At 64.2% G+C, this 57,671-nt stretch carries 51 protein-coding genes and 1 tRNA gene (2 of these 52 running past the window's edge); 30 read left to right on the top strand and 22 right to left on the bottom strand.

Features of this window, described 5'->3' with window-relative positions; genetic code table 11:
- The 7 genes from ACM61V_RS15125 to ACM61V_RS15155 all read left to right on the top strand — a co-directional run.
- A protein-coding gene (locus ACM61V_RS15125) for a sulfite exporter TauE/SafE family protein (RefSeq protein WP_137787433.1) crosses the window boundary here: on the top strand, window positions 1–405 show its 3' portion. It extends 354 nt beyond the left edge of the window; 405 of the gene's 759 nt are visible here — the last part of the coding sequence; its start codon lies beyond the left edge, outside the window; the stop codon is at window positions 403–405.
- Window positions 406–424: 19 nt separating this feature from the next.
- Entirely contained in the window at window positions 425–1,132 is a 708-nt protein-coding gene (locus tag ACM61V_RS15130; protein ID WP_137787434.1) for a cytochrome b/b6 domain-containing protein, read from the top strand.
- On the top strand, window positions 1,129–1,875 hold the full coding sequence (locus ACM61V_RS15135; protein ID WP_137787435.1) for a molybdopterin-dependent oxidoreductase: 747 nt from the start codon (window positions 1,129–1,131) through the stop codon (window positions 1,873–1,875). The genes ACM61V_RS15130 and ACM61V_RS15135 overlap by 4 nt, the downstream gene beginning before the upstream one ends.
- 16 nt (window positions 1,876–1,891) lie before the next feature.
- Window positions 1,892–3,133, top strand: coding sequence for an SAM-dependent methyltransferase (locus ACM61V_RS15140; RefSeq protein WP_137787436.1), 1,242 nt, complete (start codon window positions 1,892–1,894; stop codon window positions 3,131–3,133).
- Between the two features lie 9 nt (window positions 3,134–3,142).
- Entirely contained in the window at window positions 3,143–4,366 is a 1,224-nt protein-coding gene (locus tag ACM61V_RS15145; RefSeq protein ID WP_137787437.1) for an argininosuccinate synthase, read from the top strand.
- Window positions 4,367–4,451: 85 nt separating this feature from the next.
- Entirely contained in the window at window positions 4,452–6,170 is a 1,719-nt protein-coding gene (locus ACM61V_RS15150; protein ID WP_137787438.1) for a hypothetical protein, read from the top strand.
- 138 nt (window positions 6,171–6,308) lie between these two features.
- Window positions 6,309–7,997 carry a hypothetical protein gene (locus ACM61V_RS15155; RefSeq protein WP_137787439.1) on the top strand — a complete coding sequence of 563 codons (1,689 nt, stop codon included), beginning with the start codon at window positions 6,309–6,311 and terminating at the stop codon, window positions 7,995–7,997.
- Here the strand turns inward: ACM61V_RS15155 and ACM61V_RS15160 are convergent.
- The 4 genes from ACM61V_RS15160 to ACM61V_RS15175 all read right to left on the bottom strand — a co-directional run bounded on the left by ACM61V_RS15160 (window position 7,984) and on the right by ACM61V_RS15175 (window position 10,624).
- Window positions 7,984–9,114, bottom strand: coding sequence for a GNAT family N-acetyltransferase (locus ACM61V_RS15160; protein ID WP_137787440.1), 1,131 nt, complete (start codon window positions 9,112–9,114; stop codon window positions 7,984–7,986). The genes ACM61V_RS15155 and ACM61V_RS15160 overlap by 14 nt on opposite strands.
- A 107-nt stretch (window positions 9,115–9,221) precedes the next feature.
- Window positions 9,222–9,692 carry a RidA family protein gene (locus ACM61V_RS15165; RefSeq protein WP_137787441.1) on the bottom strand — a complete coding sequence of 157 codons (471 nt, stop codon included), beginning with the start codon at window positions 9,690–9,692 and terminating at the stop codon, window positions 9,222–9,224.
- A gap of 33 nt (window positions 9,693–9,725) precedes the next feature.
- Window positions 9,726–10,355 (bottom strand): HAD family hydrolase, encoded by a 630-nt coding sequence (locus ACM61V_RS15170; RefSeq protein WP_137787442.1) that lies wholly within the window; start codon window positions 10,353–10,355, stop codon window positions 9,726–9,728.
- Window positions 10,352–10,624 (bottom strand): DUF3572 family protein, encoded by a 273-nt coding sequence (locus ACM61V_RS15175; protein WP_137787443.1) that lies wholly within the window; start codon window positions 10,622–10,624, stop codon window positions 10,352–10,354. Before ACM61V_RS15175 ends, ACM61V_RS15170 begins: the two co-directional genes overlap by 4 nt.
- A gap of 32 nt (window positions 10,625–10,656) precedes the next feature.
- Here ACM61V_RS15175 and ACM61V_RS15180 point away from each other — a divergent pair, with 32 nt between their 5' ends.
- Window positions 10,657–11,019: a response regulator gene (locus ACM61V_RS15180; RefSeq protein WP_137787444.1), complete on the top strand. Its 363-nt coding sequence runs from the start codon at window positions 10,657–10,659 to the stop codon at window positions 11,017–11,019.
- 99 nt (window positions 11,020–11,118) lie between these two features.
- On the opposite strand, the gene rpmG is transcribed toward ACM61V_RS15180, so the two are convergent.
- A complete protein-coding gene (rpmG, locus tag ACM61V_RS15185; RefSeq protein ID WP_007407030.1) occupies window positions 11,119–11,286 on the bottom strand; it encodes a 50S ribosomal protein L33 in 168 nt (55 codons plus the stop codon).
- A 164-nt stretch (window positions 11,287–11,450) separates the two neighbouring features.
- Between rpmG and ACM61V_RS15190 the strand changes: the two genes are divergently transcribed.
- From ACM61V_RS15190 to ACM61V_RS15200, 3 genes are all read left to right on the top strand, one after another.
- Window positions 11,451–11,756 carry a hypothetical protein gene (locus ACM61V_RS15190; protein ID WP_137787445.1) on the top strand — a complete coding sequence of 102 codons (306 nt, stop codon included), beginning with the start codon at window positions 11,451–11,453 and terminating at the stop codon, window positions 11,754–11,756.
- 18 nt (window positions 11,757–11,774) lie between these two features.
- Entirely contained in the window at window positions 11,775–12,329 is a 555-nt protein-coding gene (locus tag ACM61V_RS15195; protein ID WP_249341609.1) for a TMEM165/GDT1 family protein, read from the top strand.
- Between the two features lie 67 nt (window positions 12,330–12,396).
- Window positions 12,397–12,894 (top strand): Dps family protein, encoded by a 498-nt coding sequence (locus ACM61V_RS15200; protein ID WP_137787447.1) that lies wholly within the window; start codon window positions 12,397–12,399, stop codon window positions 12,892–12,894.
- A 48-nt stretch (window positions 12,895–12,942) separates the two neighbouring features.
- Here ACM61V_RS15200 and ACM61V_RS15205 read toward each other — a convergent pair whose 3' ends face one another.
- The 5 genes from ACM61V_RS15205 to ACM61V_RS15225 all read right to left on the bottom strand — a co-directional run bounded on the left by ACM61V_RS15205 (window position 12,943) and on the right by ACM61V_RS15225 (window position 22,315).
- The gene (locus tag ACM61V_RS15205; RefSeq protein ID WP_137787448.1) at window positions 12,943–13,470 is read right to left on the bottom strand and encodes a YcnI family protein; all 528 of its coding nucleotides are present in this window, start codon (window positions 13,468–13,470) and stop codon (window positions 12,943–12,945) included.
- 14 nt (window positions 13,471–13,484) lie between these two features.
- The gene (locus tag ACM61V_RS15210) at window positions 13,485–15,524 is read right to left on the bottom strand and encodes a TonB-dependent receptor family protein (RefSeq protein ID WP_137787449.1); all 2,040 of its coding nucleotides are present in this window, start codon (window positions 15,522–15,524) and stop codon (window positions 13,485–13,487) included.
- 76 nt (window positions 15,525–15,600) lie between these two features.
- On the bottom strand, window positions 15,601–15,960 hold the full coding sequence (locus ACM61V_RS15215; RefSeq protein ID WP_419714097.1) for a hypothetical protein: 360 nt from the start codon (window positions 15,958–15,960) through the stop codon (window positions 15,601–15,603).
- Between the two features lie 152 nt (window positions 15,961–16,112).
- On the bottom strand, window positions 16,113–20,738 hold the full coding sequence (locus tag ACM61V_RS15220; RefSeq protein WP_419714098.1) for an NAD-glutamate dehydrogenase: 4,626 nt from the start codon (window positions 20,736–20,738) through the stop codon (window positions 16,113–16,115).
- Between the two features lie 323 nt (window positions 20,739–21,061).
- Window positions 21,062–22,315, bottom strand: a complete 1,254-nt coding sequence (locus ACM61V_RS15225; RefSeq protein WP_419714099.1) for a hypothetical protein — start codon at window positions 22,313–22,315, stop codon at window positions 21,062–21,064.
- Between the two features lie 140 nt (window positions 22,316–22,455).
- On the opposite strand from ACM61V_RS15225, the gene ACM61V_RS15230 reads away from it, so the two are divergent.
- Window positions 22,456–22,531 (top strand) — tRNA-Thr (locus tag ACM61V_RS15230).
- Here the strand turns inward: ACM61V_RS15230 and ACM61V_RS15235 are convergent.
- Entirely contained in the window at window positions 22,502–24,118 is a 1,617-nt protein-coding gene (locus ACM61V_RS15235; protein WP_137787452.1) for a recombinase family protein, read from the bottom strand. The two genes, ACM61V_RS15230 and ACM61V_RS15235, sit on opposite strands and share 30 nt — an antisense overlap.
- Window positions 24,119–24,784: 666 nt before the next feature.
- Between ACM61V_RS15235 and ACM61V_RS15240 the strand changes: the two genes are divergently transcribed.
- From ACM61V_RS15240 to ACM61V_RS15250, 3 genes are all read left to right on the top strand, one after another.
- Window positions 24,785–26,230, top strand: coding sequence for a toll/interleukin-1 receptor domain-containing protein (locus ACM61V_RS15240; protein ID WP_171007615.1), 1,446 nt, complete (start codon window positions 24,785–24,787; stop codon window positions 26,228–26,230).
- Between the two features lie 77 nt (window positions 26,231–26,307).
- The gene (locus ACM61V_RS15245; protein ID WP_171007616.1) at window positions 26,308–28,227 is read left to right on the top strand and encodes a DUF4209 domain-containing protein; all 1,920 of its coding nucleotides are present in this window, start codon (window positions 26,308–26,310) and stop codon (window positions 28,225–28,227) included.
- Between the two features lie 117 nt (window positions 28,228–28,344).
- Window positions 28,345–29,814, top strand: coding sequence for a PIN domain-containing protein (locus ACM61V_RS15250; RefSeq protein WP_419714100.1), 1,470 nt, complete (start codon window positions 28,345–28,347; stop codon window positions 29,812–29,814).
- A 189-nt stretch (window positions 29,815–30,003) separates the two neighbouring features.
- Here the strand turns inward: ACM61V_RS15250 and ACM61V_RS15255 are convergent, their stop codons facing one another.
- The 4 genes from ACM61V_RS15255 to ACM61V_RS15270 all read right to left on the bottom strand — a co-directional run bounded on the left by ACM61V_RS15255 (window position 30,004) and on the right by ACM61V_RS15270 (window position 32,033).
- The gene (locus tag ACM61V_RS15255; RefSeq protein ID WP_137787456.1) at window positions 30,004–30,732 is read right to left on the bottom strand and encodes an ImmA/IrrE family metallo-endopeptidase; all 729 of its coding nucleotides are present in this window, start codon (window positions 30,730–30,732) and stop codon (window positions 30,004–30,006) included.
- Window positions 30,729–31,073 carry a hypothetical protein gene (locus ACM61V_RS15260; protein ID WP_137787457.1) on the bottom strand — a complete coding sequence of 115 codons (345 nt, stop codon included), beginning with the start codon at window positions 31,071–31,073 and terminating at the stop codon, window positions 30,729–30,731. The genes ACM61V_RS15255 and ACM61V_RS15260 overlap by 4 nt, the downstream gene beginning before the upstream one ends.
- Entirely contained in the window at window positions 31,070–31,588 is a 519-nt protein-coding gene (locus ACM61V_RS15265) for a hypothetical protein (protein ID WP_419714101.1), read from the bottom strand. The genes ACM61V_RS15260 and ACM61V_RS15265 overlap by 4 nt, the downstream gene beginning before the upstream one ends.
- A 214-nt stretch (window positions 31,589–31,802) precedes the next feature.
- A complete protein-coding gene (locus tag ACM61V_RS15270; RefSeq protein ID WP_137787459.1) occupies window positions 31,803–32,033 on the bottom strand; it encodes a helix-turn-helix domain-containing protein in 231 nt (76 codons plus the stop codon).
- 191 nt (window positions 32,034–32,224) lie between these two features.
- On the opposite strand from ACM61V_RS15270, the gene ACM61V_RS15275 reads away from it, so the two are divergent.
- From ACM61V_RS15275 to ACM61V_RS15285, 3 genes are read left to right on the top strand one after another with little or no spacing between them, the layout of a single operon-like run.
- The gene (locus ACM61V_RS15275; RefSeq protein ID WP_137787460.1) at window positions 32,225–32,584 is read left to right on the top strand and encodes a hypothetical protein; all 360 of its coding nucleotides are present in this window, start codon (window positions 32,225–32,227) and stop codon (window positions 32,582–32,584) included.
- Window positions 32,581–32,754, top strand: coding sequence for a hypothetical protein (locus ACM61V_RS15280; RefSeq protein ID WP_171007617.1), 174 nt, complete (start codon window positions 32,581–32,583; stop codon window positions 32,752–32,754). The genes ACM61V_RS15275 and ACM61V_RS15280 overlap by 4 nt, the downstream gene beginning before the upstream one ends.
- Before the next feature lie 2 nt (window positions 32,755–32,756).
- Entirely contained in the window at window positions 32,757–33,104 is a 348-nt protein-coding gene (locus ACM61V_RS15285) for a hypothetical protein (RefSeq protein WP_137787461.1), read from the top strand.
- Window positions 33,105–33,228: 124 nt separating this feature from the next.
- On the opposite strand, the gene ACM61V_RS15290 is transcribed toward ACM61V_RS15285, so the two are convergent.
- Window positions 33,229–34,893: a MobA/MobL family protein gene (locus ACM61V_RS15290; RefSeq protein WP_137787462.1), complete on the bottom strand. Its 1,665-nt coding sequence runs from the start codon at window positions 34,891–34,893 to the stop codon at window positions 33,229–33,231.
- 223 nt (window positions 34,894–35,116) lie between these two features.
- Here ACM61V_RS15290 and ACM61V_RS15295 point away from each other — a divergent pair, with 223 nt between their 5' ends.
- From ACM61V_RS15295 to ACM61V_RS15305, 3 genes are read left to right on the top strand one after another with little or no spacing between them, the layout of a single operon-like run.
- Complete coding sequence (locus ACM61V_RS15295; protein ID WP_137787463.1) at window positions 35,117–35,779, top strand: hypothetical protein; 663 nt, start codon at window positions 35,117–35,119, stop codon at window positions 35,777–35,779.
- Window positions 35,772–35,984, top strand: coding sequence for a hypothetical protein (locus tag ACM61V_RS15300; RefSeq protein ID WP_137787464.1), 213 nt, complete (start codon window positions 35,772–35,774; stop codon window positions 35,982–35,984). The genes ACM61V_RS15295 and ACM61V_RS15300 overlap by 8 nt, the downstream gene beginning before the upstream one ends.
- A complete protein-coding gene (locus tag ACM61V_RS15305; RefSeq protein WP_137787465.1) occupies window positions 35,981–37,336 on the top strand; it encodes a hypothetical protein in 1,356 nt (451 codons plus the stop codon). The genes ACM61V_RS15300 and ACM61V_RS15305 overlap by 4 nt, the downstream gene beginning before the upstream one ends.
- Window positions 37,337–37,603: 267 nt before the next feature.
- Here ACM61V_RS15305 and ACM61V_RS15310 read toward each other — a convergent pair whose 3' ends face one another.
- Window positions 37,604–37,993: a hypothetical protein gene (locus ACM61V_RS15310; protein ID WP_249341612.1), complete on the bottom strand. Its 390-nt coding sequence runs from the start codon at window positions 37,991–37,993 to the stop codon at window positions 37,604–37,606.
- A gap of 41 nt (window positions 37,994–38,034) precedes the next feature.
- On the opposite strand from ACM61V_RS15310, the gene ACM61V_RS15315 reads away from it, so the two are divergent.
- Window positions 38,035–38,508, top strand: coding sequence for a hypothetical protein (locus tag ACM61V_RS15315; RefSeq protein ID WP_212742206.1), 474 nt, complete (start codon window positions 38,035–38,037; stop codon window positions 38,506–38,508).
- Window positions 38,509–38,814: 306 nt separating this feature from the next.
- On the opposite strand, the gene ACM61V_RS15320 is transcribed toward ACM61V_RS15315, so the two are convergent.
- From ACM61V_RS15320 to ACM61V_RS15335, 4 genes are all read right to left on the bottom strand, one after another.
- The gene (locus tag ACM61V_RS15320; RefSeq protein WP_137787466.1) at window positions 38,815–39,012 is read right to left on the bottom strand and encodes a hypothetical protein; all 198 of its coding nucleotides are present in this window, start codon (window positions 39,010–39,012) and stop codon (window positions 38,815–38,817) included.
- A gap of 32 nt (window positions 39,013–39,044) precedes the next feature.
- Window positions 39,045–43,100, bottom strand: a complete 4,056-nt coding sequence (locus tag ACM61V_RS15325; protein WP_137787467.1) for a hypothetical protein — start codon at window positions 43,098–43,100, stop codon at window positions 39,045–39,047.
- 225 nt (window positions 43,101–43,325) lie between these two features.
- Window positions 43,326–45,224 carry a caspase family protein gene (locus tag ACM61V_RS15330; RefSeq protein ID WP_137787468.1) on the bottom strand — a complete coding sequence of 633 codons (1,899 nt, stop codon included), beginning with the start codon at window positions 45,222–45,224 and terminating at the stop codon, window positions 43,326–43,328.
- Window positions 45,169–45,882, bottom strand: coding sequence for a hypothetical protein (locus tag ACM61V_RS15335; RefSeq protein WP_137787469.1), 714 nt, complete (start codon window positions 45,880–45,882; stop codon window positions 45,169–45,171). Before ACM61V_RS15335 ends, ACM61V_RS15330 begins: the two co-directional genes overlap by 56 nt.
- Before the next feature lie 706 nt (window positions 45,883–46,588).
- Between ACM61V_RS15335 and ACM61V_RS15340 the strand changes: the two genes are divergently transcribed.
- The 6 genes from ACM61V_RS15340 (at window position 46,589) to ACM61V_RS15365 (ending at window position 53,726) form a co-directional block, all read left to right on the top strand.
- Window positions 46,589–48,070, top strand: a complete 1,482-nt coding sequence (locus tag ACM61V_RS15340) for an ATPase domain-containing protein (protein ID WP_137787470.1) — start codon at window positions 46,589–46,591, stop codon at window positions 48,068–48,070.
- 6 nt (window positions 48,071–48,076) lie between these two features.
- Window positions 48,077–50,935, top strand: coding sequence for a PAS domain-containing protein (locus ACM61V_RS15345; RefSeq protein ID WP_137787471.1), 2,859 nt, complete (start codon window positions 48,077–48,079; stop codon window positions 50,933–50,935).
- A 247-nt stretch (window positions 50,936–51,182) separates the two neighbouring features.
- Window positions 51,183–51,677 (top strand): DUF427 domain-containing protein, encoded by a 495-nt coding sequence (locus ACM61V_RS15350; protein WP_137787557.1) that lies wholly within the window; start codon window positions 51,183–51,185, stop codon window positions 51,675–51,677.
- Between the two features lie 15 nt (window positions 51,678–51,692).
- Window positions 51,693–53,033: an ABC1 kinase family protein gene (locus ACM61V_RS15355; RefSeq protein WP_137787472.1), complete on the top strand. Its 1,341-nt coding sequence runs from the start codon at window positions 51,693–51,695 to the stop codon at window positions 53,031–53,033.
- A 254-nt stretch (window positions 53,034–53,287) separates the two neighbouring features.
- Window positions 53,288–53,434: a hypothetical protein gene (locus tag ACM61V_RS15360; RefSeq protein WP_171007618.1), complete on the top strand. Its 147-nt coding sequence runs from the start codon at window positions 53,288–53,290 to the stop codon at window positions 53,432–53,434.
- Window positions 53,418–53,726 (top strand): hypothetical protein, encoded by a 309-nt coding sequence (locus ACM61V_RS15365; protein WP_137787473.1) that lies wholly within the window; start codon window positions 53,418–53,420, stop codon window positions 53,724–53,726. Before ACM61V_RS15360 ends, ACM61V_RS15365 begins: the two co-directional genes overlap by 17 nt.
- 15 nt (window positions 53,727–53,741) lie before the next feature.
- Here ACM61V_RS15365 and ACM61V_RS15370 read toward each other — a convergent pair whose 3' ends face one another.
- Entirely contained in the window at window positions 53,742–56,318 is a 2,577-nt protein-coding gene (locus ACM61V_RS15370; protein WP_137787474.1) for a TonB-dependent receptor, read from the bottom strand.
- Between the two features lie 155 nt (window positions 56,319–56,473).
- Here ACM61V_RS15370 and ACM61V_RS15375 point away from each other — a divergent pair, with 155 nt between their 5' ends.
- Together ACM61V_RS15375 and ACM61V_RS15380 are read left to right on the top strand one after the other, a co-directional pair.
- Complete coding sequence (locus ACM61V_RS15375; protein WP_419714102.1) at window positions 56,474–57,418, top strand: aldo/keto reductase; 945 nt, start codon at window positions 56,474–56,476, stop codon at window positions 57,416–57,418.
- A 53-nt stretch (window positions 57,419–57,471) separates the two neighbouring features.
- A protein-coding gene (locus tag ACM61V_RS15380) for an ABC transporter substrate-binding protein (RefSeq protein ID WP_249341613.1) crosses the window boundary here: on the top strand, window positions 57,472–57,671 show its start. 844 nt of this gene lie beyond the right edge of the window; the window shows 200 of its 1,044 coding nt (coding positions 1–200); it begins with the start codon at window positions 57,472–57,474; its stop codon lies off the right edge, out of view.

The raw sequence follows: 57,671 nt of genomic DNA on the forward strand, positions 1-57,671 counted from the left end.
ATCGGGCCGCGCGCGGCGACCTGGCTGCGCGCGCGCGTTTCGATCGGTGCACGCACGTTGATGACGGCGCAGGCGCTACTCGGTGTTTATGGCGGCTATTTCGGTGGCGGCGTGGGGATGATGACCACCGCGACCTATGGCCTGCTCGCCGGCCACTCCCCGCGTGAGATGTTCGCACCGCGCACGCTGATGCTCGCGATCGCCAATGCGGCGGCGGCAATCGTGTTCGTCATCGCCGGCATGGTAGCGTGGAGCGCCTGCGTGCCGATGGTGACGGGATCGATCATCGGCGGCTGGTTCGGCGCGCGGGTGGGCAGGCGCCTGCCGAACGGCGCGGTGCGAGTGTGGACACTTTTGGTGACCGGGGGAACGACGCTCGTGTTCTTCTGGCGCGCCTATCACTAAGCGGTTATCATGTGCCGTGATGGCCGACCCATTTCCCCCCGGCGCGCGCCTTTACCGCCACCGTATCGCCACGCGGCTCTGGCACTGGATCAACGCTATCGCGATCTTCATCCTGATCGGCAGCGGGTTGGGCATTTCGAACGCGCATCCGCGACTCTACTGGGGGCAATATGGCGCCAACTTCGATCATGCGTGGGCTGAACTGCCGCATTTTCCGGCGTGGCTGACGATTCCGGCGAATTACAATCTCGCGCTGTCGCGGCGCTGGCACCTGTTCTGCGCGCTGGTGCTGGCGTTCGGGCTGCTCGTCTATATGATCGCGAGCCTCGTAAACCGGCATTTCCGGGCCGATCTTCGGCTTCGCGCGGGGGATCTTGCGCCACGCCACCTGTGGGCGGACGCAAGGGCACATCTCGCCTTCCGCTTCCACGATCCGGCGCATCCGGGCGCATATAACGTGTTGCAGAAGATCGCCTATGTCGCGGTGATATTCGTGCTGCTGCCGCTCGTGATCCTTACCGGTCTCACGCTGTCGCCGGGGATGGACGCGGCGTGGCCGTGGCTGCTTGATCTGTTCGGCGGTCGGCAATCGGCGCGCTCGCTGCATTTCATCGCGATGGCCGCGATCTCCGGCTTTATCGTCATCCATCTGGCACTCGTGATCCTTGCCGGCGCGTGGAACGAGGTTCGTTCGATGGTGACAGGCTGGTGGCGAGTGCCGGAATGACATTGTTCACCCGCCGCTCGATCATCATTGGCGCGCCTGCCCTGCTCGCCGGATGCGACAAGGTGGTGCAAAATCCCACGGCCCGCGCCATCCTGTTCAAGGGCGAGGACATGCATCGCGGGCTGCAACGTGCGCTAACCGATCGCGGCGCGCTGGCGCGGGAGTTTTCGGCTGACCAGCGCTCGCCGATCTTCCGGTCGAACGGCACGCGGGATCCGGGCACGTCGGAATATGCCGCGCTCGCGGCAGGCAAATTCACGGACTGGCGGCTGCGCGTAGGCGGTCTGGTGGCACACCCGCTGTCGCTCACCTTGTCCGATCTCGCACGTCTGCCGAACCGCGCGCAGATCACCCGCCACGATTGCGTCGAGGGGTGGAGCGCGATCGCCAAATGGCAGGGGCCGACGCTCGGCGCGGTGCTGAAGGCCGCCGGATTGCGTGACGCGGCGCGCTACATCGTGTTCACCTGCGCGGATCTCTATGGTGGCGCGCCCTATTACGAATCGATCGACCTGGTTGATGCCTTTCACCCGCAGACGATCCTGGCCTGGGCACTGAACGACCGGATGCTTCCAATCGCCAATGGCGCGCCTTGCCGCCTGCGCGTGGAGCGGCAGCTGGGCTACAAGCATGCCAAGTATCTCATGCGGATCGATGCGGTGGCGAGCCTAGCCGACATCGGAAAGGGGCGCGGCGGCTATTGGGAGGATAATGTCGATTACGACTGGTATGCCGGCATCTGATTGCTATGCCCGTGCCATGTCCCTGATCGACCTGTTTCTTTCGCGCTCCGTCAAGCGCGGCCGCCTCACGCTCCTCCGCCCCGGCACCCAGCCCGCCTCCTTCGGCACCCCCGAACCCGGCTATCCCGACGTGACAATTCGCTTCGCCGACAAGCGCGTCGCGCTGGCGATCGCGCGCAACCCGGCGCTAGGCGCGGGCGAATGCTACATGCATGGCCGGCTGATCGTGGAGCAGGGAGATATCCGCGATCTCGTCAATCTGCTGACGATGAACGATAAGTGGGAAGCAGGCCAGAACAACCTGGATCCAAGCTGGCTCAGCCGCGCGGTGGGCGCGGTGAAGTATCGCCTCGATCGGATCAACATGGAGCGGCGATCGAAGAAGAACGTCGCGCATCACTATGATCTGTCGGCGCGACTGTACGATCTCTTCCTCGATCGCGACAAGCAATACAGCTGTGCCTATTTCACCGATCCGGACAACAGCCTGGAGCAGGCACAGCTCGACAAGCTCGCGCATATCGCCGCCAAGCTTGCACTGCAGCCGGGGATGCGCGTGCTCGATATCGGCTGCGGCTGGGGCGGGCTTGCCCTTTACCTGAACCGTCATTTCGGTGTCGAAGTGCTGGGCGTCACGCTGTCGGAGGAGCAGCTCAAGATCGCGCGCGAGCGGGCCGCGGCAGCGGGCGTGGCCGACAAGGTGCGTTTCGAGCTGATCGACTATCGCCGCGTGACCGGCAGCTTCGACCGTATCGTGTCTGTCGGGATGTTCGAGCATGTCGGCCCGCCGCAATATCGCACCTTCTTCAAAAAATGCCGCGATCTGCTGGCTGCCGAGGGCGTGATGCTCGTCCATACGATCGGCCGCATGGGCACGCCCGGCGTTACCGACGACTGGACGGTGAAATACATCTTCCCCGGCGGCTACAATCCCGCGCTGTCAGAAATTGTCCGCGCGTACGAGGGCCTGCGCCTCTTTCCCACCGATATCGAGACGTTGCGCGTCCATTATTCGTGGACGCTCGATCACTGGTACGACCGCACCGTCGCCGCGAAGAACGCGATCGTCGCGCTATATGACGAGAATTTCTATCGCATGTGGACCTTTTATCTCGCGGGCGCATCGGCGGCGTTCAGGCACGGCGGCCTGTGCAATTATCAGGTGCAGCTCACCAAGGGCCGTTTCGCGGTGCCGGTGACGCGCGATTACATGTTCGAGGGCGAACGGGCCTTGCGCGAATCCGCCTCCGCCGCATAGGGGGCGGCCATGAGCGAGAAGATCAACCGCGTCGTCCTGGCCTATTCGGGCGGGCTCGACACCAGCGTCATCCTGAAATGGCTCCAGCAGACCTATAACTGCGAGGTGGTGACCTTTACCGCCGATCTCGGCCAGGGCGAGGAGTTGGAGCCAGCGCGCCGCAAGGCGGAGCAAGCCGGCGTGAAGCCCGAGCATATCTTCATCGACGATCTGCGCGAGGAGTTCGTCAGGGACTACGTTTTTCCGATGATGCGCGCCAATGCCCTCTACGAAGGGCTGTATCTGCTCGGCACGTCGATCGCGCGGCCGCTGATCGCCAAGCGCCAGATCGAGATCGCGCGACAGGTGGGCGCCGACGCCGTCAGCCACGGCGCGACCGGCAAGGGCAACGATCAGGTCCGGTTTGAGCTGGGCTATTACGCGCTCGCGCCGGACATCAAGGTAATCGCCCCGTGGCGCGAGTGGGATCTCACCAGCCGCACCCGGCTGATCGAGTTCGCCGAGCAGCATCAGATCGCCGTTGCCAAAGACAAGCGCGGCGAGGCGCCCTTCTCTACCGACGCGAACCTGCTGCACACCTCGTCAGAGGGAAAAGTGCTGGAGGATCCGTGGCAGGAGGTGCCGGACTACGTTTATTCGCGCACCGTCAACCCCGAGGATGCACCGGATCAGCCAGAGTATATCACGATCGATTTCGAGCGTGGCGACGGCGTGGCGCTTAACGGCGAGGCCTGTTCTCCCGCGACGCTGCTGACCAGGCTCAACGAGCTAGGCCGCAGGCACGGCATCGGCCGGCTCGATCTGGTCGAGAACCGGTTTGTGGGGATGAAGTCGCGCGGGATGTACGAAACGCCGGGCGGCACCATCTATCACCTCGCGCATCGCGGGATCGAACAGCTCACGCTCGATCGCGGCGCGGCTCACCTTAAAGACGAGTTGGCGGTGCGGTATGCCGAGTTGCTCTATAACGGGTTCTGGTTCTCGCCAGAGCGCGAGATGCTGCAGGCGGCAGTCGATCATAGCCAGGCGAAGGTTTCCGGCACGGTGCGGCTGAAGCTGTACAAGGGCAGCGTGATCGTTGTCGGCCGCAAATCGCCCAACTCGCTTTACAGCGAGAAGGTGGTGACGTTCGAGGACGATCAGGGCGCGTACGATCAGCGCGACGCGGCTGGCTTCATCAAGCTCAATGCGCTGCGACTGCGCCTGCTGGGGCGCCGCGACCGCGAGTTCTGACGGCCGGTTTCATGCGCAGGCCGGGGCGCCCCGGAGCCGGCACGGCTTTAGCCCGATATTAACCACGCCGGCCTAGCCCGGACCCATGGTCAGATTGCCATCCCGGGCGTGGCGCGACGCGCTGATCGCGCTTCTGCTGGCGGTGGCGATCGGGGCCGCGCAGGTCTGGCGGGGCTGGGCAGACCTCAGCGCGTTGCGCCTTCCCGATTCAGACGACATGATGCGGCTGCAACAGATCCGCGACTGGCTCGGTGGACAACGCTTCGGCGACGTGGCGCAATATCGGCTCGGCCTGTCCGGCGTCGCGATGCACTGGTCGCGCCTCGACGATCTGATCCCGGCGGCTATAATCCGCGAGCTTGCACCGCTGGCCGGAAGGCACTGGGCGGAAGTCTGCGCGGTAATCGCCTGGCCGACGATATTGCTCGCGGCCGCGATCTGGCTGATCGGGCAAATCGCAGAAACCGTCGGGGGCAACGAAGCCGGCTGGCGCGCGATGATCCTGGCGCTAGCCGCGCACCCTGCCAGCAGCCTGTTCGTGCCGGGCCGGATCGATCATCACAATCTGCAGATGGTGATGATTCTGGTCGTGGCGCTCGTGCTGGTGCAACCCGCCACCTTTCGCTGCGGGATCGCCGCCGGGATCGCCGCGGGATTGAGCTTTGTTGTGGGCATGGAAACCGCACCGCTGCTAGCCGCCGCCACCGGGCTGATCGTGATCGAGTGGATATGGCGAGGAAATGAATCGCAGCGGCGCCGCCTGCTTGGTTTCGGGCTGGGGCTGGGCGGCGCGACGGCCGCAGGCGCCTTATTCTTCTCGACCGGCGACTGGGGCATGCCCGCCTGCGATGGCTTCACCGCGCTCGTCGCGCGCGCAGCGGGCACGATCGCTGCGCTGACGACCGTTATCGGCATGACCCGATCGAGTTCAGCCCGATGGCGCGCGCTGATCGCAACCATGGGCGGCTCGGTGCTTCTCTATACAATGATCGTGACGGCGCCGCAGTGCCTGTCGCCCTATGGCAATGTCGATCCGCTGCTGCGGCACTTGTGGCTGTCGCGGGTCGGCGAGGCGATCCCGCTTGCCGCCGCCTCGCCCGTGCTTTCGATCAGCTATGCGGGGTTGATGATCGCCGGCATCGTCGCCGGCGCATGGCTGACGCTACGGACGCGCAGCCGCGGCTGGGGGACATTACTGGCACTGCAGCTTTTCGCGCTGGCGGTGACGTTCGTCCAGATCCGCGGCGCGTACCCCGGCGCGTTGCTCGCCCTTCCGGCGCTTGCGTCGGTGATCGCGATCGCCACGCGACATGGCCGCGTGGCGCTGGCAGCATCATGGATCGCGGCAACGGGCATATTCTACCCGCTGGCGGCGGCGGCGCTCCCCGCCCCGCCCGCTCCGGCCAAAACCGCGGGCGGCGACTGCGCATCCACCGCGCTGATGGCCGCGCTGAACACCGCCCCGGTCGGGCTCGTAATGGCCCCGATCGATACGGGCGGCCCGGCAATCGCCACGACGCATCATCGGCTGGTCGCGGGTGCCTACCACCGCAACAACCCCGGAAATCTGGCGATGTATCGTTTCTATCTTGGCACGCCTGGGCATGCGCTGAGCGAAGCGAGGCGCCTGAAGCTCGATTACGTCATCGCCTGTGACGGTCTCGGCATCCGCCCGCCCTCAACCAGCCTTGGAGCGATGCTGGCGGGCGGCAGAAATCCTGATTGGCTGAAGCCGATAAGCAGATCTCCCGACGGGGCGACGCTGTATCGCGTACGCCCTGCAAGCGGACCGCCCGCGCGCTAGAGACCGACGCTGGCGGAGGCAATTCCGCAACGCTTCCCGCGTATCCGCCGCACACCGCCCAACCGCGACAGGTAAAGCCGGGCCGGATGCTCCCGAAGCCGTTGCCGTTTGCGAACCCGGACCCTAGAAGCGCGACGCATGGAAGGTCCGGGGGCTCCTTTACGCTGGTGGCAGACGCGCTGGTTCGTGGCGCTGGCAACGATCGTCGCGATCGTCCCGCTGCTATGGCCGACGATCCCGCCCCTGGTCGATCTGCCGGGGCATATGGGGCGCTATCGCGTCCAGCTTTCGCTCGATACGGCGCCGTGGCTCAGGCAGTGGTTTGATTTCCGATGGTCATTGATCGGCAATCTCGGAATCGATCTGCTCATCATCCCCTTCGCCAAGCTCTTCGGGCTGGAGCTGGGCGTAAAACTGATCGTCATGACGATCCCGGCACTCACCGTCGCCGGGCTGCTGTGGATCGCGCGAGAGGTGCATGGCCGCATCCCGCCGACCGCGCTGTTCGCGCTGCCGCTCGCTTATTGTTACCCGCTGCAATTCGGCTTCGTGAATTTCGCGCTGTCGATGGCGCTCGCGCTATGCCTGTTCGCGCTGTGGCTGCGGCTTGGACGACAGAAGCGCTTCTGGCTGCGCACCGCGATCTTCGTGCCCGCCTCCTGCATCCTGTGGCTGTGCCACACGTTCGGCTGGGGAGTGCTCGGCGTGCTCGCCTTCTCCGCCGAGATGGTACGCGAGCACGATCGCCGCAAGGATGCCGGGTCTGGCCATTGGGTGGCAAGCTGGTTCCGGGCGGGGCTAGCCTGCCTTCCGCTCGCGTTGCCGATGCTGATGATGGTGCTGTGGCGATCCGGCGACCACGTGACGGGCCAGACCACCGACTGGTTCAACTGGCGGCGCAAAGCGGCCTGGACCCTGATGGTGCTGCGCGACCGATGGCTGGCATGGGACGTGGCGGGGATCGCCGCGCTTTACCTGGTGCTGCTTCGCGCGGTGCGTGATCCGGCGAGTGAATATTCGCGCAACCTGGGGCTTTCGGCGCTGTTCCTCGCCGCCGTCTATCTGCTGCTCCCGCGAATTGTGTTCGGCTCGGCCTATGCCGACATGCGGCTGGCGCCGTTCGTGATCGCGATCGCGGTGATCGCGATCCGCCCGCGCACCACCATGTCGATGCGCCAGGCGGGCATCCTGGCCACGCTGGGGCTTGCCTTCTTCATCGCGCGGATCGGCGGCACCACGATAAGCTACTGGCTGTTCGCGCAGGATTATCGCACCGAACTGGCCGCGCTGAACAGGCTTCCTGTGGGCGCGAAGGTCGTCAGCTTCCTCGGCTATCGCTGCGACGATCCGTGGACGATGTCGCGGCTCGAGCATCTGCCGGCGATCGCGCTGGAACGGCGACTGGCCTATACGAACGATCAGTGGTCGATGGCGGGCGCGCAACTGCTCACCGCGCGCTATTTCATCGCCGGCGGTTTCGCGCACGATCCCTCGCAGATCGTCACGCGGAAATGGTGCCTTCGGCAATGGTGGCGGCCGGTGGGCTTCGCGATGGCGCGCTTTCCGCGCAACGCGTTCGATTATGTCTGGCTGATCCGCACACCTGCGTTCGACCCGCGCTACGCGAGCGATCTCGTGCCGATCTGGCGCTCGCCCGATGGGACGAGCCAGTTGCTCAAGGTGGATCACACCCGCCCCGTGCCGGACATCGACGATGCGGAACTGATCCCCGCGCCGCTGCTGGAACTGCGTGAGCGCATGCGTCAGAAGCGCGCCGCCGAAGCGGAAGCAGCCGCCCGGCCGCAGCCTGTCGCTACCCCTTCCTGAACGGCGTGAGCTGCTCAAGGAACGTGCGGTCTTCCTCGATCGCCGCGCGTTCGCGCACAAGGAAATCGGCCACCGCCCGGCGGAAGCCCGGATCGGGGAGATAATGAGCGGAGAAAGTGGGCACGGGCACATAGCCGCGCGCCAGCTTGTGTTCGCCCTGCGCCCCCGCCTCCACCGTCGACAGACCGCGCGTGATCGCCGCGTCGATGGCCTGATAATAGCACAGTTCGAAATGCAGGAAGGGCACCTCCTCAACGCAGCCCCAGTACCGCCCGTACAACGTATCCGCGCCCACCAGGTTGAGCGCGCCGGCGATCGGCGCGCCATCCCGCTCCGCGAGGATCAGCAACACCTTGTCTCCCATCCGCTCGCCGAGCAGCGGGAAGAAGCCGCGCGCAAGATATGGCCGGCCCCATTTGCGGCTGCCGGTATCCTGATAGAATTCCCAAAACGCGTCCCATTCGCGCGTTCCGATTTCCGCCCCGGTCAGGTGGCGGATCGTCAGCCCGTCCACCGCCGCCGCGCGCTCCTTGCGGATCGCCTTGCGCTTGCGGCTGGAAAGACGCGCGAGGAAATCATCGAACGTGGCATAGCCTTCGTTGCGCCAGTGATATTGCGTGCCCTGCCGGACCAGCCAGCCGGCGGCATCGAACAGCGGCACCTGATCGGGCGCGAGGAAAGTGGCGTGGGCGGAAGAAAGCTGGTGCCGGTCCGTAACCGCCTCCAGCGCGGCGATCAGCGCGGGCGCGGCGGCGGGATCACGCAACAACAGGCGCGGTCCGGGCACCGGCGTGACGGGCACAGCGACCTGCAATTTCGGGTAGTAAGCCCCGCCCGCGCGCTGCCACGCCTCCGCCCAGGCGTGATCGAAGACATATTCGCCCTGGCTGTGACTCTTGGCGTAGCTTGGCGCGATCGCGGCCGGGCGGCCATCCGCGCCATCGACGATGACGGGCAGGGGCTGCCACCCGCTGCGGCCGCCGACGCTGCCCGACTTCTCGAGCGCTGAGAGAAAAGCATGGGAAACGAAGGGATTGGCGCTGCCCGCGCAGGCATCCCAATCATCCGGGGAAACCGCGGAAACCCCCTCGACCATCCGCGCGGTAAGCCCGGTCATCGGCGCGACCGCCATGGCCGCGCCGATGACCGGGCGATAGGGTGAAGCATCGAGGAAAGCGCCATCGCCCCTAACTTAAGACGCGCGGCGCTTCACTCAAGCGGCGATCACAGCGGCTCGCCAACCTCGACGATCGCATCGACCTCCACGGCGGCGCCGAGCGGCAACACCGGGACACCCACCGCCGAGCGCGCATGCTTGCCGGCATCACCGAACAGCGCGACCATCAGCTCGCTGGCGCCATTGGCGACTTTCGGCTGATCGACGAAATCGCCGTGCGAGTTGATGAACACGCCCAGCTTAACGATCCGCTTCACGCGGGCAAGATCGCCGAGCGCGGCCTTCACCTGTGCGACCAGCATCAGCGCACACCGCTGGGCGGCATCCTGCCCTTCCTCGACGCTGACATTCTCGCCAAGGCGGCCAGTGACGACCTTGCCGTCCTTGAACGGCAATTGCCCGGAAACGTGCAGCAGGTTGCCCGCCAGGACGGCAGGCACATAAGCCGCCACCGGAGCGGCGGCTACGGGGAGGGAAAGGCCGAGTTCGGCCAGCTTGCGATCGATGAGTTCGGTCATGCGCGCAGCTTCAACACCGCCACGCCGCGCCGGTCAATCCTCCGCGTGCCGCCCGGCGGCGAAACGCGCCGCGATCCATGCTTCGGCCTCCCGCCAGTCGTCGATCCGCGCGTGCGCTTCAGGCGCGGCGGGCACGCCGGGGGCCAGTTCGGGCTCAGACACCATGTGCAGCCGGTGGACGCGCGGAGCATGTTCGGCGACCGAGGCGTGATGATGCGGCAGATCGTCGACGAACACCGTGACCGGATCACCGTGTTCGGCGACCAATTGTGCCACGGGGCCGCCCTTCCCGCCCTGGTTGCACTCGACGCGATGCTCGATGCCGAAAGCGGCCAGTTGCTCGATGCGCGGCGCACGGCATTCGTCGCCAATATTGGTGAGGATCACGATATCCGCCTGCCCAGCCAGGACCGCCAGCGCCTCACGCGCATGTGGCACCAACGTCTGGCGATGCATCTGCGACGGAAAAAAGCCGCCGAGAAAGCCAAACATCTGCTCCCGCGACGGTGGCTCGCCGGTCACGCGGTGGCGCATATTGGCCGCAAGCTCCCACGAGCGCGGGCGGAAATCGATGTCGTGAACCTCGCCCAGCCAGTCACCAAAGTGGCGGATCATATGAAGCAGCACTTCATCGCAATCGCAGATCAGCAAGGGGCGGGTCATGCAGCCTCCAGTGCGACGCGCGCCGCTACCAATTGTCCCGGCGTGACGCCAAGCGCCTCGGCGCAGGCGATCAGATCCGGCTCATGCCCTTCGAGAAACGTCAGACACGCCGCGAGCACCGCCGCATCGCCGATACGCGCGCGCAGATCATCGGGCGCAAGCCCGGTCAGCGCGATTAGCCGCTCGGCCCGCCGCGGCTCGGCTAACACCCACACCAGGGCGTGGAGCGCGAGCGCCTGAAGGTCGGTGTTTGTGTCTGCCTCTCGCATTGCGTATCTTGTCACCAATAGGGGGATATGGCGTGGCAAAAAGGGTGCTCGTTGTCGAGGACAACGAACTCAATCTGAAGCTGTTCTGCGATCTGCTGCGCGCGCACGAATATGCCGCCGAGCCGGTGCGCGACGGGCGCGAGGCGCTGGACCGCGCGCGCGCGTTCGAACCGGACCTGATCGTCATGGATATCCAGATGCCCTATGTCACCGGGCACGAACTTATCCTCGAGCTCAAGGCGGACGAGGCGCTGTGCGGCATTCCCGTGATGGCGGTGACCGCTTATGCCGGGCGCGAGGACGAGGACCGGATCCGCGCGGCCGGGGCAGCCGCCTATGTATCCAAGCCGATCAGCCTAGCGCGCTTCATGGATACGGTCGGCGGGCTGATTTGAGGGCCACAGCAAAAGAGCCGCTGGCGGATCGCCTGCGGCCCCTCTATCCCGGATGTTCCGGGCAAGGATGCGGGCGGCGCATTCACGCCGCCGACGGGATCACTTGATCTTCGCTTCCTTGAACTCGACATGCTTGCGCACGACGGGATCGTATTTGTTGAAGGAGAGCTTTTCGGTCTTGGTCCGCGGATTCTTCTTCGTGACGTAGAAGAAGCCGGTGTCGGCCGAACTGACGAGCTTGATCTTGACGGTGGTCGGCTTGGCCATCACCAATTCCTGTACTTGCGAAATAGAAAAAGCGGCGAACTGGCGCGCGCCGCTGACAGGGTCGGGCGAATGACGCAGCACGCGCCGGATGTCAAGCGCCGACAGCGGTTAACGCCGTCTTTACCCGCCGGGCGCATCCTTCCAGCGCAGGGGAGGATCGAGCCATGCGTGGAGAAGATGTGTCTGACGTGCGGGCCGAATTGTCACGCCGGATCGTGGCGATCGAATGGCGCGGCGGGACCGGCGCGGTAGCGCGCGAGGTGGATGCGATTCGCCGGATCGCGCACCGCAACGGCATGATGCCGGCCGTGACGGTCGCGCATCTGCTCGAATCGGCGCTGGCGCGGGGCGAGCACGGCGCGCTGGTGCACGACTGGCTCGCGATGCTGCGCGAGGCGGTGCAGAGCGAGCGGCAGGATGACGCGACCTCCGACGCTTTCGCCGCTGCCTGCCAGGTGCGGTTCGCCTGACACGCGATGGATGCGCTGATGGCCGGGCTGGTGCTGGGCGCCCTGTGCCAGATTGGCGATCGCACGCCGTGGCTCGCGGCGATCCTTTCAGACCGATATCGTGCGCCGGGCACGATCATCCTTTCCGCGATCATCGCGCTGACGGCGAATTACGCGCTCGGAGCGGTGGGCGGCCTGATGATTGCCCCGCTGCTGGCGCCCGAGGCGCGCGATCTGCTGCTCGCGCTGGCCCTGATGCTCGCGGGGGTCAGCGCGTCTTGGCGCGACAAGGCGCCTGACAGGCTGGCGAACTGGAGATTGGGGGCGTTCGGCACCAGCGCGATCGGCCTTGCGATCATGGTATTCGGCGATCGCATGCAGTTCATCGCCGCCGGGCTGGCCATGCGATCCCCGCTGCCGTCGCTGGCGGCGGTTGGCGCGACGATCGGTGCGCTCGCGGTGATCGTGCCGGCGATCGTCATCGGCGAGGCGGGATGGGTGGCACTGCCCCGGCGCCTGATGAGCCTTGCCAGCGCGGCGATCCTTGCGCTTGCCGGCATCATTATCGCGCTCAGATCAATTGCTCTGATCTGATTTCCCGATGGAGCGAATCCAGTATTGATCCGTTATCGCAACGAACCAGATCAATGGAGGATTTCCCGTGGCCGATCCCAATCCGAAGCTGAAAACCCCGAGCGATCTCGCGCGCAACGAGACGCGCACGGTGGCGGACGCGCTCAATTCCGCGCTGGCCGATTGCTTCGCGCTGTATCTCAAGACCAAGAATTTCCACTGGCACGTATCCGGCCCGCACTTCCGTGACTATCACCTGCTGATGGACGATCAGGCGGCGCAGATCCTCGGCGTCACCGATGCGATCGCGGAACGTGTCCGCAAGACCGGCAACACCACGCTGCGCTCGATCGGCGATATCGCGCGTCACCAGACGATCGGCGACAACGACAAGCCGTTCGTATCGCCGGAAGACATGCTGGCCGAGCTGCGCGACGACAACCTCAAGCTGGTCGAGAGCTTCCGCACGGTGAAGGAAGCGGCCGAAGAGGCGAAGGACAATGCCACCAGCGGCATCGTCGACGAATGGACCGACCAGGCCGAAGAGCGCGCATGGTTCCTGTTCGAGGCAAGCCGCAAGGGCTGACGCACGGCGCGCCGGGGAGGCATGTGAAATCCTCCCCGGAGCGACCGATCAGTGCGTGTCGTGGCTCGCCGGCGTCGCGCGCAACATCAGCATCGGCGCGGGCATTGCCGTCATGTGCCACGCGGCGGGTGATGCCGGGATGTTTACCCAGTCGTTGCTGCCAGATGCGCAACGCTGAGTCGTACGGAAAAAGAGCGGGCCGGCCGTAGCCGGCAGCTTCATCATGATTCCGAACTGGTCGAACTGGTCGCCAGGCAACTCTCCCGTCCAGGTGATCGCCGAGACGCGCTCGGTAACAAGCGCCCCCCCTTCCCCCGTTACGGCAGACTTGAGCGGCTGACGCTCCACCGCGAGCGTCCAGCCCGGCTTCGGCTGTGGCCGCGCGGATATCACGCTTTCCGGTATCTCAACACGCACGGATCGCGTCGGGGACGCGCCACAGCCGTGGGCGATGCGGAGGAAGCCGGCATAATAGCCGCCCGCCTGCGCCTCCGGATCGGCGAACACGACATGCGCGCCAGCCGCCGTTCCGGCCAGCACGATGGAAAACGCGGCAAGCGTCGATGAAATGCGCATGGTTGCACCTCCGATTAGAAAGTGAAGCGGACACCGCCGAACACTGAACGGCCCTCGCCCGGGAAAAAGACCGCGCGATTGATGCCGGGCTGGCTGGCATCGGTGATCGCGGCGAATTCGGCGGTATATCGCTTGTCGGCAAGGTTTCGCGCATCGACGAAGATCGTCGCCGGCCCGACCGCGAACCCGCCGCTGATATTCACCACGGCATAACCCGGCGCCTTCATCGTATTGGCATAATCCACCCAGACCGATTTCATCCGCCAGTCGAGGAACGGCTCCAGATAAACGCCGTGCGCGCCATCGTAGCGAACGCCGATGCGATACTGGTGTTCGGGCGCGACCGGCAGGCGATTGTTGCGATAGACGGGATCGTTGACGAAGCGGAAATCCGACCAGGCATAGGTCTGGCGCAGGCGAAGGCCGGGCGCGATCCGCCAGTCGAGGCTCGCCTCCACGCCCTGGTGCCGCGTGCGACCCGCGTTGAACACCGCCGCGGGCAGATTCGCGGCGGGCAGGAAGCTCAGCAATTCACCATCGATATCGGCGCGGTAATAGTCCACGTCCCAGGTGAAGGCGCCTGCGCGGCCGCGCGTGCCTGCTTCCGCCGTCCAGGCTCGCTGCGTATCGAGCGGCACGAACAGCGAGCCGCTGGTATTGGTCTGCGTCAGCGCGCCGAAATGCGGCGGCTCTACCGAGCGGGTATAGTTCGCATAGACCTGCGTGGCGCCATGTTCGAACAGCAGGCCGATACGTGGCGCGAACCAGTCGTAGCTCACGTCGTCGGCCTTGCTGGCGAGCCGGTTCTTGTAGTCACGCGTGGCACGGCCCCACGAGCCGCCCGCGACGAGCGCCAGCTCGGGCACGACGAAAAAGCGCCCCTCCGCAAACACGTCCAGCCCGCTTGCGAGTTGCTGCGCGTCACCGATCCGCGGGCCGTTCTGGCCGCCGAAGTTTAAGTAGAGGTTCTGCTCGGTGCCGCCTTGACGGTAATAGGCACCGAAGAACAGGTCCGCCTTATGTCCGGCGATCTCGCCCGACACGTCGAAGCGGCCGAACAGCCCCTGCGTGTCGGTATCCTGATCGATCACGATCGAGATCGGGTGGTGAAGATCGGTCTGCGTGGCATAGGCGCCGCCCTCGAACACCACATTGTCGCTGAGGCGCAGCCGCGTCTGGAGCGTGACGCGTTCCACCGTCTGGTCGCGCGCCTGCTTGCGCGCCACCACGCCGTCGCCGGCATAGCGCGGATTGTTCAGGGCATCGCTCAGCGTGAGCGCGCCAGGCACGCCCTGGCGGATATCGGCCGCATAGCCGATCAGCCGCACTTCGTTATCCTCGCCGAAGCTGTAGCCAAGGTTTACCGTGCCGCGCGTCACGTCCGACTTTTCCTGCTGGCGAAAGCCGTCGGAATGATAGCTGTGGACCGAGGCGTAATAATCGAACGACCCCGCCTTCCCAGCCGCAGCCGCCCGCACCCGATATGTTTCGAACGAGCCGCCCTCCAGCCGAAAATCGAACGGCGTCTCCGCCGTCTTGCCGTTCGGGGTGACGAGGTTCACGGCGCCGCCAAGCTGCGCACCACCGAAGCGCAGTGCGTTGCCACCCTTGTACACCTCGATATAGCGCGCGCCGAGCGGATCGATCTTCTGGAAATCGGAAAAGCCATCCGCATCCGCGAACGGCACGCCATCCTGCGCGAGCAGCACGCCGCGCTGATGATAGCTCTGGTCCAGCCCCGAGCCACGGATCGACAGCCGCGATTCATCGCCATAGCGCTTGTTGGCAAGCACGCCCGGCACGTCCCGCAGCAGATCGTAGATGCCGGTGACGCTGCGATCCTCATAGGTTTCGGCCGCCACCACGGATACCGAGCCCGGCGTGCGCGCGAGCCGCTGGCGCGCCTCCGAAACGACCGCCGGATCGCCAGCCTGGGCGGCAGCGGTTACGATGATATCGGGCTGCTTTCCATCCGCGCCGTCAGTCGGATCGGCAAAGGCGGGCGTGGCAATGATGGTGGAGGCGAGCAGCGCCGCCTGAATGGTCCTGAACATGAGAATCCCCTTTGCGGCGCGCATCGGTGGCGCGCCGGATATGTCGCTGGTTGTCGAGCGGGCGCGGCCCGTCGGGTCAGGCGATCAGGGGCGGCCCGCGCAGGGGCGGCCGCAACCACGCGGCGGCGCGCGGCGGCAGGGTGACAGCGAGCAGCAGCGCAATCGCGAGGATGAACAGCAATGCCTGCGCAAGCTGGATCGCATCCGCCCCGCCGATCAGCGGCAGCGCGAGATCGGCGAAGGCGCACGGGCTGCGCGCCTGATCGCCTTCGTCGCCGGTGTGGTGCACCTGTTCGAGGCCCGGGACAGACACGGCCATCATCGTCGGTCCGTAACCGCTACAGATGCCGATCACGACGCGGCCATTATCAAGCGTCGGCATAAAGCCCGCCGGCACCAGCACGCGCACCGCCAGCGTTGCCGCGACGATCAGCACGGCAAGTAGAGGAAAGGTTCGCAAAAGGCGACGAAGCGCGCTCACGCGGTTGCGTTAGCGGGGTGCGATACGCTTGTCACCGGCTCTGCCGACAAATCGGGAGGGGTCGCCTTTTCCACTGAAGGAAAGGCGACCCTGCGGGCGTTCCGCCCCTATCGACCGAGCAATACGCGCGCCTGACCCGCGATCTGTGCGAGCATCGCGGCATTGAGCGCGGGGGCGTGGCGGGCACGATCGACCAGCGCCTTGAACTGCGCCACGCGCGCACCATTGGCACCCAGCCATTCATCGACCAGCTTGCCGGGATCGCCCTTTCCGGCGCGGCCGAGGAAATCGAAGCGCAATTGCTGGAAATCGCGCGCCAGCCCGGCGATCAGCAGCCGCTCCCACGGATCGCTGGGAATGATGCGCGCCGCATTGGTCTGCGCCCAATCCAGCCCGAGCGCCTGGCCCAGCCCGGTAAAGGCACGTGCGACCTTCGTTTCGTCAAGCCGCAGGCGATCGCTGAGATCCGCGAGGCCGATCGCGCCGTCCAGCTCGAACAGTCGCACGACCTTGCCGGCCAGCGCCGCCGGGGCGCCCGAAGCTTCCAGCGTGGCAGCGATGCGCCCGCTCTGCGCGCGTGCCTCTTCAAGCAGCAGTTCGCCGGTATGCGCGTCGAGATTGGCGAAGCCCTTGCCGATCCGCTTCAGCACCGCCTCCGGCGCGGTGCCCGGCGCAGTGACTCGCAGCAGATCCGCGATCTGCGAACGGGTAGCCGCCGCCACCTCGTCGAACAGCGCTAGCCGAGCGGCCTCCGGCATCGCGCCCGTCTCGATCTCGCCCCACAGCGTGGGCAGATCGAACAGCCGCTCGACCACCACGAACATCGCCGCGATGTCGGAAAGCGCTGCGCCCTCCTCCTCCGCAAGCTCGAACGGGTGAAGCACGCCGATGCGGTTGATGATCCGGTTGGCGAGCTTGGTGGCGACGATCTCGCCGCGCAGCCGGTGTTCGTCGATCGCCTTGCCGAACCGTTCCCGCATCGCCGGCGGGAAGGCGGCATGGAGATCGCGTTTCATCGCCGGATCGGTGGCGAGCGCGGCATGTTCGATCGCCTCCTGCAACGCGAGCTTGGCGGTGGCGAGCAGCACGGCCAGCTCCGGCCGGGTCAGCCCGCGCCCTTCGATGCCGCGACGCAGAAGCTCGTCATTCGACGCGAGGCCCTCTACCTTGCGATCGAGGCGGCCGGCATCCTCGAACATCTCGATCACGCGGACATAGCTCGGCAGCCCGCGCGCACCATCGCCCTCCGCGATCGACAGCGCGAGCGTCTGGAGGCGATTATCCTCCAGCACCAAGTGCGCCACGTCATCGGTCATCGACACGAGCAGCTGGTTGCGATCCTCGAACGCGAGGCGCTTCTCGATCATCTCGCGGTTGAGCGCGATCTTGATATTCACCTCATTATCCGAGCAATCGACGCCGGCCGAATTATCGATGAAGTCGGTATTGATGCGCCCGCCGCGCGCGGCGAACGCGATGCGCGCCGCCTGCGTGACGCCAAGGTTCGCCCCCTCGCCCACCGCAATCGCGCGCACGTCCTCCGCATCGACGCGCAGACGATCGTTGGCGGGATCGCCGACGGTGGCGTTATTCTCCGCCGCCGCCTTGATGTACGTGCCGATGCCGCCGAACCATATCAGGTCAACCGGGCTCTTCAGGATCGCCGAGATCAGCCCGGCCGGCTCGATCTCATCCACCGCAATATCGAGCGCGGCTTTCACTTCCGGGGTCAATCTGATCGATTTGGCGCTGCGCGGAAAGACGCCGCCGCCTTTGGAAATCAACGCCTTGTCATAATCTTCCCAGCTCGACCGCGGCAGTGCGAAAAGGCGCGCGCGCTCGTTCCAGCTCGTCGCGGGATCTGGATCGGGATCAAGGAAGATGTGGCGGTGGTCGTAGGCCGCGACGATCTTCAGCGTCTTGCTTAGCAGCATCCCGTTGCCGAACACGTCCCCGGACATGTCGCCGCAACCGACGACCCGGATCGATTGGGTTTGCACGTCCACACCGCGCTCGGCGAAATGACGCTGCACCGAGATCCACGCGCCCTTGGCGGTGATACCCATCGCCTTGTGGTCATAGCCGACCGAGCCGCCGCTGGCGAAGGCGTCGCCCAGCCAAAAATCACGCTCCAGCGCGATCGCATTGGCGACATCGCTGAACGTCGCGGTGCCCTTGTCGGCCGCGACGACGAAATAGGGGTCGTCGTCATCCAGGATCGCGACGCCCTTCGGGTGCACCACCTTCCCGCCGACGATGTTGTCGGTGATCGACAGCAGCGTGCGGATGAAGATGCGATAGCTCTCCGTCCCCTCCGCCAGCCAGGCGTCACGATCGACCGCAGGGTTCGGGAGTTGCTTGGGGTAAAAGCCGCCCTTCGCGCCGGTCGGCACGATCACCGCGTTCTTGACGCGCTGCGCCTTCATCAGGCCGAGGATCTCGGTGCGGAAGTCGTCGCGCCGGTCCGACCAGCGCAGGCCGCCACGGGCGACCGGCCCGGCGCGCAGGTGGATGCCCTCCACGCGCGGTGAATAGACCCACACCTCGCGCCACGGCAGCGGTGCCGGCAGGCCAGGTATCTTCGCGCTGTCCAGCTTGAACGCCAGCGCCTCGCGCGCCGCATCGGTGAAGGCATTGGTCCGCAGCGTCGCGCCGATCACCGCGCGATACGCGCGCAGGATGCGATCGTCATCGATCGCGACCACGGCCTCTAGCCCCGCTTCAATCGCGTGATCGACCGCCGCATCATCGCCCTTCGCACCGGGCTTGTGGGTGAGGATGAACCGATCGATAAGCGCGCGCGTCACGGCGGGCGCACGGCCGAGCGCATCGACGACGGTGGTGAGGCCGTAGCTCATTCCCGCCTGCCGCAGATAGCGGAACCAAGCGCGCAACAGCACCACCGCATCCGGTGCGATGCCGACATCGAGGATAAGGCGGTTGAACTCGTCATTCTCCGCCTCGCCTTTCAGCACAGCGGCGACGGCGCCCTCGAGCACTTCCTTCGCCACCGCGCCGTCGGCCTCGTTCGCCTCCAGTGTGAAATCATGGACGTAGCTTTCGGCTTCCTCGCGCAGGCGCGTCGCCCATTCGCCGATCACCCGAAAGCCGAAATTCTCCAGCACGGGCACCGCATCCGACAATGCCAGCGGGCCGTTGGTCTTGTAGATCTTGAGGCGCTGCTCGCCCGCGGTGGCTGGGTAGAGATTAACCTGGCGATCCTCCGCGCCATCAAGTTCGGCAAGCCGCAGCACGTCCTCGGCCGCCTCCTCCGCCGTGCCGACGGTACGATAGCTCATCGGGAAGGCCGCCGCCCAGCGCAGCGAAAGGCGCGCCGCGCGCGGCGCCGGCAGACGCTCCATCAGCGCGGCCTCGACATCGCGAACCCAGCCGCGCACCATTTTCTCAAGCTGCGCGTCGAGCGCATCCTCGTCCGGCATCCCGCTCGATCCACGCAGATCAACGGTATAGCGGATCAGCGCGGTGCTGCCGTCCTCCATCGCGACCGTCCAGTTGAGGATCGCCCCGCCGGCGGCATCGGCGATCATATCCCCGATGGCGACGCGGCGCGCGGTGGTCAGTTCGTCGCGCGGCAGCCAGACGAAACCGAACAACTGCCGCCCGAGCGGCGAGCGCACCAGCACCAGCTTCGGGCGCGGGCGATCGGCGATGCTCATCGCGATCAGCGCCAGCCGCTCGAGCGATTCCTGATCGAAGGCGATGACCAGATCGTGCGGCAGCGAGCCCATCGCGTGCGCCAGTGCCTTTCCAGTGTGGCCGGCCGGATCGAAGCCGAACTTCCCCTCCATATCCGCCAGACGCTGGCGCAGCACCGGCACGGCACGCGGCGGCGCGGCGAGCGCGGCGCTCGTCCACAGCCCGGCGTGAATCGACAGCCCGGCGTAGTTGCCGCCCTCGATCACCGGCACGATAATGAGGTCGATCGGCACGCGGCGATGCACCGGGGAGATCAGGCTGGACTTCAGCAGCAGCGGCGCCTCGCCGCCATTCTTGGCGAACCATGCCAGCGCCAGCTCAAGCGAACGCTGGGCGAGCAGCGGCACCTTGTGCGGATTGCGCGCGATGCCAAGCGCCTCGCCCGACCCACGTCCATCCGCGAACCAGCGCAGGTGGCCGATCAGCGTGAAGTGACGATCGAGGAACCAGCGCATCAGCGTGGCGCCCTCACTCGACCCCCCAGTATCCTCGATCGATCCGGCATCGGCGGCGAGCGTGGCCTGCATCGCCCGCCAGTCCGAAACGACCGCGCGCACATCGGCGAGCGCGCTTTCGATATCGGCGACGAGATCGCGACGCTCGCGCGCATCGGCGCGCTGCATCTCGATATAGACCATCGATTCGCGCGCGCCATCGGCATCCGAGACGCCCTTGATAACGCCGTCGGCCCCACGCGTTACGGCGATAACCGGGTGGATGATGCGATCGATCGCAATGTCATGCGCCGCGATCGCCGCCGCGATCGAGTCAACGAGAAACGGCATGTCGTCATTGACGATCGCCAGCCGTTGGCGCCTAGCGCCGGCGTCACCGGGAAGCTGTTCCAGCGCGATCGCGACCGTGCCCGGGGGCCGCCGCTCGGCGGTCGCGGCGAGGAAGCCGGCGGCCTCCGTCTGCTCGGCTGGGCCGAAGCCGTGAAGCTCCCCCGGAAGTGCGCGGTGGGTGAGACGGGCGGCGAGCGCTTCCGAAAGCGCCTTGAGCGATGACCTGGTCATAGGCGGGCGCTATGCGCCCACGCGCCGCCCGGCTCAAGACTTGTGACAAATGCGACAATCCACGATTGTCGCGGCGTGGATTCTGGCGGGCTGTTCCAGTCCGAGACGGCGGACCCCGCCGCATCGAGCATCCTCGCAATTTTCAAGCATATGCCACGCAGGATCGGCAGCGATAGTGCGCCAAGCGCGCGCGATCAGCAACGTTGCACGCCGCGCTGGCATATGCCCGGCAGAGCGCGCCTGGCATCGCGAGCCAGGACTTATCGCGCTAACGGAATTTTCTTTCGGCGATGCCGCCCTGGTCAGACGTGTCGAGCGCCGAATCAGTCCAGCGCCGCAAGCGCGCGTGTCGCAAGTCGCGGATCATTGGCGACCGCGCCCAGCACGTCGAGTTCGCCCGTTCCGTTCGCGCGCGCCACCAGCACGACGATCTCGCCCGCGACGGCGCCCGTATCGAGCGAGACGTGCGCGATAGCCTTGCGATCGGTCGATGGCGCCGGCCGCGTCACCTTCGCGGGACGACGCAGCGCGCGTTCGGCCGCGACGATACCCTTCACGCCAGCGGGATATTGATCGATGAAGGCGCCAAGTCCGCCCATCGGCACGCCTTCGCGAAGCGCGAAGCTCAGCACGGCGGCGAATTCGGTAATGCGCGTCTTGTCATAATCCGCGCCGAACACGAGCTTGATGATCGGCGTCATCGGCGCGCGCGCCTGCTGGGAGAGGCCGGCATCCTCCAGCAACTCGCCGAGACCATCCGCATCGCTCCCGGCGGCGAGCGCGAAGTCATGCGCTCGCCCCAGCGCACGATACAAGGCCGAGCGGCTTCGCACATCGGAGGCGCGCGCCGCAGCCGCGCTTTCCCGCGCGAGCGCCAGCCTGTCACCGAGCGAATGCGGCGCCACCGCCTCCTCGGCATCGGCCGCGTCCACGCGCCGGCTCGGCCCGTCAGCCCAAACCTCGGGCGCGTCGCCAGGGGCCTCGGCGGTCGCTGCCGGCGCGGCGCGCATCGCGGCGGCAAGTTCAACATCCAACCGCGCCTGTTCGTCGCCGCCAAGTACTTCCTTCCAGTTGATGACGCCATAGATGAAGTCGATCTGGTCATCGCTGGAGGAGAATGGCATCAGAATGCCGCGATAGAGCGTCTGGTAACCGCGCCGGCCGACGAATTCGGCTTCGAAGCCGATCGGAGCGCGATTGGCGATGATCTGCAGATAATGGTCAGTCAGCCGCGACAGCAGCGAGCGCGCCGGCACATCTGCTATGCGCGTGATCGCGTGATCCAACGCACATTCTTCGCGCAGCGCGCGGCCGAGGAACTGGATTTCGGGGTCGTCGATTCCGCGCGTGAAATCCAGCAACACGCTGTGCGCGCCGAAATCGGCGATGCCGGCGGGATCGAGATCCTCGATCGACGGATATGGCCGCCCCTTCAGCAAGGAAACCCAGTGGTTATAGGCGCGCACGTGCATCCGGCGCTCATCCGTGCCGATCGCTTCCATCGGCTCACCTACCCCGCCGTCGGCCGGATCATTGTCATGTGGCCGGCCATCATCGAAGCCGCGGGCGGTGTCCATAAATTCCCCTCGACGCATCTGTCGGTAACGCCCGCGATTGTGCCCACTCATGGTAAAGGAGCCGTAAACAACAGCGCGCTTGCAAGCCCCTGATACTCCTGCTAGGCGCCGCGCCTCGACACGCTCGCTGGCGTGTCCTGGCCGCTTTAGCTCAGCTGGTAGAGCATCGCATTCGTAATGCGGGGGTCACAGGTTCGAGTCCTGTAAGCGGCACCACTCCCGGTCAAAGATGGGCACCGTGCCCTCTTTGACGGGAAGTCCAACGGCAAGGCCGTTTTCCAGCGCCGACATTGGACCTGAGATGATGATCTCGCTCGGTCCAACGCGAACCTCTGCAACGAACATCCGCAGATAGGCCGAGCGTAAGCTGTTGTCCTCGCCGCGGAGCTTATCTCGCAGCATATCGCCGAAGCGGTCGACGGTGCGTTCGTCGATCTTCCGCTTACCCCTGGCCAACTGAGCCTCAAGAATATCGATGCGGCTGATCACACCCGCCAATGCCGTCCGGTTTATTGCCATCCGCTCAGCGAACGCCGGATCGCGCGGACTCATGGTGCCCTGCTCAATAAGAATCAGCAGATTTTTGGTGGCGCTTTCGAGCCGGGTTCGCTCGGCACGAGCGCGAGCCAGTTCAACCTCGCGTTCCTCCGTGCGCGCCTGTGACACGTCGAGCACACCTGCCAGCAGCTCGCGCAGCCTGTTGCGCTCGAGCAGTCGTTCTTCGATCGCGTCGAGAACGACGCCGTCGAGCAGTTCGCGTCGGATGTTTGGGCACGCGCATTTGCCGCCCTGGTTCACCTTGTTGTTGCAGGTGTAATAGGCATAGCGACCGCCCTTGCCGGTGCGGATTGTCATGCCGCTAGCGCAATTAGGCATACCGCAACGCGCCACCCCCGTCAGGAGCGTAGTGCCGGCCGCGACATGAGGCGCTGTTCGTCTCGGATTGCGCGTCGCCCGGGTCGCTGCGACCCGCTCGAACTGGTCTTGCGTGATGATCGCCGGGCAGGACACAGCGATCGCATCCTCGGCGTCCGGCGTGATGCCCTCATCGTCGGCTGTGCGATCATGATAGACGCCGGTATAGCGCTCGTTGCCGAGAACCCCTGCGACATTGCCATTGGTGAACTTCCTGCCGCGTAGGCTATGCCCACGAGCATTTAGCTGCTGGGCGATCCAACGAGCGCCACGACCGACATCCGCCCAGTCAAAAATCTGACGGACGATTACGGCTTCATCCTCGACGATCTCGAGCTTCTTTCGAGCTTTCTCTCCATCCTGCCGCGCTATGTAGCTGCGGTAGCCCAACGAGATCGGACCACCATTATAGAATCCCTGACGGGCATTCTCCCGTCGGCTCTTGCTGGTAAGGAGCGAGGCATCGCGAGCTTGCTCTTCGCTCAGCAACGCCGCGATCGTCCGGCCCATCCGTTGGCCACGGCCAGTTCCAAAATCCTCCGTGACGGATTCTACCTCAACCCCGGCATCCTCAAGCCGGCCGACTGTGTTGAAGAAGAGCTGCATGTTGCGCGCCATGCGGCTGAACATGTACATCACTACGACGTCGACCGGGTGATCAACAGCCGTCGCCTGCCGCACCATTCGCTGGAACTCGGGCCGCCTGTCGTTCTGGCCGGTAAACCCCGCGTCGGCGAACTCCTCGACGATGACCATGCCTTTCTTGGCGGCATAGCTGCGGATGGCGGTGCGCTGGGCGTCGATGCTCTGCGGCACGCCGCCCTCCTTGTCGACGGACAGGCGCATATAGGCATATGCCCGGACCGGGCCGCGCTTGGGCTTTACCATTTTCCTATCCACTCTTGCGTTCGAAGAGTGTCTCAAATTCTCCCGCGAGGGCTTCGAGCACGAGCACGCATTCCCGTCGGGTCACGGGCGGAGATCGAAATCTAGACGGCTGTAAGTCGTTCGATTGGCGCGCAGTATTGCGCTGCGAGTGCGCGTCGCCCAAGCCGTCAGATGATTGTGAACTCTCTTCCGCCATTCAAACGGCGTCGCGGATTTTCAGCGACGGCGCTTCAACCTCGCCGGGGTAAAACGAACATGTCCCAAGCAAAGCGCGGTCCCCGACACCGCCTTGACCATCGGCAAGGCTGGGGCTCTATGCCATTTACGCCACAAACGGGGACTTTGACGTGATTTGGAATAACGACCGCGGTCGACGATGAACTGTCGAGTAAAGAAACTGGGCTTGAGTCGTTAGCTTCAAAGAGCCACGTCCATCCAAATAGGTGCTATCGCCCTTAGACATGGTCAACGTCAGCTTACGATCAGACCCGGACATTCAACGCCCGTCCCGGATTGGCTGTTTTTGCCGCAAGCCGCCATTCGCTGGCCGGCAATACGAGCCCGATCCAGCCGTGTTCGCTCGGGTCAGCGCGGACTTGAAGCGGATCAGGCAAAATGGAACTTTGCCGCTGTTCCCCAAATTTAACGATCCACTATAAGGTCGCAATGCTAGCTGACGATCAGCCCACCATCAACGATCTCCTCTCGCGCCTCTACACGATCCGCGACGCCGCCGCCGATCGTCTGCGCGAGGAAACGGGCGCGCTTACCACACGCCATGCCGCCCGCGGGATGCTGCGCTCGGGCGCCACCCTGAAGGCGCTCATCGGTCTGATCGAGAAAGCGTTCGACGCGGCGTTGACCGAGATGCTGGCGACCCTGCGCCACATGAAGTCGGTCCCGGAAATTAACTATCAGGCTTGCCGAGACCAGGCTTTTTTGCGCGCGCGCGACCTCGTACCCGTGCTGCGCGGTGCCGCCGACATCGACAAATGGATCGGCATGATGGGACGCGGATCCGCCGGAGATCTGGCTAACGTCAAGATCGAAGGGATGTACGCGAAGATCGACTACCGCTTTCGCCAGTTCGACGTCGGCCTTGATCAGGTCGCCGTTGGGGGCGCTCGGCGTGCAGGCGAAGCGGTATCGCCACCGGCGTCGGCGCCGTCCCCTGACCATATTGAGGCCACGGTTGGAGCAGTAGGCTCAAATTCGAATGATGACGCGCCGGCATCCGAAGGTCGGGCAGCGCGCCCCTATCAGGTCGCCTTGTCCTTTGCGGGCGAGCAACGCGGCTATGTGGAAGCCGTCGCCAAGGCGCTCGCCGCCCGTCACATCGCTGTCTTCTACGACAGGTTCGAGGCCAACGCCTTATGGGGAAAGGACGGTGCCGAGCATTTCCACCAGATCTATTCGCGCGACACGCAATATGTCGTGATGTTCATTTCTGAAGCCTATGTCGCCAAGGCTTGGACTCGGCACGAGCGCCGCTCCGCGATCAGCCGCCAAATGAAGGACGACGGCGAATACATTCTGCCCGTGCGCTTCGATATGACCGAGGTTCCGGGTCTTCCCGACACGATGCAATATCTAACGGCCGAGCGCTTCACGCCCGCCGAGCTTGCCTTGGAGATCGCTGAAAAGGTCGGTGTGGCACCGACTGCCGGTAAGGCGTCCGATCTGCCGCCGCCAGCTTCGGGCGCGCTGTCAGGCGAGGTCAATTTTGATTATGCTGCTCATGACGGTCGTTATGTCATTGGGACTGGCGCGACCGCGTTCGAGACGCGCTGGTCGAAGGCGAGCGATACCAGCATCCATCTGCTGAACGACCCACCGTCAATACATGGCGTCGCGATCGCGCGCGGCGCGAGCGACTTTGCCGAAATCACCGACGCCTCGGCCTACGACTTCACCTCGCGTTCCCGTACACCGCGCGTTGGTGAGATCGCGGTGTTGCGCAATACCAACGGCTTTTTCGCGGCGGTGCAGATTCTGCAAGTCGAGGACGACAGCCGCGGGGCGACAAGCGACGCGCTGACGATCCGGTATCTGATCTTGCCGGACGGTTCGAACAACTTTGCCGCAGCGATCGGAGAAACGACCGGGGCATAGCGCAATCGCGGCAGTAGGGCGCTGTCACAATGCCCGGTGCGCTTCTCATGCCCATCTCCATTTTCAGGGGTGCATTCGTGACAGACAACGAAAATCCAAGTGGGGACGTTACCGATCCTCTTGATGAAGGGGCGGCGGAGGCGGCCGCTCCCGTTCGCCCGTTGATCACCGCGACGATGATTGCGGCGGTCGATCTCACCGAAATGCTTGCCCCCGTAGCGGACCAGGACGAACATGCCGTCGAAACCCGCCTCTACGCGGTCGCCAGGGAAGCTCGCGAGGCCGGCGCCGATACGCGCGCCGACACGCTCGAGCTGCTGGCGGGGATCATGACGATCGCGGTGCGGCCGGACGACGAGAACAATCCGTTCGGGCCCAAGATTGTGCTCGAAGGTCGGCGTAGCATGATCCCCGATGACATTGTCGGCGAACAGTCGGCGATCCTAGCCAATCTTGTCGATACGCTGCCGAACGTGCATCTGCGCGCGAAGATCGGTGATCTCGCTTTCTACAATAGCCGCAAGCACTGGAAGGCCGCCGCCACGGCGATCACCGCTTATTGCGCGATCGCCCGCGGCAGGCTCGACAATACGATCGCGCCGCGCTGGCCCGAGCGCGCGGAATCGATTCTGGATGTCGTCTCCCCGCTCGCGCGGGCGACGGCGCTATCGGGGCTGACCCGGAAGCGCGGCGACGTCTCCGCGGACCTGACCGATACCTTGCGGGCCTGCTATGACGCGGCTCTGACCGGCCGGCACTATGTGGCATTCGTCAAGATCGCGGAGCGTGGTCTTCACTACAAGATCTTGGAGTTCGCCACCGTGGCTGACGACGCGGAGACCCTGGCCGATGTTTCCCCAGCCGATACCTATCCCGAAGCTTTGAAGCGCGTCTTGCTAGTCGCGGCATCGTGCCACGATCGGCTCGGCCGGAACGACGACGCCGCACGATGCGGAATGGCGGCGGCCGAGCAGACGCTCAAGATGCGCGACCAGTCCGATCAGCCAACCGTCAAGGCGCATTGGACCAAGGCCGCAATCGGCGAGATGCGAAGCATTCCCGGCTCGCGCGAGCGCGTGCAGACGCTGCGCGAAGAGCTCCGCTTGTTGCAGATGTCGGCCAACGACGATTTCGGGACCTTTCACACGCCCATCGATCTCGCCGATGATCAGAAGGTTATCGCCGAGCACTTTGCAGGAATCGATTTCGCCGAGGCCTGCATCCAGTTCTGCATGATGGCGGAGCCGGCTTCCAAGCAGGATCTGCGTAAAATCGCCCTTGAACTGGCGGAGCAGCATCCGCTCGGCGCCTCAATCGGCGCGAGCTATTACGATTCTGAGGGCCGCGAGATGGCGCGGGTGCCACCGTTCACGATGGGCGAGGAGCCATCCGACGACTGGTATCGCGCTGAAGCTGTCCGGCACATGGACATCGCCATGTTCCAGCAGGTCCGCGGCAAGATCGAGCCTGCGCGGATCGCCATCGCCGACCGCATCTCGATTCAGGAACGGCACCTCCTCCCGATCGCGGAGGCCAGTGCTTTTGTGCCGCAAGGACGCGATGCGATGTTCGCGATGGGCTTTGCCCGCATATTCCAGGGCGATTATGCGAGCGCGGCCCATTTTCTGTTTCCACAGCTCGAAAACTCGCTTCGGCACATTCTAATGATTTCGAATCGCGACCCGTCGAAGATCGAGCAGGACCTCATCCAAGGTGATCGGACCTTGTCAGCATTGCTCGACGTGAACCGCACCGAACTCGAAGCAATCCTTGGTGAGGACGTCGTCCATGAGATCGACATTCTGTTCAACTTTCGGCCCGGGCCCGCGCTGCGCAACGAACTTGCACACGGGAAGCTGCCCTGGGGAGCATTTTTCCATCACGCGACCATCTTCGGCTGCTGGTTCATCTTCAACCTGACGTGCCGGCCGCTATTCCGCGTCTGGCGCGAGCAAATCGCCCCCCGATTAAGGGAAGAGACGATCGACCTGGCGTGATCTTCTGGCAGGGTCGGAGATCGGCCGTTCATTCGCCGAGCCGGCATCTCGGCGCTGTCCAAGACAATTGCGCCGGATTGGCATGCGTCTTTGCCGCCGGACTGCTAGAGCGACACCATGAGCGATCGTCCACCTCTTATCATCTTCCTCGACACCAATGTTCTCGTGCAGGGACGGGCACTGCACGACTTGCCTTGGTCGGAACTCGGAACCGGGCCGATCGACCTCGTGCTGTGCGGCCCCGTCATTCGCGAGCTGGACCGCTTGAAGACGCGGCCAGGCCGGGCTGGAAAAGTAGCGCGCGCCTACAGCACCAAGATTCGCGAACTGATGAGCAGCGCAGAGAAGAGCGAAGTCCTTGTCGAGTCAAATCCCCGCGTCATGCTGCGGCTCGCACCGGGCAAGACCAACCTTGCTCCGCAACGCCAGGGTCTCGACATCGGTCACGACGACCAGGCCATCATCGACCAGGCGCTCGCCCGGCTCGATCAGGATGAAGACGTCGTCTTGCTAACCGGCGACAATTTCGCGGCGCTGGCTGCCGACGAGTTCGGGCTCCCCGCTCGATTGATGCCCGATCATTGGCTCAAGGAGCCTGAGAAGGACGATAGCGCCCGCGAACTTGCTCGGCGCGATGCCGAAATCGCCCGTCTCAAGGCGACGGAGCCTAAGCTCGAACATCGCTTCATCCATGCGGACGGGAGCGAGATCGAACGGCTCGAGGTCACGATGAAGCGCTACCAACCGGTAACCCCAGAGGAGGTTGATCGGCTCGTCGCTCGTGTCGCCGCCCTCGCGCCTATGGCTGCCGTCACGCCCCTAGCCGCGGCGAAATATGCGAAGCCGCAGGCGACTGGCCGCGGATTCGATTTGTCGGAGATCAGCTACCCGAGCCTGGGCATGACCCCGGTCACTCAGGCCGACGTCGAGAAATATGAAAGCGACTATCGTGAGTGGCTCGCTGGCGTCCGCAACATATTTGCCGGCTTCCATGCGGAATGGAACCGCCGCCGGGAATGGCCACGGGCGATCTTCTGCGCGACCAATACCGGTTCACGGCCCGCTAATGACGTGCTAGTCGAAGTCGAGGCGTCGGGCGACTTCGAACTGAGTGGGTATCGCCAAGAGGGTGACGACGACAAGGGTCCCAAGCGAGGTAACTGGCTCAAGCTTTCGCTGCCGCCGACACCGCCCAAGCCGATGCCGCGGTCGGTCGGCATGCTGGCGCACGATTGGCTAGGACGCGATCCGTCCGCGCTGTCGCGACCGTATTTACCGACAATGCCGCCTCGACGTGATGACGATGCCTTCTATTGGAGGGAGGGCAGGTCCGATCCGACCAAGGTGCTGTCGCTCGAATGCAAAGCGTGGCGCCATGGCCGTGACGAGGAAGAGTTTTCCTTCCGGGTCTGGGCAAGCGACCAAGGTGAGGTCCGGGGCTTGATAACTGCCCGCGTCAATGCGTCTAACCTGAGCGCCCCAGCTGAACGCCGCCTGCCGTTGCGGATCACGTTCGAGGACCACGAGTGCCTGACGATGGCGGAATCGTTGGTCGATGACTTCGCGATCCGATTGGGCCGCCGCTAAGGTCCCGGAGTCAGGCGAGCACTGAATGTCTGATCCTGAAAAGATCTGACGTTCAAAATGAAGCTTGGGAATGGCAGCAAAGTCCCAACGACGGTCATCGTTGCTTCGGCCTCATGCAAGCTGAGGAGACGAGGTTAGGCGCTGCGGCGCTTGCTTACGCGCTCCCCATCATACGCCGCATGGCCTCGACTATGCATCCACCCGTTGGATCGGACCGTGAATTAGACGGATGACCTGCCCGTCGGCTGATCGACGGGTTTCGATCGACACACGCCGGTTGGCGAGGTCAGGACCTCGGAACCAGTGAATCGCTCGGCATGGGTCGACCTCGCTCGAACGAGCGCCGGCTGGACCTGCCGTCCAGACGAACCATCGCTGGTCGAGCCCGACCGACCGCCGAAACCACCGACGTCCAACAGGTTCCTCGACGACGATGGCGAAGGCATCAGTATGGAGGTCAGTCATTCGCAGGATCGCGGCGATGGTGCTGACCCGGAAGCGGTCGGCAACCTCATCGACCAGCGCCATCTTCATGGGCAGGCCGGCAATCATCGGGCCGACCAGAAAGCGGGGCATGAGCAGCGAAGCAGCATAGCGATCCGCTTCGCGCTCGGCACCTGCGGTGGCTGCCGGTTCAGTGGGGTCAGCATCCTGGCAGATCAGGCGCTGCCCGCGATGATGGTGCCAATGACCGAGCTCGTGCGCGACCGAGAAGCGCTGCCGCACCGAACTGGCGTCGGCATCGATGGTAATGATCGCGCGGTCACCGAGGCCGACGATCCGGGCATCACCACGGCCTAGCGAGCGAAGGCGCACGCTCGCCCCAACCATGTAGGCAATCACCTCGAGGTCGATCTCATTGGGCTCGGTGATGCCGAGGTCGTGCAGCAGCTGCTCGGCCGGATCCCCTACTGTCACCGCTCAGGCGGGGCCTTCGCTCGTTCCAGTTCGGCAAGGTCGTCGAGCAGCGCATCGAGATCGTGCGGCGAGGCGCCGCGCGCCGCCAGGGTCAGCGGGGTGTCGGCACCCTCCGCCATCATCGTGGCAAGTCGGGCACGCGCCTTGGCGCGGTCGAACGGCACGACGATATCGTCCTGGCCGCCAGCGTCGAGCATTGCCCGGACGTCGCGCAGGCGGCGTTTCTTGGCCATCAGCATGGCCTGCTCGACCTCGAAGCGGAAATCGTCGAGATCATTGTCGGCTTCCAGGAACGCGTCGAGACGACGGATCCGGGTAAGTTCGTCATCGGACTGAGTCACGGCATGCTCCGGTTTGCGGTGGCGGCGGCAAGCCGACGCCTCAGTTTCTTGCGCTCGTCAGCCAGCTGCCTGGTTGTCAGCCCCAGCCGTTCTTCAAGGGCCTTGCCCCTCAGTCCATCCATGATGGCATCGAGCAACGCCAGCAGCTGCGGGTCTCCGGCTAGCGCGGCCCGGACCGAAGCGATGGTGCGTCGGTAATGTAGCGCGTCGTGTCCCGCCTGCTCGGGCGAGACCATCGGCGATGCGGCGTCGTAGCCGTCCTCGCCGAACACACCGATCAGCACCGGCCGGTTGCCCTCGGCCTCCGCCTCGCGCTCCGCCGACATCATGCTTTTCATGACGCCATTGATAACGCTGACGATCTCCATACCCACCGGGCATTTGCGTCGTCCCTCAAGCAGACGCGCCATCGCCTCCTGACGCAGGTCGGCCGCGAACACTTGATCGCCTTGCGCGATGAACCGCGACACGGTTTCGATCCTGTGGAAGTCGTCCCGCGATAGTGCCAGCAGCATGGAGCGGATTTCTTCCGGATCATGATAGCTGGGCCGAAGCGGCAATTGGTCAGACGAAATACCGGCCTCCTTATCCATAATGCCGACGAGATCGGCTTTTCGGACGGGAAGATGGAAAATTTCTTTCCGCCTGTCCGAATCTCGCCGGTCGTCGGCATTATGGTTTGAAGCTCTATCGATCTCCCCGCCCTGCAGGTCATCTGGCCTGCGTCGGTTACAGGTCGCTGGTCGTCGCAATGATGATCCCGCGAATGAGCAGATGCGCGACCATATGAGCACGATCCCTCGCTAGAAGTCTGTTCCTCATGTTCACGATCTGCTGGTCGACAGTGCGAGGGCTGCTACCGAGCCCCTTCGCGATCTCCTTGCTGGAATACCCCTTGATGACGAGGCGGGCCACCTCTTCCTCGCGCGGCGTCAACGTGATGTGCGGGTAAGACGTCATCTTCGATTTCCTGGATCTGTTTGCAGACCCAAGGGCGCCCAAGCCCTGCGCAGGCAGGTGCTGCCTGCCTGTCTATCCGTACTTTTACCTATTCGTCCTCACGGATTCACAGGCCCGCTGGGCCTGTTAGCGTCGCCCGCATCTAACGCGGAGCGACTATGAACCGACCAACACACCCCGTCAGCGATGCCATGCTCGAGCGCCTGCGCCTGGAGATGTCGCACTATTCGAACTTCGTCGACCTCATCCTCGACGATCCGGACAACCGGTATGGCGGCGAGGACGGCCAAACGACGTTGGTCGAGATGCTTAGCCTGCTGATCGGGCTCACCGGATCTGAAGACGATGCGATCGCCTGGCTGATCAATTCGCGCGGGTTCAACGATGCGACGAAGGACGATGTCTGCGTGGGCCTGGCGCACGGGGATTTCTGGACGCTGGCGGCCCATACCGACTGGCTGCGCGTTATCGACACCTATCGGGACCTGTGCCCCGGATTGATCAAGACCGTCTTTCGTAAGGGCGACGCCCCAATGGGTGATACGCCGTGACCGCACCCGATCTGGGGCTGGGGCTGCTTCTGAGCGGTGCGATCTTGCTGGCGGCGGGTGAGATCGGCAAGAGCCGACAGGTGCGGACCATTGGCCTAGGCGTGCTGTTCAGCGGCTGCGCGATGACCGTCATCAGCCTACTGGCCGCGTCGATCCTGACGGGGGCGTGACGATGGCGAACACTGGCGACCGATCTCCCACGGCGCACGACATCAACGAGGCAGAACGCTTGGCTCGTGCGCTTCATTACGCCGAGGTCCTGCGCGAACGCCCCGAACTCGTGATCGCGGCGGCAACCCGGATCGCCCAGGTCGTCGGGGCAGGCGAGGCCACGCTCGGTCAGCGGCTCTGGCATGCCCTTCTCGGTGAGCCCCTCGACATGATCATCCGATGCATGACGGCGGATGATGCCGACGGGTGCCTGCTGCGATCCAACGACCCGTTCTCGATGCTGATCGGGCAGGCCGACGTCGAGGCGCGCCGTCAAACGCGCCGGGATGCTAGGGACCGATGTCGGTGACCGACCCGGTATCATTTGATCCGTTGCGCTTTGGTCGTGTCGATGTCGGCGCGTGGCCGCGTCGACAGCTTCGCCTCGCGTCCCCGCCTCCAATCGTCTTTCATCTGAGCCGACCGATGATCGGTTACCGCTCATGTCCGCGTTTCCCGGGCGAGACGCCGGTATCGATGAGATCGGTGTTCCTGCCCTTGAGTTTGATCTCCCGCAGGCTGCCTGTCTGCGTGATCCCGGCGGCCTGACCGGCGATACCACGCTTTGCTGGCGCGGTGTCCGGGGCTTGGCCCGGCGGCAACACAGTTGCGGCGGCCGGCACATCTGCGGCGGAGGTCGGGTCGCGGCTCTGCGGCATTCGATCAGCGGCGCGGTTCTCCGCCATTTGGATGCGTGCCCGATCGAGATCGGCCTGAACCCGCCTGATGGTGTCGTTCGCGTCCATCGCGGCGGTCACGAGCCGGTGGATCACGACGTTTCGACGGTCCGCGAGCGCTGTGCCCGCCGGCGGGATCGGGATTTGGCGTACCGCCAGACGCAGACGGTCGCGCACCGCCCGATGCGCTGTGACCAGCTGGTTGTCTGCGGCAGCGCTGGTGCGGTCTACGACGTCGCAGGTGTGTTCGAGCGCGCGACCGACTCCTGTACGCAGTTCGGCGGGCTGGATGCGTTCGGCTTCATCCTGGGCAAGGCCGATGGCCGCCTGCGCCAGGCGCCGCATCGTCTTTTGCCGTGCTGCTTTCAGCCGCTCAGCGGCATCGAGCAGCGTCTGCCGTATCCACCGGGCATGGTCACGCAAGGCCGCCAGCTGCGCCTCACGCGCCTCGAGCGCCGCCAGTCGGCGCGCCAGCGCGGTTTCGACCTGGCCGACCTTGCCACGCGCGGGTGCCGCCATCCCACGCTCGCGGTTCGACTGTGCCGTGTAACGCTTGTCGATCCTGGCCTCGGCCAGCGTCGCGTTGACCGCATCGACCACGGCGCGGCGGCGCGTGACGATGCCCTTGGGCGTGTTGATCTCGGTCCGCTTGGCGGCACCGAACGACCATTCGCAGGTGCCAATGCGCGCGCACGGCCGCATCGAATAGACGAGGTGCAAATGGTAGTTGCGCTGGTCGCCGGCCGCGTCCGGCAGATGAAGCCCGACCGTATAGCCGAGGCCCTGTTTCTCCAGTTCCGCACAGATGCGCTTCGCGGCGTCGCGGCGCTCGCTCGCATTCAGCTCGGCCGGTAGCGCGATGACCTCGACGATATAGACATTGGCGTTGGCGCGGTCGTGCGCCTCGAGCATCTCGAGCGCGCGGTAATGGGCGACCAGTTCGTTGCGGTCCGCCGCGATATTCGACCACCAGCCGAGCTCGCCGTCTTCCAGCGCCTCCTCTCGCACCGAATAGAGCGCCGCGCGTACCGCCTCGCCCGCCCGCCAGCGCCGTCCTTTCGTCGAGCCGAAGCCGCGCGCGGTAAACGCGTAGTGGATGGAATGACAGCCGTCAGGACCCCGGGCATTGGACATGCCGGTCGTCCCCATCAGCATCTGGTCGACGGCGCGGGTGAAGAGCCGGCGCGGCGTCCGGTTCTTCGTACCCGGACGATCTGCCTCGGGCACCCGGATCACGAGGCGCTGGTTCAGCAGCCTGTCGAGTTCGGCTTCGCTTCTGGCTTTGCGCCGACGGCTGGCCTGGTCCTCGATCTGCTGCTCCCGCTTGCGGCGGCTCGACAGGTTGCGCGCGCTGCGTGCGCCAGCGAGCACGGCGGACGCCTCCACCGACCTTGCCTTCAGCGCTGCATATTCGACCTTCACCCGCCTTGCCCTTCCTGTCTGGTCGAGGGGGTGGATGGGCCGTTTGTCTGCCGTCGCAGAACAAACCTTTATCGCGCACCACCCCCTCTACCTCCCACCTTCTGGCACTGTTCTGCCTGGGGGTGCCTCCACCGACCCGGGGTAAAAGTCGGATGGCGGCTTTGTCGTTTTACCCTGGGTAGGTTGAAGCGCGCCGCTCGCCGGGCCGGCAACGCCCGGGGGCATGGACACCGTCACCACCCCGCCTTTTGATCGGCTGCAAAGGATCGCCCACGACTTCGCGGCGACCGAACAGAGGATCGCCGACAGCCTCGCCATCGTCGCAGAGAGTGCCGCCGAGCTTCGGCGTCAGTACCGCGCCGTCGACAAGCGACGTGGCGGGCCGGGCTCGGCTGACGCCCGCAAATATGCGCTCGGCTCGGTCCTCGTTATGGTCGGGCTCGACGGCGTCAGCGACACCGCGCTCCTCGGGCTGTTCGCGCATCCGGCGCGGATGGCGCGCTGGATCACCGCCGCTATCTCCGCGGGGGCAGGGCCGATGATGGGCGACATCATCGGCTCGATCTTCGCCGATTCTGCCCGGCTCGCCTGGTGCGAGCAATGGGGCCGGATCCTGCAGTGGCGCCGCCGCAAGGCGCTCTACGCCGAGGAGGTCGAGCGCTTCCTCACGACCGGACCGACCGATCCGAAGGCATCGTGGCGGACGCGACCGATCAGCGTCGGCCAAAGGGGGCTCGTCGCCACGCTCTGCGAGCTGCTCGCCGTCCCCGACCCCAATCTCAAGACCCGCGGCGAGGCCTTCGAATGGCTCCGCCTGCACAACGGCAACCCGACTTTCTGGCGCGAGCCTTCGCTCCCGCCCAACCTGGAGTACGACCATGGATGACATGACCACGATCGACGACGATCTCGCCGCGTACAGGCGGCTCGCCGAGGAGTATGACAAGGCGGTCGCACGCTATAACGCCGAGGTGGAAGCAGGCCGTATCGGCATCGAAGCCTATTCGCACATGGCCGCGCTAGGCGGAAAGCTCGCCCAGGCGGCTGACGAACTGAAGGGCCGCATCGACGCGGCGCAGCGTGCCCTGTGACGGCGGCCTATCGAAACCACATCGCGGCCAACGGGCGCAAGACGGATGTGCCGAACCTGCTCCTTGGCCTCATGGCGAGCGACGGTGATCCCGTGGGCCTGGTCCGCGACATGCACGAACGGATCTACGCCGGTGGCATCGGCGAGGACCAGTTCGACCGGCTCCTCTTCAGCCCGTCGACCATCGACATCCGCACCCTGCCGCCGGCGATCCTCGACACCAAGGAAGCTGTGGTCCCACTGGAGCTCATCCCGGCGACCAGGGAGGATCTCGATTGCTTCCTGCGGCGCATGATGGTGGCCACCGGGCGAGATTTCGAACCCTGTGAATTGGTCGGTGACTGGTTCGGAGGTCGGTCGCCCGAACGCGGCTTCGATGACCATGTCGGCCGCCTTTGGCAGCTGCGTGGCGAAGAGCGAGGTCTTTACACCGCGCTCGTCGGCGGACGTTTCGGCTCAGTCATCCGCCATCTCCAGCAGAGCGAGATGACGACTGACGCGAGGAGGCGCCTGCGCGACCTGCTCGTCGGGCAGGCGATGATCTGGTGCGCCCATGACGTCCAGTTGGTCGTCGCACGGCTGACCAAAGCACCGGACTATGGGCACCTGCTTCCGGCTAATCGCTCGCTCGAGGGTTCGCTCAACGACCTGCGCGACCGCCGGATCGCGCTCGACAAGGTGCTCGACCTGTTCTTCGGCTCGGGCGAATGGCGCCAGCGCGAGATCCAGCCGGCCTGGTCGGGCGTCAACATGTCGCTGACCCAGCACGCCGACCCCATCATCCGACGCACCGCCAAACACGTTGGACGCGCTGATCGGAACGTCGACACCAGGGTGTCGCTGACGGACCTCGCCGCCATGATGCAGCGGATTGCCGCCCAGCTTCGCGCCGATCCGTTGCTGGACCGCACGGCAACGCCGCGCACCCGGAATGTCGAGGCCAAGGCCTATGCCACCGGCTGGTACGGCCTCTCGCCATTGGCCGCCATGAGCGTCGCCATCCGCCGCCTGATCCAGGCCGAGCAGCAATTGCCCGCCATGATCGATGCGGTGATCGCCGGGAAGGCGTCGGCGATGACCATCCTGCAGCCGCTGCCCGCCTATCCCGACGGAAAGCTGCCCCCCTTGTCGGTCAACCGCCAAGTTGGGCTGCTCGACTTTTACCGCGACGCCGTGTTGGCCGATGGCAGCGCTAATAATTCAGACCCGTGGAAGGCCATCAAGGCGTCCCGAGAATTCCTTGAGAAGCGAGGCGGGCGCCACTTGGGCGCTCATCACGGTTCCGCGAGCGACCCGCATCGGGCCTTCTACCTTCTCGACGTCATACCTGAGCATCGGTTTGCGATTGGCTGACAGCCTTCGCAGGCTCCGTCTGGCAAGAATGCGCACATGCGGCCGCTCGGGGCTCAATCGGACTTCCCAGCTTCGGTCATTCGTTCATGTGCCGGACCAATCGCTTCGGAGTAGTGCGATAAGCGGTCGGCACGCCAAGGGATGGCGGAGAAGGATGTCGTTTGGCGCTCATATACGCCAAACAAAATGGTGGCCGTGCGCATACGACACGGCCCCATTCCCCATCGATGAGCGGAAAGGTGACGCCCACCGACGGTGCGGTATTTGTTATCGAGTTCCAAACGCCGGGACGCCTAGCCTGCTGGCGATCTGCGGATCCAGTCGATACGCGACCGCTTCAAGGTCACGCTTGCTGATGAACCTTAAGACACCTGGCTTGGTGCCGTCTGCTCGAACGAAACGGCCATCCTCTCCCTCCAGCAGGATCGCGCGCGCGAAAGTCTCGATGTCGTTGGGCAGGCGCCTCCGTTCCTTGCCGATCTGATACGTCCCCTTGATGATTGCCGGGAAGCGATCCTTGCCCTCCTTGTCGATCAGGGCGAACTGCGTGTTGTGAGCCATTTCCGAGCCTCCGTTGTTGGCGGCCGCATCAGGTAGCCGCATCGTCTTTGCCAGACCAATGGCTTCCAAGACGGCGTATATGCCGTCTTGCTGCAATTGGCGTCGCGATCTACCGATCCCATGAGAACGGAGGGAAAATGCGATCAGGCGACAGGCCGTTCGCGCTGGATCAAACGGCGCAGCGGAGAGACCCCAATATGGCGATGCTGTTCTTCTATCCGAGGTCGCACGCCGCGGTATTCGCGTCCGCGACAGGGCAGACGATCCATGACTTCATCGTTTCCCGGACCGGGACCGCGCTCCTCATTGGCGCTGTCCTTGCTGCGCCGTCTCGCCCACCTGTCGTCGCCTTGGAGCCGTTTCTTGCCGCCCTGCTAGGTGATACTGCGTTCACCGATGAGATGAAGAAATACACTGGCCGACTAATAAGGCAGGTGATCGAGCATCTGGGCGGGTCATTCGTCCGTCGCAGTGTTAAGATCACCGTCCCGTCGCGATATGGCAGCGGATCGATCTACAGCTTCAGCAGCGGCTTTGCCGTGAATCATGATGACGCTGCCGTCGCCAAGGTTGGGAAGGAAGTCGAATGGGCAGCCAAGCTGCGCGGGTAACCGCGTGTCTCTCCGGACGATTGGAGTGCGGCAGCTGTTTTCCTTGGCGCCGGCGTCCCGCGACAATGGGCCGGTGGCTACCTTGGCAACTGAGACCCAATGTCGGGCGTTCGCCGCCGGTTAGACGCTGCCCGAAGGCGGTCGCTCGTTCAGGTGACGAGCTGCCGAGTGCGCCGCTTGTCGTCAGGCGGGCTTCGGCTGTCGATTCTAGGAAAGCACGCCTATGTTCAGCCAATAGCCCGAAGCCGCAAAAACCAAAAGCTGATACTCAGGCTCTCTACCGGCCAATCGACTTGGGGCGTTAGCTCAGCTTGCGTGCTTGGCAATGGGGCCTTGCTTAGGTGACGTGGCCTGAGACTGGTCCCGACGACGATTGCGTTTGCTGGGCGCGATCCGGAAGGTCTGCGCCTTCACGATCGCTCCGGTCTTTGCCGCGATGTCGGCAGACGTCGCGTTGAGCATCGTGGCGATGTCCTCGCAGGTCGGCGTGGAGCCGTCCGGCATTGCCCCCTTCGCCTTCTGCCCGAGATCGACGATCAGATAATGCCGTGCCTGACGCGCGGCGTGAGGAGATACTGGTCCACCAGCTGCGAACGGCACTTGTCGAGCAGCTCCTCATATTTCCAGCCGTGCAACAGCTTAATCTCGATCACGACGATTGCGTCGCCGGTGCCGCGCAGTTCGATGCGGAGGTCGGTTCGGGTCGCGCTGGACGTCTCGGCTTCCTGCACGATCGAGAACCAGGGCCGCCGCCGGCTGTCCAGCGCATGGCCCAGCCAGGCCCGGAAGTCCGATTCTAGGATGGTGATCGGGAAGAGACCCCGGCGATCGAACTCCGCGGTCGCGAGTTCCTCCTCCAAGTCCGCGACCATCGCGCTGACCCGCGCGAGGAGTTCATCGCCGGACGCGGGGGCTTCGGCGAGATCGCTACCCATTCCGATTATCGTGGCGTGCGACCAGGGGCGCGGCTTTACCGCCTGCTGACCATAGCGGTGGCGCCAGCGATCGGCCCATTCGGACGATACCGGGACGACATGCGCTTCGAGCAGTCGCTCCAGTGCATCGCGCTCAGCAGTATCGAAGTCGGCGCTCAGCAGTTCTCCGATGCTGCTGCGCAGGTGCTGGAGATTGTCGCGCTCGCCCACCGAATGCGGCCCTTCCTTCATCTTAGGGTCGTCGCTGGGTGCGACATGGGAGTAGGCTAGGTCGGCGAAGCGGTAGCGGATGTCGAGCGACGCGGGCGCGGCCTTGGACTCCTTGTCGAACAGCCGGAAGTAGATGCCGAGCCCGTCGGCGACGATCGACGCATCGAGCGTCATCCAGCCGAGCAGCGAGCGGAGAGCACCTTCGTCCTTCTCTGCCCAGAAGGGTAGCCAGTTCAGTGCGCGTCTGACCGAGCCCTCATGCCATGCCTCGCGCGCGTGCCGCGCCGCGAAGGCGGGGAGCAGCTCCTCGATCTTAGGGTCGGCACGCAGGATCCCGACGATCCGCTCGATGTCGATGCCATCTATCACGCGCAATGACGCGATGGCGGCGAACAGCGGTGCGGATAGAGGCGTCCTGATCTCCTCGTCCAGGTGAGAGACGATGGAGAGGAACCGGCTGTATGATCCCGCTTCGCTGTTGGTTGCCGAGGCGATCTCGTCGGCCAGAAGCGGCGTGACCAGCTCCTTCCACGCCCCCAGGTTTGCGAGCGCCAACCCGGTTGCCCAGTCCGGCCAGTCGGTCGCGAATAGAAGCGCCGCCCGCATCGCCGCGGTGGGGTCGACGCCAGGCATCGACCGATCCGCTTTCCATGCGTACTTGAAGCCGGCCTGCGCGAGGATGTCGGTTCCGAGGACTCGCCGCCCGCGATCGACGGGCCGATAGGTGCGCGCGTATGCGCGCGCACCGTCGATCAGCACCGCGCCCAGGCGCTCGCCGAAGCGTTTGACGAGATCGGCTTCCAAAGGCGGATCGTAGCGCTCGCCCAGAACGAGGCTGGTGAGCAATGTGGAAGCGGTGCCTCGGCGCAGCGATGCCCAGCTGCGCCATATGTCCAGGCGAAGGCGGATCGCGGCCGACATCCGGTTAAAGAATGCGCGGGCCCCTGCGTCCGGATCGTATCTCCTCCAGGATCGGCGTGCGCGGTATCGGCGCCACGGCGCTAGCAGCGGGTCGGTCGTCACCTGCCTGACGACGGACCAGTCGCGCTTGCCATCTTTCGTCGCCACCCACGCGATGGTCAGCCGTGCCTTGATCCGGTCCGCCTTGGTGAAGCGATCGGCGACGAAGACGGCAGACTGGGCGTAGTCGCGTCGTTCCTCCCGGTCGCTCTGACCATAGCGTTCCAGGAACCATCGCAGGTCAGCCCGATCCGCGCCCGCGCGGTAGACCGACCAGTCGATGTGCTCGATATAGGCGAAGGCGGTATGCTTATGCCTCTCGTTGGTCGCCAGCCGTTCAAAGAGCGCGTGGCGAAATTCGGCGTTCGAGGTCAACGCCGCAGGAACGGGCGAACCGCGGCGCGACATCGAGAACGACGCACCCAGGTTGTTCGCGTGGCGGACGCGATCGTAGATGAGCAGATCGCGTTCGATGTCGAACTGGGAAGTCTCCGCGAGATACCGGGCGGTGATCTCGAGCAGCCCGCGCAGCAGGACAGTCGCCCGACGGTGCATCTTCGGCATGGCGTGCCCAAATGGACTATAGTCCGGATCGGGTGCATCGAAGCAGAGCCGGTCCAGGCCGACCAGCCAGTCCGCGAGGTCGGCCGATGGCGCGCTTGTGGCCAGCCAGCGGGCGACCGACTTCGCTTCGTGGCTGTAATCCTTGCCATGGATCTGGCTCAGTAGCGTTAGCGCGTCGGCGACGCCGATCGCGTTCGGATAGGCGGAGGTGACCAGATCGAGCAGGAAGTGATCGTTGCGGCTCCTGCCGAATGCCTCCTCGCCCGAGACGGTGGGACCGCCGGTGGAGATGAAGTGCTTGGCCACCGTGCCAAGGTCGTCGCTCCCGCCGCAGGCGAGCAGTGCCCGCATCGCGAACATCCGATCGCCCGAACTGCGCGAGAAGTCACAGAGCATTGACACCAACTTCGGTGCCGCGGACGCGTAGCGGCCCGCCTCGGCCATCTGCATGAGATGGTCGAACAGGTCGCCAACGGGCGGAACTGCGAGATGCTCGACGATGGCGTCTTCGACTTCGGGTCGCGCGAACCGGCGCAACTCGCCGACCTCGAACATGAACTCGCCGTGGAAGCGTCCCGGACCCAGTCGGAAGTGCTGCTCCAGCGCCGCCACCCGGTCCTCCAGCGCTAGGCTTCTCGGATCGCCGCCCTCGATGATCCAATGCGGCGCCGCCTTGATCATCCTGCGGAGCGTGGTCGGATCATAGGAGGCGAGCCAGGCGAGCATGCTGCCGTAGACGATCGGCACTCGCGGTTCGCCGAAGGCGCTCTTGATGAAGCGATCCGTGATCGACAGCGCCGACGCGCCCTCGTCGATGCGGTCGCGCAGCCACTGCGCGGCCAGCAGGTCCCGGGCTTCGCGACGATAGAAGCGGACCCTTGTCTGCCCGGCCGGGACGAACAATGGACAGGCCAGCAGCTGACGGATGCCGTCCGGCGACAGGGCAGCGTGTCCGCCCGCCAGCAGTTCCTGGGGATCGACGCAGTCCTTCCTCGCCGCCCCCACGGCAATATCCATCGTCTGCGCGACGATCGTGGCAAAGGCGAGAAATCGGGCTGCCCTGAGACCCGTGCTGAGGTCCAGCTGCGACCGACGCGTCTCTCCGCCCTGCTCGGTCAGGCGGCGGCGGACCGAGGTGTCGAGCAGCCCGCCGCGTGACGAGAACCGCGCCGCGAGGTCGGGCGTGCCTTCGAACTCGAGATAGGTGTCGAGATAGAGGATCGCGTCGAGGGGCGTCACGATGTCGGCGATCGCCTCGCTTTCTCTAAGCAAGGCGATGGCGTCATCGCCCCCGCGGTCTTGCGCCAGCAGGCGTACGCGAGTGCCGTCCAGCGGCGCGAAGGTGGCGTTGAACACGGAGATCGGATCGGGATCGGTCCGCGCCGCGCTCATCGCGGCGGCCAATTCGTCCAAAGCCTTCTGCTCGACGTCGTCGAACCATTCGGAACTCCGGCACGACACGAAGATCGAGATCCGACCGAAGTGCGGTCCGAGCGCGAAGCTCAGCGCACGGAGCGCATCCCGCAGTGGGCGGGCTGTCCGCGCCTGTGGAAGCTTCGCCTCATCGACGGCGTCGAGGAAAAATTCCGCCGGACGGTTGGCCTTCACCCATTCCTCGAAGCGGGCCCTGCAGTCGGGCGTTTCGTGCGCGCCCTCAAAAGGCCCCGAGCAGAGCCGTTCGACCCGGAAGAAGAATGCGTCCCGGTTCGCGCTGCGGACTTGGTCCACCTGCCGCATGAACTCGACGGTCTTGCCCGACCCCGCCTGGGCCAGAAGCGCCACGACGCGAGAGCGCTCACGCAGCCATTCCCAATTCCGCGGCTTGTCCGCCAGCGCCTCCGCCCAGTATTCGGCGGAGTCGGAGGTAGTCGCTCGCTCGAAGCGGCGATCCAGCGGGACGGTGTCGTTCGGCGCGAGTGCCATCACGCCGCCCACGACGAGCGACGGGAATTCATTCCGCCGCGACCAGCCGCGCCGCGACAGTCACGACGGCGTGCGCGCACGCGTGAGTCGTTACTACGTTCTGCGGTCGATCGATCTTCATTCCGACATACTGCAGTGCCTGAGCACGATGGTCCACCGTCAACTCGGCCACCCTTGTGCGGTGCTACATCGCCTTCATCGGGACGATCGGCGGCGGGCCGCAGTTCAGATAGCTTGGCGGGTCTGAACCTCGATCCGCGACGGCGCTGACAGAAGGAACCAGGGCGATCTGTCGGGGAGCAGCAGGCTTGCCAGCAGGGCCGTCATCGCTACCGCCGGTTGATCGGGAGCCGGAAGGCTCGGCCACGCCGCCTCCAGCCCCGCGATCGTCCAGAAGTCATGGCCGATCACGAACACTGCGTTCGTGCCGCCAATGATGTGATCCTGGCCGAACTGCCGGTAGTCGTCAGCGAGGTAGGCGTTCAGCGCGAGGTGGTCGAGATCACTGAGTGAGGCGTCGAACTCTTCGGCCAGGTCGAACAGGCTGGAGAGGCGCAGCAACGCGAGGACCAGTTCGGTCGGTTGCGCGGCCATCTCGGCGGTCAGCTGCTTCGGCTGGTTTCCCCGCGCGACCAGATAGGCCAGTGTCTTCGAGCCATCGAGATCGCACCGCGCGACCCGTCCTGCGCAGGCGACCGTCGATGCGAACATGTGTCCCAGAATCCGTTCGGCGGCATCGGTCATCCCCGCCGCCGCGCACGCCGTCATCGCCGACATGACGTAGGGTGCCTGGCAATCACTCATCGCCACGAGCGAGAGCGAATAGGTGTCGAAGATGCGATCGAAGAGCGAAGCGAGACTGTCTGCGGCCGGATCCGTATCCCGACCCATGACGCGATGCGTGTGAACCGTGAATCCCGCCCACCCGATCAGTTTCGACAGGCGGATCGGCAATTGGTAGAGATCGCCAAGGCCGCCGGTGACGAGCGCGTATCGATAGGCGTCCACGGCATCGACGACGTCGCCGATGGCTAGTTCGACCAGTTCGGCTATCTCGATGCACTGGGCGGAGAGACTCCGAATGACCGCGTGCTCGTCGCAGAACGGCAGAAGTGCTACGGCGCACGCCGCCCTGACCTCGATCTCGCGGAACCGATCCTGCGATGCCCGAGCGCGCGCGGCGAAGGTCTCCGATACGCGTTGGATGAGGTTGAGCAGAACGGCCGGTTCGTCCTTGAGAGCATCCATCATCGGCGCGACCCGATCGAGGAACTGGCGCGGATCCCACCGCGTCGGGACCGAAACATAGGGTTCCCAAAATCGCGGCAACCCCGCGCGGATCGCGGCGGCCGTGTCGGCGTCCGGCCACCCGGCCAACACGCTGCGCAAAGGGGCGTCTCCCGTGCCGGCATGCGGATTTTTGCAGAAGCTGGACGGGCCGTAGAGGTTGAGACCCCAGACCACCGGCGTCTGTGCGCCGGTGGCCCCGACGCGTTCCGACACCGCGCGGCCGATCTCGACGAGGTCAAGTGCGGGGTTGCCATCCTGCAGGAACACGTCGCCCCGGATGCAATCAAGCAACGCCGCAGTGCCGATACCGTGGCCGCCGGTCTCAGCCGCGGTCTCGTTGGATGCCGCGGTTGCCAGCAGGGTGACGCCGGGTGTGCCGAACTCGCCCATAACCTCCGATTTGAGGATCACGTTAAGATCCGAGATGAGACCGCCGGATTGGCATGCGTCGATCACCAGATACGTCTGTTTCGGAGCGGCTTCCGCGATCATCCGGAACAGGTCGGCGAGCGACAGCGCGGTGGCGGAAAGGCCATTCACTCGCGTATCCCGCAATGCCATGTAGAAGCTGCCGCTGCTTGCCGCGCCATGGCCCGCGAAGGTGATGGTCAGCGTATCCAGCGCCTCGCCTTCGAAAAGCATGGTTGCGAACGCGCCGCGAACGTCTTGAAGCGTCGGCGACAGGAGCAGGCGCGACCGCGCCGCATCGTAGTCGCCGATGCCCGGTTCGATCAGAAGTTTGAAGAGGGCGTCGGCATCCGCCTCCGCGCAGGTGAGGCTATCGAGATGGTCGTAGGCGTTGCACCCGATCGCCAGCAGGGCACGTCCACTCATCCGCAGCCCGCTTGAACTTTCCCTTGCGCTCGGCTTCGCGGTCCAGCGCGTCCTTGATTTTCTCTGCCTTCACGCGCTCGATCTCGGCGCTGAGCTCGGGGGGCACCTTGCTCATTTCCTCGCTAAGACGGGCGTAGAGTTCGGGGCCGACGTGCATTTGGGGCATGCTGACGTTACCATCGCGATCAACCCCAAGTTCGAGCTTGCGGAACATCTCCAGCATCGACTGAGCGAACGATCCGGCGGTCTTCCCATCGACGACGTTGCCGACCCTCTGCGCTGCCGCCCCCACTACACCATACATGTTTTGCGCGAACTGCCTGTCCATCTCCTCGCTGATGGGGAAGATTGTTCGACCGATCAGACTGAGATCGTTATCGGCAATGTCCTTGAACGGTATCGTCCATTCTGCCGAGATGGAATGCATCGTCGTATCGGGTTCCGGATCGCGTGCCGAATGGACCCAATTACTTCCATGGTTCATTCGCAGCACGTTGTGCTCGCTGACGAACGTCTGGCGCGTTTTTTCTTGGAGCCGACCCATTAACGCGGTGAACGATCTGTCAAAAGCTTCATCGTCCACGGGGCGTTCGAAGCACCGGATGCGGGGATCCGCATCGTCTGGATACACCTCCGGCTGTTCGTTGGCATTGGCCATACAACACTTTAGCATGGGTCGCGGATTGGCCAATAATCATTATCCGTCGACCGCGTTGCGTCCGCTTCCAAAATTCACAGATCGCGCGCTCGACGTCTGCAATTATGGCGCAGTGCTGCCGACCAACCGAGCCTGAACGAAAGGCCGCTTACGTTGATTTGGCGCTCCAAAGCAGCCGGGCCGTAATCCATCAGAAAGGCTGTTATCAGCCCGGCCCGACTTCATGAGAGCCAATTCAAACGAGCCGAACGGAAATTCTCCAATGATTTGAGTGCCCATCTTTGGCCTTTGTGGGGCACCACTCCCGGTCAAGCGAAGGCACCCTGGGCTTCTGCTGATCGTGATCGCCGGCAGCGGCTGTATCCAATGGCTTGAGACGCTCGGCGATCGTGTATCGGGCATCACCACCACAGTGTCGATAAATCACTGCGCCTAGCGTTGCGGAGGAAGATCTGCGCGGACTTTCAGGTCTCGGGATGGCGCGTTGACAGGAAGATCCTCTACAAGCCCAGCGACGACCAACTCATGCTCTCGCGGGATCGTTCGAGCCGGCTGACCATCACTTCGCCCGTTTCGGCTGCGCGGCAGTGACGTCAAGATGCTGACTGTCTGTAGCGGATCAAATCGACACCCGCGCATTGATCCACGTTAAGTTGCATCGGACGTATTCCTGTTACTCTTGGGATCGGCAATTTGCGGAGCGACGATGGGGAATTGCGCAACCGGCGTAGTTGGGCTGGATGAAATACTGGCGGGTGGATTGGCGAACGGCCGATTATTTCTCGTCGAAGGCAGCCCTGGCACGGGGAAGACCACAATCGCCACCCAATTCCTGATGGCTGGCGCGGCGGCGGGCGAAACCGTGCTCTACATTACTCTGTCTGAAACCGAAGAGGAGTTGCGGGACGGCGCAACGTCGCATGGCTGGACCTTTCCCAAAGGCTTCGAAGTGTTCGAATTGGTCCCGCCCGAAAGCCTGCTCAACGACGAACAGCAGCAGAGCTTGCTTTATTCGTCCGACCTCGAACTCGGTGAAACGACCAAGCGCATCTTCGAAGTGTTCGAGCGGCTGAAGCCCGCGCGTGTGGTACTCGACAGCCTGTCCGAAATCAGGCTGCTCGCGCAGAGTTCGCTGCGTTATCGCCGTCAGATCCTCGCGCTCAAGCACTATTTCTCGCACAATGACGCGACCGTAATGATGCTCGACGACCTGACCGCCGATGTGATGGACAAGACTGTGCACAGCGTCGCCCACGCGGTGATCAGGCTGGAGGAATTGTCGCCCAATTACGGCGCCGAGCGCCGGCGGATGCGGGTGCTCAAATATCGCGGACGCAAATATCGCGGTGGTTATCACGACTTCGTGATCGACACCGGCGGCGTGCGGGTGTTCCCGCGCCTGGTTTCGGCGGAGCATCACGGCCGTTTCACGCGCGAAACCGTGTCGATCGACAATGCGCCGCTCAACCAGTTGCTCGGCGGCGGATTCGAACGCGGCGCGAGCAATCTGATCCTCGGCCCTGCGGGAACCGGCAAATCGCTGCTGACGCTTAGCTTCGTGCAAGCGGCGACGGCGCGGGGCGAGAGCGCGGCGATGTTTATCTTCGACGAGGAGCTTGGCCTGCTGTTCGAACGGTCCAAGGCGCTGGGAATCGACCTGCAGCACATGGTCGACAGCAAGAAGCTGGTCATCGAGCAGATCGATGCCGCCGAATTGACCCCCGGCGAATTTTCCGAGCGGGTACGCGTCGGCGTCGAAAAGCACGGCGCGCGCACCGTCGTGATCGACAGTCTCAACGGCTATCAGGCAGCCATGCCCGAGGAACAGGCGCTGATCCTGCACATGCACGAATTGCTGCAATATCTGAACCGCCAGGGAGCAACGACCTTCCTGACCGTGGCACAGCACGGGCTGGTCGGCGACATGAAGTCGCCGGTCGACGTCACCTACCTTGCCGACACCGTCGTCCTGCTGCGCTATTTCGAAGCGCTTGGACGGGTCCGTCGCGCGATTTCGATCGTTAAGAAGCGGACGGGATCGCACGAGGACACGATCCGGGAGTTTATGATCGGTGGCAACGGGATCACTTTGGGCGAACCGCTTACCGGGTTCCAGGGCGTGCTGCGCGGGGTGCCCACACTGGTCGGCGAGGACAATGCCGGGCTGCTCGACACGAAAAAAGCGTAACGGCGCTTGAACCGAACTATCGCAGAGGGCGCGCTGATCCTGGCGCCACATGGCCGCGACGCCGCGGTGGCGAAGTCGATACTGCACGAGGCCAGGATGGAGGCGGCGACCGTCCCCGACATTCCGTCCTTCGTGAAAGCGCTGCGCGACGGAGCGGGGTTTGCGATCGTCACTGAGGAAACGCTGCGCGGCGCCGACCTGCGCGATCTGGCCGCGTTCATCGCCGAACAGGCCGAGTGGTCAGATTTTCCGTTTATCTTGCTCACCGCGCGCGGCGGCGGGCTGGAGCGTAATCCCGGCGCGGTGCGGCTGCTCGAGACGCTGGGCAACGTCACTTTCCTCGAACGCCCGTTTCATCCAACGACGCTCATCAGCCTGGCCCGCGCAGCGCGGCGCGCTCGGTTGCGGCAATATGAGGCGCGTACCCGACTCGAGGATATTCGCGCCGGGCAGGATCGGCTGCGCGTAGCGCTGTCGGCGGGTGGGCTCGCTGCGTGGACGATGGAGCTGAAGACCAACACGATATTCGCATCGGACGATTGCAAGGCGCATTATGGGCGCACGCCCGACGAACCCTTCACTTATGACGAACTGCGCGCGTCGGTCCATCCCGACGACAGCGACCGGATGCGCGAGGCCGTCGAACGGTCGATATCGACCGGCGGCGACTATGACATCGAGTATCGCTGCCTGTGGCCGGACGGGTCGCTTCACTGGGTTCAGGTCAACGGCAAGGTCGAAACCGATGCCCGCGATCGGCCCATCCGGATTGTAGGCGTATCGCAGGACATCACGGCGCGGCGCCGTACGCAGAACCATCAGGCCGGCTTGATCGCGCTCAGCGACGGTTTGCGCCAGATGACTGACCCTGCCGACATGTCGTATCTCGCCGCGCAGATCATTGGCACGACATTGGGCGTGAACCGCGCGGGCTACGGCCTTATCGATCGAATCGACGAGACAATCACGATCGACCGCGACTGGAACAGCCCGGGGACAACCACAATCGCCGGGGTGCTGCATTTTCGAGACTACGGCTCATACATCGAAAACCTGAAACGTGGCGAAGTGGTCGCGATTGCCGACGCCCGTCTCGATCCGCGCACGGCAGCGGGCGCCGATGGGCTCGAGGCGATCCATGCCCTTGCGTTCGTCAACATGCCAGTAGTGGATCATGGCGACTTCGTCGCGTTGCTCTATCTCAACAACAAGAGCGTGCGGCAATGGACTGCCAACGACTTGGCGTTCGTGCGCGACGTTGCCGACCGGACACAGGCGGCAATCGAGCGGCGCAATGCCGAGACCGCGCTGGCCAAGCTGGCGGCGTCGCTGGAGCACCAAGTCGAAGAACGGACGCGCGAGCGAGACCGAACCTGGCAGAACTCGCAGGATTTGCTCGCCGTGGTCGCTTCCGACGGCACCTTCCTATCGGTCAATCCGGCCTGGACCACGGTGCTCGGCTGGCAGCCCGATGAAGTTGTCGGCCGCAACTATGCCGCGCTCAGTCATCCTGATGACCAGGCATCAAGTGACGCTGCGCATGAGCTCGCGAAGGCCGACGTGCTGCGTCAGTATGAGAACAGGGTTTTGCACAAGGACGGCTCACATCGGTGGGTGTCTTGGGTCGCGTCAGCCGAAGGTGATCGGGTCTACGCCAGTGGCCGTCACGTCACCTTAGAGAAGGAGGCGCAACTCCAGCTAGAGGCAGCGCAGGAGCAACTCCGGCAGGCGCAGAAGATGGAGGCGGTCGGCCAGCTGACCGGCGGGCTGGCGCATGATTTCAACAACCTGCTGACCGGCATTTCGGGCGGTCTGGAACTGATCGAGATGCGCATCAAGCAGGGGCGGTCGGGAGAAATTGGAAAATATGTCGAAATGGCGCGCACCGCGGCCAAGCGCGCCGCGGCGTTGACGCACCGCCTGCTCGCCTTCTCACGCCGCCAGACGCTCGATCCGCGGCCGGCCGACATCAATCGCCTGATCGCCAATCTAGAGGAATTCCTGCGGCGTTCGGTCGGTCCGCAGGTCGAGATCGAGATGGTCGGCGCGGGCGGATTGTGGACCACGTTGGTTGATGCCAATCAGCTTGAGAATGCGCTGCTCAACCTGTGCATCAACGCGCGGGACGCAATGCCCGACGGCGGGCGGATCACGATCGAGACCGCAAACAAATGGCTCGATTTCTCCGGCGCGCGCGAGCGCGACTTGCCGCCCGGTCAATATGTCTCGCTCTGCGTCACCGACACCGGCATCGGGATGTCGGCGGAGACTATCGAACGCGCGTTCGACCCGTTCTTCACCACCAAGCCGCTTGGCGAAGGCACCGGACTTGGTCTTTCGATGATCTACGGTTTCGTGCGGCAGTCAGGCGGCCAGGTGAGGATTTATTCCGAAGTGGGACAAGGCACGACGATGTGCCTTTATTTCCCGCGTGTGCATTCGCCCGACCAAGCGGAGCCGGAATCGCCCGACCATGCGCCGCCGCCACCGTCCTTGGTCGGTGAGACCGTATTGGTCGTCGACGACGAACCCGCGATCCGCGCGCTGATCCTCGATACGCTGGCCGAACTGGGGTATAACGCGATCGAGGCTGGCGACGGCCCCGCCGGGCTGACGCTATTGCGGTCACTGCCGGGCATACAATTGCTCGTAACCGATGTCGGATTGCCCAAGGGGATGAACGGCCGCCAACTCGCCGACGCCGCGCGGGTCGAACGCCCCGACTTGAAGGTGCTGTTCATCACCGGCTACGCCGAGAATGCGGTGATCGGCAATGGCCAACTCGAACCCGGCATGCACCTCCTGACCAAACCATTCGCGATGGATGCACTCGCGGGCCGCATCCGCGATATCATTACCGAGTGAACCCCGCTCCGCTTCAATGGCCCGACGGCGCCTGATGCGCTCCGACCGTCAAGACCGGGATAGCCGGGTCGGCGGTCCGGGGACGTCGTCGATAAGCCCTTGGATGACAGCTTTTGGGGAGGTCACGCCGTCAGCTTGAATGCCTGCTCTGGAGGCTCGAAGCCGACGGGCGATGATTTTGCCCGCATGGCTCGATAAACGCGCTGCGGCGTTATACCGTCATGAACTGCCGACTGCGCGGAAACCCATGAGGCCCGTCCCGGACCCCATCATGCCCGGTCAGGAAAGCGTCTGGTCGTTCCCACGACCTGCTATCGCCGAACCAACCGCGGCGCACATCATGATCGAACATGCGGGTCTGGTGATCGCTGATACGCGAGCAGCCATCCGCACCTTGGAGACGAGCCACCCGCCCAGCTACTACATCCCGCGCACTGACATACTCCCAGGAATATTGCTGCAAGCCGAAGGTTCGTCATTCTGCGAGTGGAAGGGAACCGCGACCTATTGGGACGTGATCGTAGGCAGTGAGGTTCTCTCGCGGATCGGCTGGAGCTATCACCGCCCGACCCCGCAATTTCAAATTCTCAGGGATCACGTCGCTTTCTATGCAGGGCCGTTCGACCGCTGTTCCGTCGATGGTGAAACGGTCGTGCCACAGGCAGGCGGCTTCTACGGTGGCTGGATCACCAGCAAGGTCACCGGCCCTTTCAAGGGCGTTGCTGGCAGCCGGCTTTGGTAATCGAAGGACGTTCGCATGACGGGAGAACGTGATCGACGCGGTCGTCCGGTGCCGAGCGGGCGGCTCTCCCGCCTTGGCGCGTTCGGCAAGATCGCCGGCGGTGTCGCCGGAGGAGTGCTTGCGGAGAGTGCGAGGCGGCTGGCCGGCGGTCAGCGGCCCAGGATGAGCGACTTGCTGCTGACTCCGGCGAATGTCGGTCGGGTCGCGGAGCAGTTGTCGCACCTGCGCGGCGCCGCGATGAAACTGGGTCAGATGATCTCAATGGACGCGGGCGATTTTCTGCCCGCCGAGCTCACGCAGATCATGGCGCGACTACGCGACCGCGCGCATCACATGCCCCCGGCGCAGTTGCAGCAGGTGTTAGCCAGGGAATGGGGCAAAGACTGGCGGCGGCGCTTTTCCAGGTTCGACGCGACGCCGATCGCCGCAGCCTCGATCGGGCAAGTGCATCGGGCCGTGACGCCTGATCGGCGCGACCTCGCGATCAAGGTCCAGTATCCGGGCGTTCGGGCGAGCATCGACGCCGACGTCGACAATGTTGCGACGCTGCTTCGCCTTTCCGGCGTGCTGCCCAAGACGCTCGACATCGGCCCCCTGCTTGCAGAGGCCAAGCGCCAGCTGCATGAGGAGGCGGACTATTTGCGTGAGGCTAACCAGCTCGATCGCTTCGGCGCACTGCTTGCAGACAGCCCTGGCTATCTCGTGCCGGCAGTCGATCGCGCGTTCACCAACAGCGATGTGCTGGCAATGACGTTTGCCCAGGGTGTTTCGATCGAATCGCTCGTCAGTGAGGAGCAGACGATCCGTGACGCCGCCGCGCGTTCACTAATCGCCCTGGTGTTACGCGAGCTGTTCGAGTTCGGGCTGATGCAAACTGATCCAAACTTCGCCAACTATCGTTACGAAGCCGCGAGCGGCCGGCTCATCCTGCTGGATTTCGGTGCCACACGAGAAGTGAGCGCGGCCACGCGGGATGGCTATCGCGCGCTGCTTGGTGCCGGGTTGTCAGGGGATCGCGCGGCTGTGCGAGACGCCGCCGTCGCGGCTGGATTTCTTGGTATCGACGCGGTCTCGCGACATGCTGCCCTGGTTGACAGGATGGTCGACATCATACTTTCCGAGCTTAATCGCGAGGGGCCCTTCGACTTTGGCGATCGCGCTTTCATCGGCGTGCTGCGCGAGCAGGGCATGGAGATAGCAGCCGATCGCGCCACATGGCACCTCCCACCCATCGACACGCTCTTCGTGCAGCGAAAGATCAGCGGAACGGCGCTGCTTTGTGCCAGGCTCAGGGCGCGCGTGGATGTTCGGGAAATGGTGTTCGACGCTTTGCGACCGCCGCGACAGGCAGTTTAAATCGACTGGCGCTTCCATGCCCCGGGCTTCAGCTCCCAAGATAGATAGCCGATTTAGAGGAAGCATTTCATGATTTCAGCAAAGCGGCGCTGATTCAAGAAAGCATCGGGAACGCTCCGCCTCGATGAGCCAGACGGCATCGCGGGTGCCCCGTTTGGATCATACTCTTGTCATGGCGGAACGCGGCGATCGCGCGCGATAAGTGATAATCGCTCGAGCGCACCTCCCTCGCCACCACGGATCGCGGCAACCTGGTGGAGTTTCTCGCAATCGCCACTGCGGTGAAGAAACTCCCCGGACTTGCCGTCCAAACTGCCGCCCTTCCCATCCAGGCTATCATTGCCGACAAGGATACCTGGATCGATGGCACCCTCGGGATGGTGCTTGACCGAAAAAACTGACCGTGCGCAGCCAGAACCGAGCGTCTGCTCGCCGCTTTCACAAACCGCAGCGCTTGGGATCTGCACCGGTGGCGATGTCAAACAACGCTTGGTCGCGAGATCGATCCGTGAGTTCGGGCAGGAAGCGGACGGCCCGAACCTGTTGCTGAATCACCGGTCGATTGGCGCCGACGATTTCGCCAGCGCCAACGCGTTTGATTTACTGATGCTCATCCGCCGCCGCGTCCGATTCAGCCAACGCCGCTGGGCTACTCCGCCGATCACGTTATGGACGGGCATTCGGCGGACTTGAGCCCAAGCCGGTTCTCTAGAGTTTGGCCCTGAAGGTGATGCCATAGCGAGCCGGCTGGTTATAGTTGATCGTCCGCCCGAGGTACGCGGTCACGCCGGCGCCTGAAGGTGCAGCCAACAACGCCTGCGAAATGATGTTGCGCTCGTTGGTGGCGTTGTTTGCGAATAGCGAGATGTCATATTTGTCGTCATCCAGCCGCAAACCCGCACGCAGATTGAGATTAAACTGATTCGGCACTTGGGTGTAAATCGACTGTGTGACGCCGGTGCCATATGAGCTTGTGTAGGAATATTGCGCGTAGCTGTAGAATGTCGTTCTCGAGCCGATTCTGGCATCCCAGGACGGCGTAACCGACAGCGCCCATTTGGGCGAATAGGGTGCACGCTGCCCCTTGGCGTCGATATTGGCGATGCCGTTATAACTAAGTTCTGCTGGCGCGGGCAGCGACGGAGCCCGAGTATAGATGGCGTCGTTGTAGTTTCCATCGAACGTCAGCCGGAGGCCAGCGCCGAAATTGGCGGCGACGCTCCATTCGACGCCGCGCGCGCGAATATCGCCCACATTGGTAGCGCCGCGTTGTGGCGTGCCGTTGGGGAGCGTGAATGAAATCGACGTCTGAAATCCCTCGAGCTTTTCCTGATAGGCGGCCAGTGAGAGCGTCAGACGATGATCGAGCAGCGATGCCTTCACTCCCGCTTCGATATTGCTGGTCGTGGTTGGCTGTACGGGCGGCGCGGTCGGATTGAGCGAGCGATTGTTGAGATCGAGCCCGCCGGCCTGAAAGCCGGTGGCGTAGGCGATATAAGTAGTGACATCGGGCGTAAGCTTATAGGACAGGCTGGCCGTGTACGACAGATTGTCGTTCGACGTCCGGATGTTGAGCGGATAGCCGGTTGCGGCGACCGCCGTAGGATAGCCCGGCAGCGTATATGAAACACCAGCGTTTCGCTGCACGGCGTCGATCGCATTGTAGAATGCGTTGAGCTGTGCATTGGTGATGCCGACCGGGAGTGATGTCGGCAGCTGGCTGGTATCCACCGGGCTGCTGCCGTTCTTGCGATCGTAGGTGTAACGCAGCCCACCGGTCAGATCCAAAGCCTCGGTGATATGCCAGGTCGCCTGACCGTATGCCGCAATGTTGCGATTCTCCACACGCGTATCTTCAATGATCTGCTTGCCGGTCAGCTGTGATCGGAACGAAAGCGGAATGGGTACGAAGTTCGCGGTCCCTGCCAGGGTGTTATAGGCGTTGTACCAGGGAATTACGTCGGCGCCGAACTGGTGGATCACATAGTGATCGTCGAGTTTTGAATAATAAAGGAACGCGCCGGCCTGCCACTCGATCGGCCCTTTGCGCTTCGACGTCAGCCGAATTTCCTGACTGAACTGGTTGCTCTTGCTGATCGCCATATTGTTATAGATGTCGACCGGCGAGCTATCGCTGTCCTGCGGCGGATCGAACGACCAGCGCCGCCATGCCGTGATCGAGGTCAGCGTCGCCCAGCTCAAGTCATAGTCGGCCGTGATCGCCACCCCGGCGTTTGTGGTATGCATGTGATTATAATTGTTCGTGATGTTGACGCGCGGATCGACCGCCAGATTCCAGTTCTGCACACCACCGAAATTAGCCAACTGGCTCAGCGCATTTCGCGCCACCGTGACGCGCGCCTGTTGTGCCGCCGTGGTGTTTATCCCCCAATTACCGGGGCCAAAGATCTCGCTGATCCCGCCGCCCGAGCTGAAGCCCGATGAGCTGTCATCCTCCACGTTCAGATCGCCGGAGATATTCACCTTGAGTTTGCCGGCCTCGATCAGGAACTGCTGACGGATGCCCCAGCGTCCCGTTCCTGCAGTCTTGTCGTCGGTCGTCGCCGTCGGCGCGAAGATGCCTTTCTGTGCGGCCGCGCTGGCGAAGGCAGGCCGAAACGGTGTGGCGATCCAGCCATCGGCGCGCGTGCCATACGCCACGGTGCGATAAGCGATGTTGTCGCTAAGCGGGCCGGTCAGAATCGCCTTGGCCTGCGCAAAATTGTAGCGGCCATAGGACACTTCGAAAGTCTGGCTGGGCGTGAAGCTGGGCTTGTTGAAAGTAATATTCAGCGCGCCGGCGGCGGCGTTGCGACCGAACAAGGTGCCTTGCGGGCCACGCAGGACCTCAAAGCTCTGTACATCAACCAGATCCTGGAGCACCTGCCCAGGACGGGCTTGGTAGACGCCGTCGAAATAGACGCCGATCGCGTTGTCCAGCCCATCGGCCGCGGTCGGCGCATAGCCTATGCCGCGGATCGTCACCGAGAAGTTGCGCGGGTTCCCGCCGGTCGAATTCAGCCCGGGCGTCTGATCGATCAGGCTCTGCAGATCGATCGTACCTTTGCGCTCAAGTGTCTCGCCACTGATGGCCTGCAATGAAATCGGTACGTCTTTGATGTTCTCCGCGCGCCGCCGCGCCGTGACGAGCACTTCGCGCTGATGGTCTCCATCATCCGCCGGTCTCGCTTCGGCGCTTGGCCCCTCCTGCGCCCAGGCGGCGGCTGGCAGCGCGAGCGTGGATACGGTTGCCAGAAGTACGCGCTCAAACAGCGAACGGACCATCGAAATCCCCCTTACGTAATTCCCATCAATTCAGTATGACTTACTAATCAAGATTATTCCTATCGGATAAGTAGCAAATGTGAGCGCGAGTTTAGTTTTTCTGCATCGCGGCAATTCCAGGACCGATCCAACATCGGGGGGAAGGAGAAACGGACGTGGCAACCATCGGAAAACTGGGCGTCAGCGCGCAAGGGTTTGGCGCTATGGGTTTGTCGCACGTCTATGGGCAGGCGAACGAGGCGGACTCGATCCGCACGCTGCATCGCGCGATCGACCTAGGCATAACCTTCTTCGATACCGCGACCGGCTATGGCAATGGGCATAACGAGGAGTTGCTCGGGCGCGCGATTGCAGGTCGTCGCGACGGTCTGGTCATAGCCAGCAAATTTACACATCTGCGCGACGGTAAGCACGTGACGGCGCGCGAAGCCGTAGAGGCCAGCCTCAAGCGGCTTAATGTCGACCACATCGACCTTTATTATCTCCACCGCGTCGACCCCGACACGCCGATCGAGGAATCAGTCGACCAACTCGCCCGCCTGCGAGACGAGGGCAAGATCGGCGGTATCGGCGTTTCCGAGGCCAGCGCCGCACAATTACGCGCCGCCCATGCCGTCGCCTCGCTGACCGCCTTGCAGAGCGAATATTCGCTGTGGACGCGCGACGTCGAGGTCGAGATCCTGCCGACGACGCGCGAGCTCGGCATCGGCTTCGTCGCCTATAGCCCGCTCGGTCGCGGGTTCCTTGCAGGTGCCGGGCCGGTGGAAGCGAACGACCGCCGCAACATCCACCCACGCTTCACCGAAAACGCAGTCGCGGCGAACAGCCTGCGACGCCGAACCATCGAGGATGTCGCGGAGCGGCTCCGCGTGACCCCTGCGCACGTCAGCCTCGCCTGGGTGTTGTCGAAAGGCGTTGTGCCGATCCCGGGCACCCGCCACATCGCCCACCTGGAGGACAATTGGGCGGCAGGTGATATCCGCCTCGACGAAGGCACGATCGAAGAGTTGGAGGCCGCATTCCCGCGCGGCGCCACCGTCGGCGACCGGTATCCGGCCGAACAGATGAAATCTGTGCCGGCAGAGCCTGCCCTCGCCTGATGCCGACGCCCGCGTCTCGCTGGCCCAGGGGTTCCGCAACGCTGGCCACCGTCGTGGCCGGGTCGATCGCCGCACTTGTCGCGTTTGCGCCAGTGCGTCACACCGGCGAGGCCAAGGCCGGCCTGCCGCTGACCGCTGCGCTACCCGAGCAAGTTCCGCCGGGCGTCGTGCTGCGGGTCGGCGATCCGGTGACGCGGTGGGTTTTCGAACATAATGGATGGGACAGGAAACTCCCGTTCCGCATTGAATGGGC

Origin of the sequence: Sphingomonas sp. TX0543, from assembly GCF_048565505.1 — a bacterium.
Lineage (GTDB): Bacteria > Pseudomonadota > Alphaproteobacteria > Sphingomonadales > Sphingomonadaceae > Sphingomonas.

Bases quoted from the DNA above. Each gene is read 5' to 3' on its own strand.
- ACM61V_RS15205 (WP_137787448.1), bottom strand. From the start codon at position 13,470: ATGCGCATTTCATCGACGCTTGCCGCGTTTTCCATCGTGCTGGCCGGA.
- ACM61V_RS15135 (WP_137787435.1), top strand. From the start codon at position 1,129: ATGACATTGTTCACCCGCCGCTCGATCATCATTGGCGCGCCTGCCCTG.
- ACM61V_RS15250 (WP_419714100.1), top strand. From the start codon at position 28,345: ATGAGCGATCGTCCACCTCTTATCATCTTCCTCGACACCAATGTTCTC.
- ACM61V_RS15285 (WP_137787461.1), top strand. From the start codon at position 32,757: ATGGCGAACACTGGCGACCGATCTCCCACGGCGCACGACATCAACGAG.
- ACM61V_RS15220 (WP_419714098.1), bottom strand. From the start codon at position 20,738: ATGACCAGGTCATCGCTCAAGGCGCTTTCGGAAGCGCTCGCCGCCCGT.
- ACM61V_RS15140 (WP_137787436.1), top strand. From the start codon at position 1,892: ATGTCCCTGATCGACCTGTTTCTTTCGCGCTCCGTCAAGCGCGGCCGC.
- ACM61V_RS15170 (WP_137787442.1), bottom strand. From the start codon at position 10,355: ATGACCCGCCCCTTGCTGATCTGCGATTGCGATGAAGTGCTGCTTCAT.
- ACM61V_RS15145 (WP_137787437.1), top strand. From the start codon at position 3,143: ATGAGCGAGAAGATCAACCGCGTCGTCCTGGCCTATTCGGGCGGGCTC.
- ACM61V_RS15130 (WP_137787434.1), top strand. From the start codon at position 425: ATGGCCGACCCATTTCCCCCCGGCGCGCGCCTTTACCGCCACCGTATC.
- ACM61V_RS15195 (WP_249341609.1), top strand. From the start codon at position 11,775: ATGGCCGGGCTGGTGCTGGGCGCCCTGTGCCAGATTGGCGATCGCACG.
- ACM61V_RS15175 (WP_137787443.1), bottom strand. From the start codon at position 10,624: ATGCGAGAGGCAGACACAAACACCGACCTTCAGGCGCTCGCGCTCCAC.
- ACM61V_RS15315 (WP_212742206.1), top strand. From the start codon at position 38,035: ATGCGATCAGGCGACAGGCCGTTCGCGCTGGATCAAACGGCGCAGCGG.
- ACM61V_RS15350 (WP_137787557.1), top strand. From the start codon at position 51,183: ATGAGGCCCGTCCCGGACCCCATCATGCCCGGTCAGGAAAGCGTCTGG.
- ACM61V_RS15330 (WP_137787468.1), bottom strand. From the start codon at position 45,224: ATGAGTGGACGTGCCCTGCTGGCGATCGGGTGCAACGCCTACGACCAT.
- ACM61V_RS15210 (WP_137787449.1), bottom strand. From the start codon at position 15,524: ATGTTCAGGACCATTCAGGCGGCGCTGCTCGCCTCCACCATCATTGCC.
- ACM61V_RS15160 (WP_137787440.1), bottom strand. From the start codon at position 9,114: ATGACCGGGCTTACCGCGCGGATGGTCGAGGGGGTTTCCGCGGTTTCC.
- ACM61V_RS15165 (WP_137787441.1), bottom strand. From the start codon at position 9,692: ATGACCGAACTCATCGATCGCAAGCTGGCCGAACTCGGCCTTTCCCTC.
- ACM61V_RS15235 (WP_137787452.1), bottom strand. From the start codon at position 24,118: ATGGTAAAGCCCAAGCGCGGCCCGGTCCGGGCATATGCCTATATGCGC.
- ACM61V_RS15190 (WP_137787445.1), top strand. From the start codon at position 11,451: ATGCGTGGAGAAGATGTGTCTGACGTGCGGGCCGAATTGTCACGCCGG.
- ACM61V_RS15150 (WP_137787438.1), top strand. From the start codon at position 4,452: ATGGTCAGATTGCCATCCCGGGCGTGGCGCGACGCGCTGATCGCGCTT.
- ACM61V_RS15240 (WP_171007615.1), top strand. From the start codon at position 24,785: ATGCTAGCTGACGATCAGCCCACCATCAACGATCTCCTCTCGCGCCTC.
- rpmG (WP_007407030.1), bottom strand. From the start codon at position 11,286: ATGGCCAAGCCGACCACCGTCAAGATCAAGCTCGTCAGTTCGGCCGAC.
- ACM61V_RS15275 (WP_137787460.1), top strand. From the start codon at position 32,225: ATGCTCGAGCGCCTGCGCCTGGAGATGTCGCACTATTCGAACTTCGTC.
- ACM61V_RS15300 (WP_137787464.1), top strand. From the start codon at position 35,772: ATGGATGACATGACCACGATCGACGACGATCTCGCCGCGTACAGGCGG.
- ACM61V_RS15320 (WP_137787466.1), bottom strand. From the start codon at position 39,012: ATGCCGGACGGCTCCACGCCGACCTGCGAGGACATCGCCACGATGCTC.
- ACM61V_RS15295 (WP_137787463.1), top strand. From the start codon at position 35,117: ATGGACACCGTCACCACCCCGCCTTTTGATCGGCTGCAAAGGATCGCC.
- ACM61V_RS15335 (WP_137787469.1), bottom strand. From the start codon at position 45,882: ATGGCCAATGCCAACGAACAGCCGGAGGTGTATCCAGACGATGCGGAT.
- ACM61V_RS15270 (WP_137787459.1), bottom strand. From the start codon at position 32,033: ATGACGTCTTACCCGCACATCACGTTGACGCCGCGCGAGGAAGAGGTG.
- ACM61V_RS15370 (WP_137787474.1), bottom strand. From the start codon at position 56,318: ATGGTCCGTTCGCTGTTTGAGCGCGTACTTCTGGCAACCGTATCCACG.
- ACM61V_RS15155 (WP_137787439.1), top strand. From the start codon at position 6,309: ATGGAAGGTCCGGGGGCTCCTTTACGCTGGTGGCAGACGCGCTGGTTC.
- ACM61V_RS15355 (WP_137787472.1), top strand. From the start codon at position 51,693: ATGACGGGAGAACGTGATCGACGCGGTCGTCCGGTGCCGAGCGGGCGG.
- ACM61V_RS15265 (WP_419714101.1), bottom strand. From the start codon at position 31,588: ATGCTGCTGGCACTATCGCGGGACGACTTCCACAGGATCGAAACCGTG.
- ACM61V_RS15340 (WP_137787470.1), top strand. From the start codon at position 46,589: ATGGGGAATTGCGCAACCGGCGTAGTTGGGCTGGATGAAATACTGGCG.
- ACM61V_RS15325 (WP_137787467.1), bottom strand. From the start codon at position 43,100: ATGGCACTCGCGCCGAACGACACCGTCCCGCTGGATCGCCGCTTCGAG.
- ACM61V_RS15225 (WP_419714099.1), bottom strand. From the start codon at position 22,315: ATGGACACCGCCCGCGGCTTCGATGATGGCCGGCCACATGACAATGAT.